The 51,838-nt window shown below is 67.3% G+C and carries 68 protein-coding genes, 4 tRNA genes, 1 pseudogene and 1 riboswitch (2 of these 74 only partly in view); of the genes and pseudogenes, 37 read left to right on the plus strand and 36 right to left on the minus strand.

Annotated elements, in window-relative coordinates:
• Positions 1-250 carry the final stretch of a Ca2+-dependent phosphoinositide-specific phospholipase C gene (locus BACI71_RS11765; protein ID WP_159758829.1) on the plus strand. It extends 842 nt beyond the left edge of the window, so the window shows 250 of its 1,092 coding nt (coding positions 843-1,092); its start codon lies off the left edge, out of view; the stop codon is at positions 248-250.
• Here the strand turns inward: BACI71_RS11765 and BACI71_RS18260 are convergent.
• Together BACI71_RS18260 and BACI71_RS11775 are read right to left on the minus strand one after the other, a co-directional pair.
• The gene (locus BACI71_RS18260) at positions 136-717 is read right to left on the minus strand and encodes a YbhB/YbcL family Raf kinase inhibitor-like protein (RefSeq protein WP_443018509.1); all 582 of its coding nucleotides are present in this window, start codon (positions 715-717) and stop codon (positions 136-138) included. The two genes, BACI71_RS11765 and BACI71_RS18260, sit on opposite strands and share 115 nt — an antisense overlap.
• Positions 692-970, minus strand: a complete 279-nt coding sequence (locus BACI71_RS11775; protein WP_159758833.1) for a hypothetical protein — start codon at positions 968-970, stop codon at positions 692-694. The genes BACI71_RS18260 and BACI71_RS11775 overlap by 26 nt, the downstream gene beginning before the upstream one ends.
• Positions 971-1,402: 432 nt before the next feature.
• Between BACI71_RS11775 and BACI71_RS11780 the strand changes: the two genes are divergently transcribed.
• Genes BACI71_RS11780 through BACI71_RS11795 form a run of 4 tightly spaced genes read left to right on the plus strand, consistent with a single transcriptional unit; the run spans position 1,403 to position 4,478 of the window.
• Positions 1,403-1,684 (plus strand): DUF305 domain-containing protein, encoded by a 282-nt coding sequence (locus BACI71_RS11780; RefSeq protein ID WP_159758835.1) that lies wholly within the window; start codon positions 1,403-1,405, stop codon positions 1,682-1,684.
• 1 nt (position 1,685) lies between these two features.
• Positions 1,686-3,203: a YncE family protein gene (locus tag BACI71_RS11785; protein ID WP_159758837.1), complete on the plus strand. Its 1,518-nt coding sequence runs from the start codon at positions 1,686-1,688 to the stop codon at positions 3,201-3,203.
• 1 nt (position 3,204) lies between these two features.
• The gene (locus BACI71_RS11790; RefSeq protein ID WP_159758839.1) at positions 3,205-3,714 is read left to right on the plus strand and encodes an RNA polymerase sigma factor; all 510 of its coding nucleotides are present in this window, start codon (positions 3,205-3,207) and stop codon (positions 3,712-3,714) included.
• On the plus strand, positions 3,711-4,478 hold the full coding sequence (locus tag BACI71_RS11795) for an anti-sigma factor family protein (protein WP_159758841.1): 768 nt from the start codon (positions 3,711-3,713) through the stop codon (positions 4,476-4,478). The genes BACI71_RS11790 and BACI71_RS11795 overlap by 4 nt, the downstream gene beginning before the upstream one ends.
• A 215-nt stretch (positions 4,479-4,693) precedes the next feature.
• Here the strand turns inward: BACI71_RS11795 and BACI71_RS11800 are convergent, their stop codons facing one another.
• The 8 genes from BACI71_RS11800 to BACI71_RS11835 all read right to left on the minus strand — a co-directional run bounded on the left by BACI71_RS11800 (position 4,694) and on the right by BACI71_RS11835 (position 11,954).
• Entirely contained in the window at positions 4,694-5,242 is a 549-nt protein-coding gene (locus tag BACI71_RS11800; RefSeq protein WP_159758843.1) for a histidine phosphatase family protein, read from the minus strand.
• On the minus strand, positions 5,239-6,246 hold the full coding sequence (cobT, locus tag BACI71_RS11805; protein WP_159758845.1) for a nicotinate-nucleotide--dimethylbenzimidazole phosphoribosyltransferase: 1,008 nt from the start codon (positions 6,244-6,246) through the stop codon (positions 5,239-5,241). Before cobT ends, BACI71_RS11800 begins: the two co-directional genes overlap by 4 nt.
• The gene (locus BACI71_RS11810) at positions 6,246-6,656 is read right to left on the minus strand and encodes a DUF1636 domain-containing protein (RefSeq protein WP_159758847.1); all 411 of its coding nucleotides are present in this window, start codon (positions 6,654-6,656) and stop codon (positions 6,246-6,248) included. Before BACI71_RS11810 ends, cobT begins: the two co-directional genes overlap by 1 nt.
• Positions 6,657-6,904: 248 nt before the next feature.
• On the minus strand, positions 6,905-8,848 hold the full coding sequence (locus BACI71_RS11815; protein ID WP_159758849.1) for a TonB-dependent receptor plug domain-containing protein: 1,944 nt from the start codon (positions 8,846-8,848) through the stop codon (positions 6,905-6,907).
• Between the two features lie 165 nt (positions 8,849-9,013).
• Positions 9,014-9,202, minus strand: a riboswitch (cobalamin riboswitch).
• 254 nt (positions 9,203-9,456) lie between these two features.
• A complete protein-coding gene (gene cobO, locus BACI71_RS11820; protein ID WP_159758851.1) occupies positions 9,457-10,062 on the minus strand; it encodes a cob(I)yrinic acid a,c-diamide adenosyltransferase in 606 nt (201 codons plus the stop codon).
• A gap of 22 nt (positions 10,063-10,084) precedes the next feature.
• Positions 10,085-10,489 carry a hypothetical protein gene (locus BACI71_RS11825; protein WP_159758853.1) on the minus strand — a complete coding sequence of 135 codons (405 nt, stop codon included), beginning with the start codon at positions 10,487-10,489 and terminating at the stop codon, positions 10,085-10,087.
• Positions 10,490-10,543: 54 nt separating this feature from the next.
• Complete coding sequence (gene msrB, locus BACI71_RS11830; protein ID WP_159758855.1) at positions 10,544-10,993, minus strand: peptide-methionine (R)-S-oxide reductase MsrB; 450 nt, start codon at positions 10,991-10,993, stop codon at positions 10,544-10,546.
• 130 nt (positions 10,994-11,123) lie between these two features.
• Positions 11,124-11,954, minus strand: coding sequence for a hypothetical protein (locus BACI71_RS11835; protein ID WP_159758857.1), 831 nt, complete (start codon positions 11,952-11,954; stop codon positions 11,124-11,126).
• 326 nt (positions 11,955-12,280) lie between these two features.
• Between BACI71_RS11835 and BACI71_RS11840 the strand changes: the two genes are divergently transcribed.
• The 13 genes and pseudogenes from BACI71_RS11840 to BACI71_RS18265 all read left to right on the plus strand — a co-directional run.
• Complete coding sequence (locus BACI71_RS11840; protein WP_159758859.1) at positions 12,281-13,432, plus strand: tyrosine-type recombinase/integrase; 1,152 nt, start codon at positions 12,281-12,283, stop codon at positions 13,430-13,432.
• A complete protein-coding gene (locus tag BACI71_RS11845; protein ID WP_159758861.1) occupies positions 13,429-14,052 on the plus strand; it encodes a hypothetical protein in 624 nt (207 codons plus the stop codon). The genes BACI71_RS11840 and BACI71_RS11845 overlap by 4 nt, the downstream gene beginning before the upstream one ends.
• Positions 14,053-14,153: 101 nt before the next feature.
• Positions 14,154-14,342: a hypothetical protein gene (locus tag BACI71_RS11850; RefSeq protein ID WP_159758863.1), complete on the plus strand. Its 189-nt coding sequence runs from the start codon at positions 14,154-14,156 to the stop codon at positions 14,340-14,342.
• A 206-nt stretch (positions 14,343-14,548) separates the two neighbouring features.
• Complete coding sequence (locus BACI71_RS11855) at positions 14,549-14,839, plus strand: hypothetical protein (protein ID WP_159758865.1); 291 nt, start codon at positions 14,549-14,551, stop codon at positions 14,837-14,839.
• Entirely contained in the window at positions 14,836-15,150 is a 315-nt protein-coding gene (locus BACI71_RS11860) for a hypothetical protein (protein WP_159758867.1), read from the plus strand. Before BACI71_RS11855 ends, BACI71_RS11860 begins: the two co-directional genes overlap by 4 nt.
• Positions 15,147-15,632 carry a hypothetical protein gene (locus tag BACI71_RS11865; protein ID WP_159758869.1) on the plus strand — a complete coding sequence of 162 codons (486 nt, stop codon included), beginning with the start codon at positions 15,147-15,149 and terminating at the stop codon, positions 15,630-15,632. The genes BACI71_RS11860 and BACI71_RS11865 overlap by 4 nt, the downstream gene beginning before the upstream one ends.
• Positions 15,629-17,743 (plus strand): AAA family ATPase, encoded by a 2,115-nt coding sequence (locus BACI71_RS11870; protein WP_159758871.1) that lies wholly within the window; start codon positions 15,629-15,631, stop codon positions 17,741-17,743. Before BACI71_RS11865 ends, BACI71_RS11870 begins: the two co-directional genes overlap by 4 nt.
• Before the next feature lie 29 nt (positions 17,744-17,772).
• Complete coding sequence (locus tag BACI71_RS11875; RefSeq protein WP_236552967.1) at positions 17,773-18,234, plus strand: DUF5681 domain-containing protein; 462 nt, start codon at positions 17,773-17,775, stop codon at positions 18,232-18,234.
• On the plus strand, positions 18,231-18,473 hold the full coding sequence (locus BACI71_RS11880; protein ID WP_159758873.1) for a hypothetical protein: 243 nt from the start codon (positions 18,231-18,233) through the stop codon (positions 18,471-18,473). Before BACI71_RS11875 ends, BACI71_RS11880 begins: the two co-directional genes overlap by 4 nt.
• Positions 18,470-18,730: a hypothetical protein gene (locus tag BACI71_RS11885; protein WP_159758875.1), complete on the plus strand. Its 261-nt coding sequence runs from the start codon at positions 18,470-18,472 to the stop codon at positions 18,728-18,730. The genes BACI71_RS11880 and BACI71_RS11885 overlap by 4 nt, the downstream gene beginning before the upstream one ends.
• Entirely contained in the window at positions 18,723-18,935 is a 213-nt protein-coding gene (locus BACI71_RS11890; protein ID WP_159758877.1) for a hypothetical protein, read from the plus strand. The genes BACI71_RS11885 and BACI71_RS11890 overlap by 8 nt, the downstream gene beginning before the upstream one ends.
• The gene (locus BACI71_RS11895) at positions 18,932-19,138 is read left to right on the plus strand and encodes a hypothetical protein (RefSeq protein WP_159758879.1); all 207 of its coding nucleotides are present in this window, start codon (positions 18,932-18,934) and stop codon (positions 19,136-19,138) included. Before BACI71_RS11890 ends, BACI71_RS11895 begins: the two co-directional genes overlap by 4 nt.
• A gap of 582 nt (positions 19,139-19,720) precedes the next feature.
• Positions 19,721-19,819: pseudogene (locus BACI71_RS18265) on the plus strand (PEPxxWA-CTERM sorting domain-containing protein); the annotation flags it as partial.
• Between the two features lie 868 nt (positions 19,820-20,687).
• On the opposite strand, the gene BACI71_RS11910 reads toward BACI71_RS18265, so the two are convergent.
• Genes BACI71_RS11910 through BACI71_RS11920 form a run of 3 tightly spaced genes read right to left on the minus strand, consistent with a single transcriptional unit; the run spans position 20,688 to position 22,152 of the window.
• Positions 20,688-21,323: a trimeric intracellular cation channel family protein gene (locus BACI71_RS11910; RefSeq protein WP_159758883.1), complete on the minus strand. Its 636-nt coding sequence runs from the start codon at positions 21,321-21,323 to the stop codon at positions 20,688-20,690.
• The gene (locus tag BACI71_RS11915) at positions 21,320-21,703 is read right to left on the minus strand and encodes a PaaI family thioesterase (protein ID WP_159758885.1); all 384 of its coding nucleotides are present in this window, start codon (positions 21,701-21,703) and stop codon (positions 21,320-21,322) included. Before BACI71_RS11915 ends, BACI71_RS11910 begins: the two co-directional genes overlap by 4 nt.
• Positions 21,700-22,152 (minus strand): PaaI family thioesterase, encoded by a 453-nt coding sequence (locus BACI71_RS11920; protein ID WP_159758887.1) that lies wholly within the window; start codon positions 22,150-22,152, stop codon positions 21,700-21,702. The genes BACI71_RS11915 and BACI71_RS11920 overlap by 4 nt, the downstream gene beginning before the upstream one ends.
• A gap of 175 nt (positions 22,153-22,327) precedes the next feature.
• Here BACI71_RS11920 and BACI71_RS11925 point away from each other — a divergent pair, with 175 nt between their 5' ends.
• From BACI71_RS11925 to BACI71_RS11935, 3 genes are all read left to right on the plus strand, one after another.
• Positions 22,328-22,633 carry a glycine zipper 2TM domain-containing protein gene (locus BACI71_RS11925; protein WP_159758889.1) on the plus strand — a complete coding sequence of 102 codons (306 nt, stop codon included), beginning with the start codon at positions 22,328-22,330 and terminating at the stop codon, positions 22,631-22,633.
• Positions 22,634-22,748: 115 nt separating this feature from the next.
• Positions 22,749-23,177 (plus strand): OsmC family protein, encoded by a 429-nt coding sequence (locus tag BACI71_RS11930; protein WP_159758891.1) that lies wholly within the window; start codon positions 22,749-22,751, stop codon positions 23,175-23,177.
• Positions 23,178-23,275: 98 nt separating this feature from the next.
• Positions 23,276-23,845, plus strand: coding sequence for a glycine zipper 2TM domain-containing protein (locus BACI71_RS11935; RefSeq protein ID WP_201297363.1), 570 nt, complete (start codon positions 23,276-23,278; stop codon positions 23,843-23,845).
• 249 nt (positions 23,846-24,094) lie between these two features.
• Here BACI71_RS11935 and BACI71_RS11940 read toward each other — a convergent pair whose 3' ends face one another.
• On the minus strand, positions 24,095-24,316 hold the full coding sequence (locus BACI71_RS11940) for a hypothetical protein (protein WP_159758893.1): 222 nt from the start codon (positions 24,314-24,316) through the stop codon (positions 24,095-24,097).
• 92 nt (positions 24,317-24,408) lie between these two features.
• On the opposite strand from BACI71_RS11940, the gene BACI71_RS11945 reads away from it, so the two are divergent.
• Genes BACI71_RS11945 through BACI71_RS11955 form a run of 3 tightly spaced genes read left to right on the plus strand, consistent with a single transcriptional unit; the run spans position 24,409 to position 26,240 of the window.
• A complete protein-coding gene (locus tag BACI71_RS11945) occupies positions 24,409-24,738 on the plus strand; it encodes a DMT family transporter (RefSeq protein ID WP_159758895.1) in 330 nt (109 codons plus the stop codon).
• Positions 24,739-24,774: 36 nt separating this feature from the next.
• On the plus strand, positions 24,775-25,155 hold the full coding sequence (gene crcB / locus BACI71_RS11950; protein ID WP_159758897.1) for a fluoride efflux transporter CrcB: 381 nt from the start codon (positions 24,775-24,777) through the stop codon (positions 25,153-25,155).
• A complete protein-coding gene (locus BACI71_RS11955) occupies positions 25,152-26,240 on the plus strand; it encodes an RluA family pseudouridine synthase (RefSeq protein ID WP_159758899.1) in 1,089 nt (362 codons plus the stop codon). The genes crcB and BACI71_RS11955 overlap by 4 nt, the downstream gene beginning before the upstream one ends.
• 16 nt (positions 26,241-26,256) lie before the next feature.
• Here the strand turns inward: BACI71_RS11955 and BACI71_RS11960 are convergent, their stop codons facing one another.
• Positions 26,257-26,970, minus strand: a complete 714-nt coding sequence (locus BACI71_RS11960) for an NAD-dependent deacylase (RefSeq protein ID WP_159758901.1) — start codon at positions 26,968-26,970, stop codon at positions 26,257-26,259.
• A 55-nt stretch (positions 26,971-27,025) separates the two neighbouring features.
• On the opposite strand from BACI71_RS11960, the gene BACI71_RS11965 reads away from it, so the two are divergent.
• Positions 27,026-27,805 (plus strand): TSUP family transporter, encoded by a 780-nt coding sequence (locus BACI71_RS11965; protein ID WP_159758903.1) that lies wholly within the window; start codon positions 27,026-27,028, stop codon positions 27,803-27,805.
• Positions 27,806-27,809: 4 nt separating this feature from the next.
• On the opposite strand, the gene BACI71_RS11970 is transcribed toward BACI71_RS11965, so the two are convergent.
• On the minus strand, positions 27,810-28,376 hold the full coding sequence (locus BACI71_RS11970) for a L,D-transpeptidase family protein (protein ID WP_159758905.1): 567 nt from the start codon (positions 28,374-28,376) through the stop codon (positions 27,810-27,812).
• 211 nt (positions 28,377-28,587) lie between these two features.
• Between BACI71_RS11970 and BACI71_RS11975 the strand changes: the two genes are divergently transcribed.
• Positions 28,588-29,328, plus strand: a complete 741-nt coding sequence (locus BACI71_RS11975) for a murein L,D-transpeptidase catalytic domain family protein (RefSeq protein ID WP_159758907.1) — start codon at positions 28,588-28,590, stop codon at positions 29,326-29,328.
• Positions 29,329-29,389: 61 nt separating this feature from the next.
• On the opposite strand, the gene BACI71_RS11980 is transcribed toward BACI71_RS11975, so the two are convergent.
• Positions 29,390-29,692, minus strand: coding sequence for a chorismate mutase (locus BACI71_RS11980; RefSeq protein WP_159758909.1), 303 nt, complete (start codon positions 29,690-29,692; stop codon positions 29,390-29,392).
• 222 nt (positions 29,693-29,914) lie between these two features.
• Here BACI71_RS11980 and rpsD point away from each other — a divergent pair, with 222 nt between their 5' ends.
• Complete coding sequence (gene rpsD, locus BACI71_RS11985; RefSeq protein ID WP_159758911.1) at positions 29,915-30,529, plus strand: 30S ribosomal protein S4; 615 nt, start codon at positions 29,915-29,917, stop codon at positions 30,527-30,529.
• A gap of 284 nt (positions 30,530-30,813) precedes the next feature.
• On the opposite strand, the gene BACI71_RS17965 is transcribed toward rpsD, so the two are convergent.
• The 3 genes from BACI71_RS17965 to BACI71_RS12000 form a co-directional block, all read right to left on the minus strand.
• Positions 30,814-31,380 carry a response regulator gene (locus BACI71_RS17965; protein ID WP_236552969.1) on the minus strand — a complete coding sequence of 189 codons (567 nt, stop codon included), beginning with the start codon at positions 31,378-31,380 and terminating at the stop codon, positions 30,814-30,816.
• Positions 31,381-31,570: 190 nt separating this feature from the next.
• Positions 31,571-31,646: transfer RNA gene (locus tag BACI71_RS11995), tRNA-Ala, on the minus strand.
• An 84-nt stretch (positions 31,647-31,730) separates the two neighbouring features.
• Positions 31,731-32,051 (minus strand): FYDLN acid domain-containing protein, encoded by a 321-nt coding sequence (locus tag BACI71_RS12000; RefSeq protein ID WP_028965402.1) that lies wholly within the window; start codon positions 32,049-32,051, stop codon positions 31,731-31,733.
• A gap of 99 nt (positions 32,052-32,150) precedes the next feature.
• Here BACI71_RS12000 and aroA point away from each other — a divergent pair, with 99 nt between their 5' ends.
• Positions 32,151-33,488: a 3-phosphoshikimate 1-carboxyvinyltransferase gene (aroA, locus tag BACI71_RS12005; protein ID WP_159758913.1), complete on the plus strand. Its 1,338-nt coding sequence runs from the start codon at positions 32,151-32,153 to the stop codon at positions 33,486-33,488.
• Complete coding sequence (cmk, locus tag BACI71_RS12010; RefSeq protein WP_159758915.1) at positions 33,485-34,108, plus strand: (d)CMP kinase; 624 nt, start codon at positions 33,485-33,487, stop codon at positions 34,106-34,108. The genes aroA and cmk overlap by 4 nt, the downstream gene beginning before the upstream one ends.
• On the opposite strand, the gene BACI71_RS12015 is transcribed toward cmk, so the two are convergent.
• Both BACI71_RS12015 and BACI71_RS12020 read right to left on the minus strand, forming a co-directional pair.
• A complete protein-coding gene (locus BACI71_RS12015; protein WP_159758917.1) occupies positions 34,105-34,392 on the minus strand; it encodes a type II toxin-antitoxin system RelE/ParE family toxin in 288 nt (95 codons plus the stop codon). The genes cmk and BACI71_RS12015 overlap by 4 nt on opposite strands.
• Positions 34,382-34,624 (minus strand): type II toxin-antitoxin system ParD family antitoxin, encoded by a 243-nt coding sequence (locus BACI71_RS12020; RefSeq protein ID WP_443018468.1) that lies wholly within the window; start codon positions 34,622-34,624, stop codon positions 34,382-34,384. The genes BACI71_RS12015 and BACI71_RS12020 overlap by 11 nt, the downstream gene beginning before the upstream one ends.
• A gap of 277 nt (positions 34,625-34,901) precedes the next feature.
• Here BACI71_RS12020 and rpsA point away from each other — a divergent pair, with 277 nt between their 5' ends.
• The 5 genes from rpsA (at position 34,902) to BACI71_RS12045 (ending at position 39,097) form a co-directional block, all read left to right on the plus strand.
• Complete coding sequence (gene rpsA / locus BACI71_RS12025; RefSeq protein WP_159758921.1) at positions 34,902-36,608, plus strand: 30S ribosomal protein S1; 1,707 nt, start codon at positions 34,902-34,904, stop codon at positions 36,606-36,608.
• Positions 36,609-36,786: 178 nt separating this feature from the next.
• Entirely contained in the window at positions 36,787-37,068 is a 282-nt protein-coding gene (locus BACI71_RS12030; protein WP_028965397.1) for an integration host factor subunit beta, read from the plus strand.
• Between the two features lie 59 nt (positions 37,069-37,127).
• Positions 37,128-37,211 (plus strand) — tRNA-Leu (locus BACI71_RS12035).
• A gap of 83 nt (positions 37,212-37,294) precedes the next feature.
• Entirely contained in the window at positions 37,295-38,668 is a 1,374-nt protein-coding gene (locus tag BACI71_RS12040; protein WP_236552970.1) for an ABC transporter substrate-binding protein, read from the plus strand.
• Positions 38,669-38,674: 6 nt separating this feature from the next.
• The gene (locus tag BACI71_RS12045) at positions 38,675-39,097 is read left to right on the plus strand and encodes a DUF4112 domain-containing protein (RefSeq protein WP_159758925.1); all 423 of its coding nucleotides are present in this window, start codon (positions 38,675-38,677) and stop codon (positions 39,095-39,097) included.
• A 10-nt stretch (positions 39,098-39,107) separates the two neighbouring features.
• Here the strand turns inward: BACI71_RS12045 and BACI71_RS12050 are convergent, their stop codons facing one another.
• Entirely contained in the window at positions 39,108-40,202 is a 1,095-nt protein-coding gene (locus BACI71_RS12050; protein WP_159758927.1) for an anhydro-N-acetylmuramic acid kinase, read from the minus strand.
• Positions 40,203-40,297: 95 nt separating this feature from the next.
• Between BACI71_RS12050 and rimO the strand changes: the two genes are divergently transcribed.
• Together rimO and BACI71_RS18075 are read left to right on the plus strand one after the other, a co-directional pair.
• Positions 40,298-41,629, plus strand: a complete 1,332-nt coding sequence (rimO, locus tag BACI71_RS12055; RefSeq protein WP_159758929.1) for a 30S ribosomal protein S12 methylthiotransferase RimO — start codon at positions 40,298-40,300, stop codon at positions 41,627-41,629.
• A gap of 93 nt (positions 41,630-41,722) precedes the next feature.
• Positions 41,723-42,748 (plus strand): methyl-accepting chemotaxis protein, encoded by a 1,026-nt coding sequence (locus BACI71_RS18075; protein WP_159758931.1) that lies wholly within the window; start codon positions 41,723-41,725, stop codon positions 42,746-42,748.
• 9 nt (positions 42,749-42,757) lie between these two features.
• Here BACI71_RS18075 and BACI71_RS12065 read toward each other — a convergent pair whose 3' ends face one another.
• The 4 genes from BACI71_RS12065 to BACI71_RS12080 form a co-directional block, all read right to left on the minus strand.
• Positions 42,758-43,264, minus strand: coding sequence for a GAF domain-containing protein (locus tag BACI71_RS12065; protein ID WP_328804033.1), 507 nt, complete (start codon positions 43,262-43,264; stop codon positions 42,758-42,760).
• A gap of 248 nt (positions 43,265-43,512) precedes the next feature.
• Positions 43,513-43,589, minus strand: a tRNA-Met gene (locus BACI71_RS12070).
• A 60-nt stretch (positions 43,590-43,649) separates the two neighbouring features.
• Positions 43,650-44,171 carry a 2'-5' RNA ligase family protein gene (locus BACI71_RS12075; protein ID WP_159758935.1) on the minus strand — a complete coding sequence of 174 codons (522 nt, stop codon included), beginning with the start codon at positions 44,169-44,171 and terminating at the stop codon, positions 43,650-43,652.
• Positions 44,168-46,087: a potassium transporter Kup gene (locus BACI71_RS12080; protein ID WP_159758937.1), complete on the minus strand. Its 1,920-nt coding sequence runs from the start codon at positions 46,085-46,087 to the stop codon at positions 44,168-44,170. Before BACI71_RS12080 ends, BACI71_RS12075 begins: the two co-directional genes overlap by 4 nt.
• Before the next feature lie 135 nt (positions 46,088-46,222).
• On the opposite strand from BACI71_RS12080, the gene BACI71_RS12085 reads away from it, so the two are divergent.
• A complete protein-coding gene (locus BACI71_RS12085; RefSeq protein ID WP_159758939.1) occupies positions 46,223-46,441 on the plus strand; it encodes a DUF3072 domain-containing protein in 219 nt (72 codons plus the stop codon).
• A 9-nt stretch (positions 46,442-46,450) separates the two neighbouring features.
• On the opposite strand, the gene BACI71_RS12090 is transcribed toward BACI71_RS12085, so the two are convergent.
• The 9 genes from BACI71_RS12090 to gspL all read right to left on the minus strand — a co-directional run.
• Positions 46,451-47,083, minus strand: a complete 633-nt coding sequence (locus tag BACI71_RS12090; protein WP_159758941.1) for a tetratricopeptide repeat protein — start codon at positions 47,081-47,083, stop codon at positions 46,451-46,453.
• Positions 47,083-47,523: a cytochrome c maturation protein CcmE gene (ccmE, locus tag BACI71_RS12095; RefSeq protein WP_159758943.1), complete on the minus strand. Its 441-nt coding sequence runs from the start codon at positions 47,521-47,523 to the stop codon at positions 47,083-47,085. Before ccmE ends, BACI71_RS12090 begins: the two co-directional genes overlap by 1 nt.
• Positions 47,520-47,624 (minus strand): heme exporter protein CcmD, encoded by a 105-nt coding sequence (locus BACI71_RS12100; protein WP_159758945.1) that lies wholly within the window; start codon positions 47,622-47,624, stop codon positions 47,520-47,522. Before BACI71_RS12100 ends, ccmE begins: the two co-directional genes overlap by 4 nt.
• Positions 47,621-48,346 (minus strand): heme ABC transporter permease CcmC, encoded by a 726-nt coding sequence (gene ccmC, locus BACI71_RS12105; RefSeq protein WP_159758947.1) that lies wholly within the window; start codon positions 48,344-48,346, stop codon positions 47,621-47,623. The genes BACI71_RS12100 and ccmC overlap by 4 nt, the downstream gene beginning before the upstream one ends.
• Before the next feature lie 52 nt (positions 48,347-48,398).
• Positions 48,399-49,448, minus strand: coding sequence for a Leu/Phe/Val dehydrogenase (locus BACI71_RS12110; RefSeq protein WP_159758949.1), 1,050 nt, complete (start codon positions 49,446-49,448; stop codon positions 48,399-48,401).
• Between the two features lie 90 nt (positions 49,449-49,538).
• A tRNA-His gene (locus BACI71_RS12115) sits at positions 49,539-49,615 on the minus strand.
• Positions 49,616-49,663: 48 nt separating this feature from the next.
• Positions 49,664-50,383 carry a type II secretion system protein N gene (gene gspN / locus BACI71_RS12120; protein WP_159758951.1) on the minus strand — a complete coding sequence of 240 codons (720 nt, stop codon included), beginning with the start codon at positions 50,381-50,383 and terminating at the stop codon, positions 49,664-49,666.
• Positions 50,383-50,856, minus strand: a complete 474-nt coding sequence (gene gspM, locus BACI71_RS12125; RefSeq protein WP_159758953.1) for a type II secretion system protein GspM — start codon at positions 50,854-50,856, stop codon at positions 50,383-50,385. Before gspM ends, gspN begins: the two co-directional genes overlap by 1 nt.
• Positions 50,853-51,838: the 3' portion of a type II secretion system protein GspL gene (gene gspL, locus BACI71_RS12130; protein WP_159758955.1), read on the minus strand. 103 nt of this gene lie beyond the right edge of the window; only the last 986 of its 1,089 coding nucleotides appear in the window; its start codon lies beyond the right edge, outside the window — the gene reads right to left on this strand; the stop codon is at positions 50,853-50,855. The genes gspM and gspL overlap by 4 nt, the downstream gene beginning before the upstream one ends.

The following is a 51,838-nucleotide window of genomic DNA, read 5'->3' on the forward strand; positions in this document are numbered from 1 at the left end:
AATCCGCCGGTGGGTGCGCGAAGGACAGATCGTGCGCACCCGCACCGACGCCAACACCGTCGAGGCGCGCCGCAACGATTACACGAAGCTGCGCGCCGCGCTGGCGAGCGGCGCTCAGGCCGTCAGCACTGATTATTATTCCGGCGCGCCCGATCCGCTCGGTCTCAAGTTCGCGGTTACGCTGCCTGGCGGTGCGATTGCGCGCTGCAATCCGTGGCGGCGCGTTGGTGCGTGCAGCCTAACACCCTGAAAATGAGGCGGCTTACTGCGGCTCGGCGTATGTTCCCACGAGGTCGCCCGTCGCGACGACGCGCCCAGCCGCCGCCGTGAGTACCGATCACGCGTCGCCCCGAGCGGCACGTCGAGCGCGCGATCGAGCGCGAGCACCTGGAAGTGATAATGATGCGGCGTGTCGCCCTTCGGCGGACGCGGACCGTACCAGCCCACCGTGCCGCGACCGCTCGCGCCCGGCATGATGCCTTCGAGCGGGCCGCCGTTGGGGCGGTGGCGCTCCTGCAATCCATCGGGCGGGCGCGTGGTGCTGCGGGGAACGTTCCAGGCGACCCAATGGGCGACCGGGGTGGCCGGGCCGCGACGTCGTGCGCACCATCGCCCCGCCAAGCTCGTAACCTCGGAGTCTTTTGACCGGGCCGTCCGTTCTGCGAACGGAGCGAGCAAAAGGCTGCTCGGCTCAACCCCTTTGGACGCCGCCGGCATCGTCGCGTTCGCCACGCCCTTCCACGGCCTCGATCCGGTGTGACCGGACGACCCGGCGGACGAAGTACAGGAAGGCGGCCAGACCGCTCACGTAAATCGCGGTCATCCCCGTGCGTGGCAGCCATCCGGCCGAGCAGAAGGGGTGGGTGCCGTAACAGTACAGCCAGGTCGCACCTATCAGCATGACCGCATAGGCCGCGGTCCACAGGCCGCTGAGGAAAATCGCCGCAGCTCGGATGAAGAACAAGCGCATCGGGCGAAGGTACGGTTTGCGTCGTCAGCTGCCAAGCGACAAGCCGACGCATCAGCCGTTGCCCCATGCACCGGTCTGCTGGTGCACGCCCTTCATCACTACCGGAGTGAAGGCCGACCGAGCTCGATCGGCGGTCATCAGCAGCAGATTGATGCGACTGGCGTACGGACCCTAGTTGCCGAGCAGGCTCCTTCGGTCATCACCGGCGCGTCGGGTAATCTCGACCGGTGTCGCACAAAAAAATGCGGCGACGGAATAAAGCCGCGTGCATCGACGTCTCAGGTCACAGCCGCCCCATCGGAGACGACCGTGCCTGTCCCTCGCTCATCACCGCGCGCATGTGCCGCGCTGCTGCTGCTCCTCTGCACAAGTGCAGGGCTGGCGGCGTCGACCACTCCCGAGAGCCCGTATCTCACCGAGGTGAACGGCGCCATGGACCGCATGATGAAGGCGATGATGGTGGCGCCCAGCGGCGACGTCGACGCTGACTTCGTGACGATGATGCTGCCGCACCACCAGGGTGCCATCGACATGGCGGTGGCCGAGCTGCGCCACGGCAAGAACGAGCAGCTCAAGCGCATCGCGCAGGAGATCATCGTCGACCAGCAGCAGGAGATCGCGGCGATGCAGCTGGCGACTGGACGGCCGCTGCCGCCGTCGCGCGCCGTACCCACGCAGCCTCAATCCGCTTCAACGCCTTTCAAGGAGCAATGACATGAACCGCTTCTTCTTCACGGCCGTCCTGCTCGCCAGTTCGGCGGGTGCGCAGTCGGCGCCATGGGCTGCACCGGCCGCAATCGAGCTGCCACTGGTCGATGATCGACCGGCGGCACCGACGACGGGCAGCGCGGCCAAGGTGCAGGCGCCGTGGGATCACCGAAATGTCGCCGTCAGCGGCCGCGACCGGGTCTATGCGGCCGAGCAATTCTCGAACACGCTTTCGGTTACCGATCCTGCCACCAACACGCTGCTGGGCGTAATCAAGCTTGGCGACCCGCAGCCGGCCAACTTCAGCCCGCTCTACAAGGGCCAGGTGCTCGTGCACGGGCTCGGCTTCTCACCCGATGGCCGCACCCTCGCGGTGGTGTCGATCGGCTCCAACTCGGTGACCTGGATCGACACGGCCACGAACAGCGTCAAGCACACCACCTACGTCGGGCGCAGTCCGCACGAGGCCTTCTTCACGCCCGACGGCAAGGAGGTCTGGGTCACGGTGCGCGGCGAGGATTATATCGCCGTGCTCGATCCCGGGACCTACGAGGAGATCGGTCGCATCGGGACGCCCGGCGGTCCGGGGATGACGATCTTCTCGCCTGATGGCCGCTACGGTTACGTCTGCTCCTCCTTCAATCCGGAGCTGGTCGTGTTCGATGTGGCGACACACGGCGAGGTCGGGCGGGTCCAGCAGCCCAGCCCCTTCTGCCCGAACATCGCGGCGAGCCCGGACGGCAGGCAGGTCTGGTTCACCCTGAAGGACGTCGGCAAGACCGTCGCCTTCGATGCCAGACCACCCTTCGCCGTGCTCAAGGTCATCGACACTGGCCCGATCACCAACCACGTCAATTTCGCCGTCTCCGGCAAGGGGCAGTTCGCCTATGTGACAGTGGGCGGGCTCAATCAGGTCAAGGTGTTCCGCACGAGTGACTTCCGGCAGGTCGCCACCATCCCCGTCGGCAAGCTGCCGCATGGGGTGTGGCCATCCGGCGACGGCTCGCGCATCTATGTCGGCCTCGAAAACGACGACAAGCTGGCCGTGATCGACACTGCGACGAACAAGGTTACGGCCTCGGTGCCGATCGGGCAGGCGCCGCAGGCGATCGCCTATGTGCCCGGCGCAGTCCCCGACGGTGCGGGCGCCGCGAACCTGCAACCGCTCGGAACCGCCGGCAATGCGACGCATCTCACCCTCGCCGCACCCGGTGAGACGGCCTCGGCACCGAGCAGCGTCACGCTCTTCGATCAGGGCGTTGTGCAGGTGCTGCAGGGGTCGGTCACAGGTCTGATTCCGAAGCGCCCCTACGTCGTCGCGCTCGCCGGACGCGCCGACGGTGCGGGGCCGCTGGAGCCGCTCGCCACCTTCATGACCAATCCTGCGGGGTCGGCGATCGTCAACACCTCGGGGCCGATCCGCCAGATCGTGGCGGGTGCAGTGACGTCGGGACGACGCTGGCTCGTGGTCGCGGAGACGGGAGACACCGGTCCGGGCGCCGTCGTGCAGGTTCAGCGCGACTGAGATGGACGAGCGCGCCGCCCTGATCGAGCCGCTCATTCCCGGCCTGCGGCGCTACGCTCGCGGATGGCTGCGCGACGCGGCGCTGGCCGACGACATCGTGCAGGATTGTCTGGAGCGCGCCGTCTCGTCGTGGCGCCAGCGCCGCGGTGATGCGGTGCGACCGTGGCTGTACGCGATCCTGCACAACCTGCTGGTCGATCATGGGCGGCGCGCTCCACGGCGGGCCATGCTCGTTCGGATCGACACGGCCGATGAGGTAGCGCTCGCCGTACGTGCGAAGCAGAGCGATGCGATCGAGCACGGTGACCTGCTGCGCAGCCTCGATGCTCTTCCACCTGACCAGAAGGCGGTGATCCTGCTCGTGTCGGTCGAGGATCTGTCCTACGCGGAGGCGGCGGCGGTGCTTGGCGTCCCCGTCGGGACGCTGATGTCGCGGCTGTCGCGCGGACGGGACAGGCTGGCTGAGCTGATCGGTGCTGGCGCACGCGCCAAGTTGCGGAGGGTGAAGTGACAACTCCCATCGGCGAGGACGATCTGACCGCCTGGGTCGATGACCGGCTCACTGCCGAGCGCCGCCATGTCGTCGAGCTTTACCTAGCCGATCATCCGGACGTCGCGACCCGTCTGCGGCAGCAGCAGGACCAGCGTAGCGCGCTCAGAAGCCTCTTTGACCCGATCGCCGCGGAACCAGTTCCCGCCACGATGCGGATCGAAGCGATCGCAGCGAGCCGGGGTCGTACGCGGCCCGCATGGTTCCAGGCGGTGGCTGCGGCACTCCTTCTTGCGGTCGGCTTCGGCGGTGGCTGGGGCGTGCGCACGCGAACGATGCCGCCGCAAGCTGGCATTGGTGCGCTGGCCCGGGAGGCGGGCTACAGCTACCGCGTCTACGCTTCCGATGCGCAGCGCCCGGCCGAGATGGGTGCCAGTGAGAAGCAGCAGCTCGTCAGCTGGGCATCACGGCGGATCGGCAGCAGGGTAGCGGTGCCGGATCTCGCGGCGGCTGGCTATCACTTTGCAGGTGGCCGCCTGGTGGCGACGCCGCACGGGCCAGCGCTCCTGCTGCTCTACGATGGCGCCGACCGTGCCCGCCTCGCCGTGCTCAGCCGACCGATGGACATCGACAAGGACGCAAGCATGGTTTCAACCCGGGACGGTGATGTGCAGCAGGTGAGTTGGGCGGACCGCGGGATCGGCTTCAGCGTGGTCGCCCCGAGCGCGACGACGGGACTGCAGCCGATTGCCGCGGCGATCCGTGGCCAGGCCGCTACGACGTAACCGGGCGGCGACGACGATGCCGGCGCTCGTGCCAGATCATCGTCGTCGCAATTGTTGGGACAGGGATCGGCATCGCGACGCAAGAGACGGGCCACGTCGCCGCGAAACGTCACGCGAGCCGCTCAGGCCGGCCCATCTGGGGCCTGATTGAGCTGGCGGCGGGACTATCAGCGCGGAATGTGGACGTCAGCGGGGCAACCCGGCTCAGCCCACGCTCATGCGCGCAACCCGACGATCTGCGCGGTGTCGGGCCAGAGCCGCAGCGACAGCAAGGTGGCGCAGGGCAGGTCGAACGCCCACACCTGCCGCGCGTCGAACCCGCACGCGCTGGCGAGCGCGGCGCGGGTCGCGCCGCCGTGCGTGACGACCATGGTCGCGTCGGGGAGGTTGGCGAGCGCGGCGGCGACGCGCGTGACCAGCGTCGACCAGCGTTCGCCGTGTGGAGGCGGGTTGGCGTCGGGATCGCGCCAGAAGGCGGCGAGCGCGTCGGTGGGGAGCGTGGCGGGATCGCGCCCGTCCCAGTCGCCGAAATCGAGTTCGCGCCAGCGCGCGTCGTGGCGCACCGGCACGCCGAGCGCTGCCGCGCAGTCGGCGGCGCGCGAGAGGTCGGAGCTGACCACGTGCGTGAATGCGGCCCCGGCGGCGATGCGGACGCAATCGGCGATGCCCTGCGGCGTCACCGCGACATCGAGGTGTCCGAGCAACAGCCCCGGCCGCACCGTCGCGCCGTGGCGCAGCAGGTGGACGGTGCGTGCGCCGCTCACGCCTCCGCTACCCCCGCCTGATCGAAGGTCGCCATCTGGTCGTGCGCGGCGAGCGCGGCGCGGACGATGCTGGCGGCGACCGCCGCGCCGCTCGCCTCGCCGAGCCGCATGTCGAGCGCGAGCAAGGGCGCGAGGCCGAGGCGCTCGAGCAGCCGCGTATGGCCCGGCTCGGCCGAGACATGGCCGGCAAGGCAATGGTCGACGATGCGCGGGCGCGCGGCGGCGAGCGGGGCGAGCGCAGCACCGACGATGAAGCCGTCGAGCAGCACCGGGATCCGCGCATGGCGCGCGGCGAGGATCGCGCCCGCGATCGCGGCGACCTCGCGCCCGCCCAGCCGGCGGAGGCGTTCGAACGGCGTCGAGGCTTCGGCATGGCGGGCGAGCGCCGCGTCGACCGCGGCGATCTTGGCGGCAAGCGCCGGGCCGTGAACGCCGGTGCCGGGGCCGACCCAGTCCGCTGCGGTGCCGCCGAAGCTGGCGGCGCACAAAGCGGCGGCGGGGGTGGTGTTGCCGATCCCCATGTCACCGGGGATCAGCAGGTTGATGCCCGGCCGCACCGCCGCCGCGCCGGCATCCAGCGCGTCGAGGCATTCGGCCTCGCTCATCGCGGGTCCCTGCGTGATATCGCCGGTCGGCTGGTCGAGCGACAGCGGCACGACGGTCAGCGACAGCTCGGCGGCGGCGGCGAGCGCGTTGATCGCCGCGCCGCCGGCCGTGAAATTGGCGACCATCTGCGCGGTCACCGCGGGCGGGAAGGCGCTGACCCCGCGCGCGGCGACGCCGTGATTGCCCGCGAAGATCACCACGCGGCCGTCATCGAGCCGTGGGCGGGCGTCGCGCTGCCACGCCGCCATGAACAACGCGATTTCCTCCAGCCGCCCGAGCGAGCCGGCCGGCTTGGTCAGCGTCGCCTGCCGCGCCGCCGCGGCGCTGCGCACCGCCGCATCGGGGGCGGGCAGCTCGGCGAGCGCGGCGTCGAAGGCGGCGACGGAGTCGAGGCGCATTACGCCACCACCTGCCCGGCGGGCGGCACGCGGACGATGAAATGGCCCTTCACGCCATCGGGCCATAGCGAATAGGGCACCTGCCCGGTGGCGCTTTCGACATAATGGCGCATGAAGGTCATGATCGCGTCCGCGGCGGGCTCGTCGGGGGTGAAGCCGCCGAGCACATAGCCGATCTTGCCCGGCGCGCGCAGGTGGATCGTGCAATGCCGGTCGCAGGCGAACAAGCACGGCATGTCCTGCACGGCGATGTCCGCGAGCAGCGGGTCGCGCGCCTGCACCGTTCGCAGCGCGGCGGCGAGCGCCGCACCGCCGCGTTGGCCGTCTGCCCCATCGCGCGCGTTCGCGGAATGGCGGCAGCTGTTGCAGGCGACGACGGCGGGGCCGTCCGCGACGGGGATGAGGGTCATGGCAGGGGCTGGGGCATGGGGTGATCCGATCGGAGGTCGTCATTGCGAGCGTAGCGACGCAATCCAGGGCGTCCTGGTCCGGCACCGGATTGCTTCGCTGCGCTCGCAATGACGGATGGCTACTCCCCCTCGTCATCCCGGACTTGATCCGGGATCCCGCTTTTTCGCCGGCCGACGAAGAAGCGGGGCCCCGGATCAAGTCCGGGGCGACGGGGGTAGGGAAGAGCTTGGTTATCAATCATGCGCGGTCAGAAACGCCCGCGCAGGCCGGCGTAGACGCTGCGGCCGAGCGTGCCGTAGCGGGCGATCGTCTCGTAGCGCTCGTCGAACAGATTCTCGACGCGCGCGAACAGCCGGACGTTGCCCGACAGCGGCAGCTCGCCGCGCACGTCGACCAGCGTATAGCCGCCCAGCCGCGTGGCGTTGCTGGCATTGTCGAACGACTTGCCCGCGAAGCGTGCGGCGACACCGAACGAGCCGGACTCGGCGAAGGTGTAGGTCGCGGACACGTTGGCGGTGTCGCGCGGGCGGCGCGGCAGCCAGTTGCCGAAGGTGCGGCCCGGTGAGCGGTCCTCCGACAGCACCCAGCTGTAATTGCCGTCGAGGCTGAGATGCTCGCCGACCTGCGCGCGCGCGACCGCCTCCACCCCGCGCGCGAAGGCACGCGCGACATTCTGGTAATAGCCGAAGCGCTGCTCGGTGGTCGAACCCGGCACGAAGCAGAGCGGATCGGTGCTGCCGAAGTCGCAGCCGGTGTAGACGATCTGGTCGCGGCTGCGGCGCTCGAAATAGGTGCCGCCGATCGCGTAGCGACCATCCATGAAACGCTGCTCCGCGCCGGCTTCCCAGCCCCTGGCGCGCTCCGGGTTGAGCGCCTGATTGCCGTATTCCGAGAAGAGTTGGTACAGCGTCGGCGCCTTGAAGCCCTCGCTGTAGCTGGCGCGCAGCACGGTGCCGGTCGGCAGCACCCAGTTCGCGCCGCCCGCGAACAGCGTCTGCGTGCCGAAGCGGCTGTGATCGTCGTGGCGCACGCCGCCATTGAGCGTCAGCCCGTCGAGCGGCGAGACGTTGAGCTGGCCATAGAAGCTGGTCAGCTCGGCGCGGCCGCGCGCCGGGGTGCCGAGCGCGTATGGGGGCACGAAGTCCGACGAGGCGGTGCTGAAGCGGCTGACCTCGTTCTCGACGCCGAACACCGCGTCCACGCCCTTCGTGACGGCGAGCGTGCCCTGATATTCGACGCGATGGTTGCGGCCGAGCGCGGCGAACGTCTGCGTCTGCCCGACCTGATCGGGGTTGTAATTGTCGCGGTCGGTGTCGGTGTAGCCATAGCCGAAGCGGTTGCGCAGCCGCGCGTCGAACAGGTCGACGTTGACGCCGGCATAGCCGACGAACTCGCGCGTCAGGCCATATTCGGGGGTGTCGCCGCCGAAGCCGTCGAAGTCGTTGCGGCCGTTGGCATAGGAGCCGCGCAGGTCGGCGCTGATGCCGGGTGCGATCGTCAGCACGGCGCGGCCCTGCACGTTCTGGTTGGTGTAGCCGTCACGCTCGGTGCCCGCCTTCAGCGCGGAGATGCCGTCGGTAATGAAGGTCTGCGCGCCAACGCGCCATGCGAGCGGGCCGGCGGTGCCGCCGAGCGCGGCGCGTGCGCTGACCGTCTCGCGCGAGCCGCCCTCGAGGTCGATGCTGCCTTCGAGCGCGGCGGTCGGCAGCGGGGTGACGATGTTGACGACGCCGCCGATCGCCTGGCTGCCCCACAGGATCGACTGCGGCCCGCGCAGCACCTCGATCCGCGCCGCGTCGCCGATCAGCAGGTTGGCGAAATTGTAGCCGCCACCGGGCGATGAGGGATCGTTGATCTTCACCCCGTCGATGACGACGACGGTCTGGTCGGTCTCCGCGCCGCGGATGCGCAGCGAGGTGCTGGTGCCATAGCCGCCGTTGCGCGAAAGCGAGACGCCGGGGGTGCGCAGCAGCAGGTCGGCGACCGACAGGTCCTGCGCGCGGTCGATCGCGGCCTTGTCGAGCACGGTGACCGAGGCGGTGACGCGATCGGCGTCGACCGGGGCGCGGTTGGCGGCGACGACGATGTCGGCGCCGGTGTCGGTCGCGGCGGCGTCGGGACGCGGCGCTTCCTGCGCGAGCGCGGCGGTGGAGCAGAGGAGCAGCGGGAGGGCGGCGAGACGATGGAACATTGTTGGTAACCCCTTGTGACGACGTGAAGCCGGGGGCGTGTCGCCGCGCGCGAGCGAACTCGCGGCGTCGACCGCCCACGGCGGTTGCTTATCGTCACGCTGGGTTCGTCCGCCGGGTTTGCCCCGTGCGGCCTTCCCGTCCGTTCGGCGCACCCTGGCCGAGCGAAGGACGATCGCGAACAGGCAGGTCTCCTGGCTCACGGGTCATCGCCGATGCGCGCCGCCTTCTCAGCCCGGTGAGGGGCCAATGGCGTGTGGCGCGCGGGCTCGCCGCTTACAGTTGCAGGGGCAGCCGGGGTTCACCCGTTCCCTTTTGATCCCCGGTCAGGGGGAACCTGTCGCGGCGCGCGCCCTAGCCGGGGGCGGCGCGCGGGTCAATCGAGGCGGGGTGCCGTAACGTGAGAGCCGTCGGTCCCGCGAAGGCCTGCGCGGGAGTGAAGAGCCATGGCGTGATGGCGTCAATCTGATCCGTCATTGCGAGCGTAGCGAAGCAATCCAGGGCGTCCTGATCCGGCCCTGGATTGCTTCGCTACGCTCGCAATGACGAACGATACATCCCACCTCACGTCATCATGACCTATACGCGGGAATGACGCGTTAGAAGAGCGTCAGAACTCCACGCCCGCCTGCGCCTTCACGCCGGCGCGGAACGGGTGTTTGACCTGCGTCATCTCGGTGACCAGATCGGCGGCCGCGATCAGCGCGTCGGGGGCGTTGCGGCCGGTGATGACGAGATGCTTCATCGGCGCGCGCGCGGTGGCCACCGCCACCACCTCGTCGACCGGCAGATAATCGTAGCGCAGCACGATGTTCAGCTCGTCGGCGATCACCATCGCGATCGCGGGGTCGGCGAGCATCCGCTGCACCTCGTCCCACGCCGCGCGGGCGCTGGCGACGTCGCGGGCGCGGTCCTGGGTGTCCCAGGTGAAGCCCTCGCCCATCGCGCGGAATTCGATCAGTTCGGGGAAGGCGTCGAAAATCGCCTTCTCGCCGGTGGTCATCGCGCCCTTCACGAACTGGACGACGCCGACCTTCATGCCGTGCCCCATCGCGCGCACCGCCATGCCGAAGGCGGCGGTCGACTTGCCCTTGCCCGCGCCGGTGTGGACGATCAGCAGGCCCTTCTCGACCGTCTTGGCCGCCATCATCTCACGGCGCGCGGCCTGTACGCGGCGCATCTTGTCGTTGTGGCGGGCGTCGCGATCGTCGGTCATCGTCGGCGACATAGCGGCGCGCTCAGTCGCCGGCCAGCACCGCCTCGATCTCGGCGACCGCGACTCCGAACACCGCCGCCAGTGAAGCGGGCGTCGCGCCGCGCGCGGCCAGCGTGCGGATGCGCTCCGGGTCCTTGTCGGTGGCGTAGTGACGCGTGTCGCGCTCGACGCGCTGCTCACCGGTGCGGGCGAGCGCGCCGGTGCTCTGGCGACGGCGCGGGCGCGCCTCGCGTTCCTCGACCAATGTGGCGCGGCGCTGTTCCTCCTCGACGCGGCGGGCGGTGCGCGCTTCCTCGCGGAGCCGCGACGCCGCCTCGCGATCGACGGCGCGCTGCTCGGTGCGGGCGAGCGCGCTGGTGACCCGTTCCTGCGCGCGCCGCTCGCGATCCCCGGCGCGGCGTGCGGCGCGTTCTTCCCAATCGTTCATCCCGGCCCTCATCGAAAGCGCGGCGTCAAAGCGCCGCGCGTCGGTCAGGTCAAGTCAGCCGACGTCCTCGACCTGGTCGAGATAGGCGCCATAGCCCTGCGCCTCCATCTCCTCGCGCGGCACGAAGCGCAGCGCGGCGGAGTTGATGCAATAGCGCAAGCCGCCGCGATCGCGCGGCCCGTCCTCGAAGACGTGGCCGAGATGGCTGTCGGCACCTGCCGAGCGGACCTCGGTGCGGACCATGCCATGCGTGCGGTCGTGCAGCTCGGTGACGCGCGCGGCGTCGATCGGGCGCGTGAAGCTGGGCCAGCCGCAATGCGATTCGTATTTGTCGGCGGAGGCGAACAGCGGCTCGCCCGAGACGATGTCGACGTAGATGCCGGCACGCTTGTTGCCGAGATATTCGCCGGTGCCGGGGCGCTCGGTACCGCTCTGCTGCGTCACGTAGAATTGCTCGGGCGTCAGCTTCGCCAGTGCCTCGTCGGTCTTGGTGTATCCGGTCATGTTGTTGGTTCTCCGTGGCGGGCGGGGTGACACCGATGACGACGCCGCGCATGGCTGAACGAGCACACGACGTCCCTCCGACCCTGCGGCGACGTGAAATGGGGTGGATGACCGCGGACTGCAACGTCGGCTAGAGGACCGGCTTGCCGCCGGCCTTGCGCGCAGCCTCGATCTGCGCCAACCTGCGCTGCTCGAGGAACGCATCTCGTTTCAGCGCCATCTCAGCGGTCTGCGCCTGATCGATCAGCAACATGTCGACGGCGGTCACTAATCCGGTCGCACGATCCGGAACGTGATAGCGGACCACGAGACCAAATCCGCAGAAGTCCTGCGGGGTGATGACCATCGGGATCGCCGGCGGGCCGCTGCCTCCGTTCTTTCCATATTGCGGCGCGCGTATCTTGGCCCGGATCGCGTCATCAGACGTTTCGACGCCAAGGGCGACCACGCACGGATTGGGATAGCTGGAAGGCAGGGAGTCGAGCATTTTGAACAGCCCGCCCCGTTTCTTTCCGTTCCGCGGCCATTGCACGTACTGCTCCACCGGCCCGTAGCCGGGATCGCGCCAATAGGTTTCGTTGCCGGCCTTCGTGCGCACCGCGGCGCGGTAGCTTTGCAAGGTCGGTGCCTTGCCGGGCTTGAACGCTATCGACCGCCACACGAGAAACGCGCGCGCCTGGGTGGGCGGTTCGACGAACCTGACGATCACGCTCTCGCGCGTCGTGTCATCGTCCTTCTCTGCCTTGAGCGCCTGAACGAAAGGCGTCTCGGGAGCGAGCTTATATTTTTCGACGATCTGCGACACGGCGAAGCCGCGTTCGGCAAGCGCAGCTGTCGCCTTTTGCACATCGTCCCCAAGCAGCACGCCCGCGCTGTCAAAGCCCGCGACGTCCTGTGCCTGACTGCTTGACGTGGCAAAGGCAGCAAGCCCCGCAACTGCCAACATCCGGCCGCTCTTCATCCGCGTGTTTCCTCGCTGTCGACGGTCGAAGTATGCAGACAGGCCGGTGCGCTGGCAATGATGGCGAGCGGGTTCACGCCGGCGTTCGATTTACCTGAACGACGTGGGAGCACGTGAAGGCGGGAACGACGCTGGCGATGACAAGAAGGTGCCAAGGCGATGGTGATTGGCGCGCCCGGAGGGACTATAACTTCGTGTTCGCCGTTGTTCGCTCCCATCCGCTACGCCTTTGGCGTTCCCGATAGATTCACGTTGGGCGTTCCGCACTTGTTCGTTGACGTTCGCATCTATCCGCGCGAAAGTGTGGGAGTTGATGTGGGAGTGTCATGGGCAAGCTAACCGCCCTCGCCGTAAAGAACGCGAAGCCTGGGCGCCACGGCGACGGGGCAGGGCTGTACCTGCTCGTCAGCTCGACCGGTGCCAAGTCGTGGATGATCCGCATACAGCAGAACGGCAAGCGTCGTGACATTGGACTGGGGTCGGTGGCGGCACTCAGCCTGTCCGAGGCGCGGCAGCGTGCGGTCGATCTTCGCAAGCATGCGCTGAACGGGCGCGATCCCATCGCAGAGCGCGACCGTGATAAGCGAGCGACGCCGACGTTCAAGGAAGCGGTCAAGTCGACGCATGCCGCCCTGAAGAAGGGATGGGTTGAGAAGAACGCCGCCGCCTTCCTGACGTCGCTCGAAACGTACGCCTACCCGACGCTCGGCAATCTGCAGGTGGACACCATCGAGGCGGGGCACATCCGCGACATGCTTGAGCCGATCTGGACCACCAAGCCCGAGCTGGCGCGCAAGGTCCGAACCCGGGTCGGTCAGGTGTTGAACTTCAGCCATTCGAAGGGCTGGCGCGCCACCGAGGCACCAGGCCGTTCGATCACCGTGGGCCTGTCGAAGCAGCCGGCCGGCAAGAACTTCAAGGCCATGCCCTATGCCGCCGTGCCCGCATTCGTGCGATCGCTGCGTTCGTCGGCGGCGACAGTCGGTCGACAAGCGTTGATGTTCCAGATTCTGACCGCCGCTCGCCCAGGCGAGGTTCGCTCCGCTCGATGGGGGCAGATCGACTTCGAGGGGCGCGACTGGAACCGGCCGGCTGAGACGATGAAGGGTGGGGAGGCGCACACCGTCACGCTCAACGCGGCTGCGATTGCGCTGCTGGAGGAGGTGAGGGGAGGGCGCACTACGAAGCCCGACGAACTGATCTTCTCCGGTCAGCGCGGCGCGATGATGTCGAATATGACCATGAACAAGGTACTGCGATCGGCTGGACAGGCGTACGATGCGCATGGTTTTCGCAGCTCGTTCCGCGATTGGGCGGCGGAGCAGATGCCGGACCTGCCCGATCCTGTCGCGGAGGCGGCGTTGGCGCACGCCGTGCCGGACATGGTGGTGCGTGCCTATAAGCGCACGACCTTCATCGAGATGCGGAGAGTGTTGCTCGAGGCTTGGAGTTCGTTTGTCGTAGGCTCCGGCGCGTGATCAAAACAGCCACTTTCAATGCGAGCATCATCGGTATTCCGCAGGACTCGGAGGGCGCTGCACGGCTGGTTTCACATATCGCGAAGCCAACAAATCATAGCATCGCCATGCGAAAGTTGCGGGACCTCGTGCTTCTGTTTGAGGGAGAGCGCCCATTTAACAACAGAAGCCGTGATCAGGTTAAGGATGCCGCTTCAGTCGTGTGGTCCCAGATCAGAAAAGCTATCGAGCTGGGCGACTGGTTTGATCGTATGTTTGCTGCATCGCCGGCGGGTCGTGTGGATGATTTGCAGATGGAGAATTACGCTCGAACGCTCACGCAGTCTCTTGCGGGTGCCGATAAAAAGATCGTCTGGCAGCCGCATCTGCCGGTCATTCACATGGCCGCAGGCTTCCGCATCGCCATGATGCGAACTAATCGAGGCCGGTTTTTCGATGCGAATGCAACCCCGCGTTCTGTGCGCATAGAGCAGCTTCGAGAGGTGCTATGGGACGATCACCAATGGGTTAGCCTGGCGCTGGAGCAGGCTGAAGCGAGGTTAGTCATGCACAGGCTGCACGGACGGCAGATTCCAGCGAAGACGCGCATCTTCATTCGCGTCCCGAGTTCGCAAGAATAACCCCCCAAGTCGCAAGAAGCACCCCCCGACTGGTCCACGCCTTTCCGTGATGTTCGCCGTCGTCCGCTGGTATCCGCCAGCACCCTCAAGGAGGCGACGACATGAACGAGCGTTTTTACTCCATCGCTCAAGCGCAGACCGAGCTGGGCAACATCGGTCGTACGAAACTTTACCAACTTGCAGCGAGGCATGAGCTCGAGCTCGTGAAGCTCGATGGTAAATCGCTGGTGACCGGCCGCAGCCTTCAGCGCTTCAAGCAGAAGCTGCTCGACCAGCTAGTGGCGGCGTGAAGCACGATGGCAGCAGCATCGGCACGGGCGCCGCAGCCCAATAAGCGGAAGGGCCGGACCGCCACAGTCCAGCCCCTCCAGAATTCGCATAACATCAGCAACACCGCAGATAGCAAAGCGGCGCTTCGGCTGCAACGGCTCTCGGTGCTCGGCATCATCGGCACACGCGCCAGTCTGATTGCCGGTCTGGCATGGGAGCCGGGCGCATGATCGGCCGCACCGGCACTTCCGCTGCCGCGTACGCAGGCATCGCGCCCGTCGCGGACCACCTGCGCGCCATCGTACACCGTACGCTGTGCGAACATCCCGCTGGCCTGACGGTCGACGAGGCGTGCGCGATCGCCGGCTATCCTCGGTACAGCTTGCAACCTCGCTTCACCGAGCTCCGCAAGAAGGCGATGATCCGCGACACCGGCCAGCGCCGCCGGAACGTCAGCGGCGCCAATGCCATCGTCTGGCGCGCAACCGTTCTCGATCGGAAGGAGGCGCAATCGTGAAGTCGCGTCCTTCCTTAGTTTGGCCTGCCAACGCCACCGATCCCAATGCGAGCACCGCGCTGACGGTCGCTGACCTGATCGAGACTGGTGGCGGCGCTGCCCTGCGCTCGTACATCGCCAGTCGACTGACGGCCGTTGCGGGAGAAGATGCTGCGAACCCGAAGGCCTGGAGCGGCTTCGCCGTCGAGTGCCTGACCGTGAGCGTCGGCGACATCACCGATGGCGGCGTCGAGGTGGCTGCCTCCAGCCTTCAGATGGCGCTCGCCTATATCGATCACCTCGAAACGATGGTCGCGCGAGGTGGCGCATGACTGCGTCGATCCACACGATTGCGGACCGGCAGTCGCCCGATGTGCAGCGTCGCGCGATCGTGGCCGTCAGCCTCCAGCGGCAGCGTCTCAACACGGGCAAGCGCCCGCGGCTGGCTGAGATCATGGGCGATGACCTCGCTCTGCGATCGCCGCCGATCCCCGCCAGTCTCGATGCGTGGTACCGCCAGCAGCCGGTCAAGCGCGGTCGCATCAGCCCGAGCCTGACGCTCTCCGACTGGGAGAAGCAGGTGTTCGGCTTGCCGCGCACCGCCCGGCTGGTCGACCTGCGCAATCTCGGCGACGAGCGCGATCATTGGACCGTCGCCGTGTTCCCCGTCCTCGGCGGCTTCGTGGTCGGCGTGAAGGCGCCGGCCGGTGGCGGCGGTGTCGGCGTGCTCTGGAAGCGGTCGTACAAGGCGTCGGACTATGCGCTACGCCTGTCGGTCGAGCATGGCATGCCGATCCGGGAGCGCTACGCATGATGGCCGGCTCAAACGGGACGGCTGCCCAGCCGATCGACCTTGCCGCGCTGATGCCAAAGGTGGCGCACCGTCTCCTGGGTGAACCGAACGGGCGGCTGTCCCGCGGATCTCGGCTCCGCTTCGGCTCGAAGGGTTCGATGGAGATCGACATCGAAGGCGGCTGGTTCGCCGACCACGAAGCGGACGTCCGTGGTGGCGTGCTCGACCTGATCCGGCATCGCGAGCATTGCGACAAGGCAGGTGCGTTTCGGTGGCTGGAAGCACAGGGGCTGAAGCAGGAGAGCCGCCCGACTCAATCGCAACGTCGAGCTCCTGTCGTGTCCGCGGGCAACACGTTCTACGACTATTGCGACGAGGACGGCGCCACCCTGTTCCGTGTCGAGCGGCGCGGCAAGGATGCGGTTCCGCCGTTCCTTCAGCACGGACCGGATGGTCGCGGCGGCTTCCATACGGCCCGCGGCTGCATGCAGGGCGTTCGCCGTGTCGCTTACCGGTTGCCCGAACTCGCCGCCGCCGACCCGAACGAGATCGTGTTCGTCTGCGAGGGCGAGAAAGATGCGGATCGCCTGACCAGCGCCGGCCTTGTCGCGACCACCAATCCCGGCGGCGCGGGCAAGTTCACCGCTGATCTGGCAGCGCCGTTGCAGGGGCGTCGTGTGATCGCCTTGCAGGACAATGACGAGGCTGGTGCAAAGCATGTTGCCGCCGTGCTCGCCGCACTGAACGGAGTTGCAGCTGAAACGGCTAGCCTGCTGCTGCCGGGCTTGCCGCCGAAGGGCGACGTGTCGGACTGGCTGGCAAACGGCGGATCCGCATTCGACCTCAAGGCACTGGCCGAGAAGGCGCTGCACAAGCCGATCGACACGTTCCCGATCGCGGACCTGACCGCCTGGGCGCAGCTCGAACCCGAACCAAAGCGGTTCGCAATGACCGGCGTCATTCCCGAAGGCGAAGTGACGCTGTTCACCGGGCCGGGCGGCACCAACAAGTCGACCTTCGGGCTTCAGCTATGCGCGTGCAGCGCTGCAGCGCGACCAATGCTTGGTGTCGACGTCCAGGCAGGCCCCGCGCTGTACGTCACTGCCGAAGACGAAGATCGCGAGAACCACTGGCGGCTGCGCAAGATCGCGTCGGCGATCGGCACGACGTTGAACGGGCTGGCTGGCAAACTCAGCGTGGTGTCGCTGCGCGGCCGGCTGAACAACGAGCTGGCGACGTTCGACGCGGAGGGCCGTCTGCGCCCGGCACCCGCCTTCGCCCTGCTGCGCGAGACCATCAAGGCGGCGGCGGCCAAGCTGATCGTGCTCGATAACGTCGGGCACTTGTACATCGGCAACGAAAACGATCGTGGCCAAGTGACCGCGTTCGTCAACCTGCTGTACCAGCTCTGCCGCGAACTCGGCGTCACCATCGTACTGATCGCGCACCCCAACAAAGCCGGCGACAGCTATTCCGGCTCCACCGCCTGGCTGAATGCGGTGCGGTCGCAGATCGTGCTGGCGCGCCCCGAGGATGGCATGGATCACGACGCACGCGTGCTGACGCTCGGCAAGGCGAACTACGCCCGTCCCGATCAGCAGCTCGCGTTCCGCTGGCACGACTTCGCGCTAGTGCGGGATGAGGATCTGACCCCTGACAGGCGAGCCGAGGTGGCCGCGATTGCCCGCGACAATGGTGATGATGCGGTGTTCCTGCGGTGCCTTGCTGAACGCACCCGGCAGCGTCGTAACGTGTCTGAGCGGTCCGGCCGCAACCTCGCTCCGGTCGTCTTCGCGAAGATGCCGGAGGCGAAAGGGCTGGGCAAAGAGCGGCTCGAGCGGTCCATGGATCGCCTGTTCCGAACGGGCCGGATCGAGCGCGCCGAACTCTGGCGCGGTGATGATCGTAAGCCGGTTTTTGGGCTGCGGGAAATTGGCGTGAAGGGTGCGGGGAACGCTGCGGGAAACGGCGCGGAAACACGCTGCGCGTACGCAGGAAACGCCACCGCGGAAACGCAGGAAACACACACCCCCTTACTACGTAAGGGGACGGGTGCCGCCTTTCAGGGCTCCGCACCCGCCCCTGATGACGGTGAGATCGTGTGGGAGAGCCAGGAGATTGGTGATGAATAATCCCGCTGCGTTCGCGGCGTCGGAAGCTGTTGCTCCAGGCGAGGGTCAGCACCGTGACTGATGCCCGTAATACACCCGCAAATACGGGGAGAGACACCCGCTTCAAGCCCGGCAATCCCGGCAAGCCGAAAGGTGCCCGCAGTCGCGCAACGGTGGCGGCGGAGGCGCTGCTCGACGGTGAAGCCGAGGGGCTGACCCGCAAGGCGATCGACATGGCGCTCGAAGGTGACACGGTGGCGCTGCGCCTCTGTCTCGAACGACTGGTCCCGCCCCGCAAAGATCGCCCGCTCGCCTTCGACCTCCCGCCGATCAACGACGCCAAGGATCATCCGGCGGTACTCGCCTCGGTGCTTGAGGCAGTCGCAGGCGGTGACCTGACGCCGACAGAGGGGCAGGCCTTTGCGGGCCTGATGGAGCAGCACCGCCGCGCGATCGAGACGGCGGACATCGTGGGGCGCCTTGAAGCGCTGGAAGCAAGGAACACGAAATGAGGATCGCAGACCGCATTGCCCGGCTGGAGCGCGCCGGTGACGCTGACCCGCGCATGACTGCCGCCGAGATCGATGCCGCCGCCGACCGGTACGAAGCCGAACTGCAGCAGGACGGTGTGCCCGGTGGCGGCACGACCGCCAGCGCCGTTGCTGCGTGGCGCGGGATGGTCGAGCAGACCGGCGAGGCGTGGCTCCAGCGGATCTATGCCGGCATGACGCCCGCGGACCTGTACGCATGACCGCGGCCCTGACACGCCGCCTGGCTGCGCTGGAGGCGAACCAGCCGGTCGAGAGCGGACGCCGATTCCTACTGATGCCGTGGGACGTCATCCCCGAGCACCAGGATGGCGACATGATCGTCCGCTACAATCTGGTCACCGCGGGACCGGATGGACCGGAGCGGGTCGACTATCACCGGACCGGCAACCACCCGAAGGACGATGCGCCTGGGTCGAGGAACCGGCACCTCTACTTCGGGGAGCCGTACCATGCGTGACCTCACCCGCCGGCTGTCGGCGCTGGAGGCGCAGCGGAGCAAGAGCGGCTATCGACAAGTCGTCATAATCGGGCCGGGCGATCCTTCGCCCCCTGACGGTGATGACATCCACATCATCCGCATCGTTGCCGTCAACCCGGCTGGCGAGGCGGTCGTGGCCTTGCCGCACAACGGGCGTGAGCCTCTATCGGAGTTTACCAGATGACCTTGCTGAAGCGCGTTGCTGCTCTTGAGGCGCAGATCCGATCACCTGACGTTCGCCTCGATATGACTGGGCTTACCGATGACGAGCTGGTGTTTGTCGAGACGTTGGCCCGCCGCATGCTGGACGGGTACGATCCGACCGAGGCGGAGGCAGATCGTTGGCGCGACATCGATAGCCGGATCGTGCGCAGCGACGCGGGCTAAGCCTCTAACCTCCAACAAATCTTGCCGGTTCGATCTGGGACAAGTTGCTCCACTCCGCAGCTTAACAATTGATTAACGAGCGGCTACCGAGCGCGCGCTCGCCCCATGAGAGGCGGGAATAAACTAAGGGGTCGTATGAAGTTCCTGCCTGCTCTGCTCGCCGCTGCCACCGCCATTGTCAGCACCCCCGCCAATGCGGCGTACATCACGCGCACCTACGATTTTTCCGCTTCGTTCGACCTCTCGGCGCCTAGCAGGACGATCAGCGGTTCGTTCACCATGGAGTTCGATCCCATGGCGCGTGAGAACGCGTGGGTTAAGGCGTTCTCGTCTAAGCAGCTGAACGGTTATCAGTTCGACGCCGTGTCGTTCAACAACGGCAACGTCTCGTTCGGCAACTGCAATCGTACGGGCTGCACCGCCGGATCGAGCACCAACACCTTCTTCGCCAGCTTCAAGGTCGACGCGGACGGCAACGTCCTTTCGGTTCGCAATACCGACTTCGTCTACGGCAAGGCGCTAACCTGCTGCGTGACGTGGCAGTCGGCATCGTTTGTCGTGAACCGGGTCGGGGGCGCGACCCCAGCGGTGCCTGAGCCCGCCACTTGGGCGACGATGATGCTGGGTTTTGGCGTGATCGGCTATGCGCTGCGCCGCCGTACGGTCCTGCGCTTCGTGTGACATGAAGGACTCTGGAGCCGTAGTTGCACTATGGCTCCAAACTTCTCTAACGCCGAGCGCGGCAGACGATTTGCCAAGTTCATTCGGTCGGAGTTAACCAATTTAGCTTATAGCGGCAGCTCAGAACAGTCAGGGTTCGGAGCGTCGTTGTGATCGACCAGGAACTTAGCCGCTACTATCTTCGCCGTGAGGCTGCCGCACGTGCCAGTGCGCACCGAGCTATCGATGCGCGGGCGCGCCGTATGCACCTCGAGATGGCATCGATGTACGCCCAGGCTTTGCGCGTAGGGTGCAGCGTTGTCGACCTGCTCGAGGATACCCCTAGGCTCTATCTCGTCAGCGACGAAACTACGCAGATGGACGAGGCTGCCTGACGGCATCTAGAGTCTGAGTCATCTGAGCGGAGTCGATCGGGGATTCACACGGCGCTGGAAGTCTGATTCAAGGTGCTGGCCGTGCGGAGGTCGGCAGGTGTGGGTCGAGCCTATTCGGATGATTTGCGTGAGCGGGTAGCGGCGTCGGTTCTGGGTGGCCGGTCGTGCCGGGCGACGGCTGAACTGTTCGGCGTGAGCGTGGCGAGTGCGGCGAAGTGGTCGCAACGACGTCGNGCTTCGGCCGCCTCAAACACTTCCGCCGCTTCGCCACACGTTATGATCGCCGCACCGTCCACTTCACCGGCTTCGTACATCTCGCCGCCGCCATGATCTGGCTACGCTGAATGTCGATCCGACCTAGGAACGGTGACGCCGCGGGCGGCGGTTCTTACCGTCGAGGCCTGCGGCGTCGTCTCGCCGCCGGAGCGGCCTCGTAATGGCGGGGCAGCCGTTTTGATACCGGGGAAAGCTGATCGCTACGGCGGCCAGGTTGCTCAGCGATCCGCATAGGCCGGCAGCGCCAGCCTGAAGCGGATCGCCGCGGCGCGCAGCGCGAAACCGGCGAGTGCGGCGATCACGGCGGCGTGCCACGGTACCATCCCCAGCGCGCGCAGTCCCACGTAGCAGCCGGCGGCCAGCGCCGCCGCGGTGACGTACAATTCGGGGCGCATCAGGATTGACGGTTCGCCCGCCAGCACGTCGCGGATGATCCCGCCGACGCAGCCCGTCATCACCCCCATCAACGCGGCGGGCAGCGGCGGGACGCCATAGCCGAGCGCCTTGGCGGCGCCGTAGACGGCATAGGCGGCCAACCCGACCGCATCGAACCAGTCGAGCGCCGCGCCGCGCCACCAGCGCGCGGGCGTGACCCAGATCACGCCCGCCATCAACAGGCATACCGCAGCGACCCGCGAATCATGGACCCAGAACACCGGCGCGCCGATCAGCAGATCGCGCACCGTGCCCCCGCCCACCCCGGTGACGAGCGCGAAGAACGCCAGCGTCACCGGCGTCTGCGCGCGCCGCGCCGCCGCCAGCGCACCCGATGCGGCGAACACCGCGAGACCCGCGACGTCGAGCCACGGCGCGAACGCCGGCAGCAACACCACCGGGTCGAGCGGCGGGGTCATTTACCGGCGCGCTCGATCAGATAGTTCATCCGCGCGCTGGCGATCGGGCGCGCCCGATCGTCCTGCCACGCCACCGCGGTGACGGTGGCGATGCGCGCACCGAGCCGCGTGATCTCGCCGGCCGCGCGCGTGACGTGATCGCGCCCGCCGCGCATGAAATCGACCGTAGCGTTGATCGGCTTGATCCGCGCCGCCTCGGCCGCCAGCGCATGGCGGACCGCCGCCACTGCTGCCACCTCCAGCAATCCGGCGATCGCACCGCCCTGCAGGAAACCAGGACGTCCGACGACGTGCTGCCCGAACGGCATCACGATCTCCGGCACGTCATCGACCAGCTCGAGCGTGACACCCAGCAGCTGCGCATAGGGCGGCAACGTCACGCGGCCACCCGCGGATAGCTGCCGGCGGTCGCCATGAAGGTAGCGGCGACATGCGCGACCGGGTCGTCGGGGTCGCCATCGTGCGCGATCCCACGCGTGAAGGCGATCGAGCGGGTGATGCGCAGGCACTCGCCGCGGCCGATCACGGTCTGGTGCGGGCGCGCCGGGCGCAGATAGTCGATCCGCAGGTCGAGCGTCGCATGCGCGACGAACGCATCGCAGCGATGCCAGACCGCAAGGCTGGTCGCGACATCCATAAGGGCGATGATCGGTCCCGACGCGATGATGCCGGTATCCTCGTCACCCACCAGCGCATCGTGCCAGGGCTGCGCTACCTCGATCCAGTCGGCGCCGTGGGCGTGATAGCGCTGGCCGAGCCGCCCGCCGTGCCCGGCGAGCGTCGGGTTCTCCAGCAGGTAGCGCGCCATGACGATCGGGTTCCAATCCATCGTCTGGCCTCTACACGCCCGCGGTTGGTCTGCAACGCCGCATCGCGCCGCGTCGCTTCCCGCCGGGGGAAACGACTGTCCCGGCATGAACATGATGTTGTTTCAGGTTCATGCAACCGCACTAAAAGGAACACGTTTCGGTCGCATCACGATTGAATGAACGGGAGAATGTTTCATGCGTAAGCTCATGCTCGCTTTCGGCGCGGTCGCCATGGTCGCACCGACGCTGGTCGCCACCACGGTCGATGCCGATGCGCAGCGTCGCCACAAGTATCGCGAGTGGCGCGGCAACGACGGGCGGCTGCGCTGCCGCAAGCCCGACGGCACCACCGGCCTGGTGGTCGGCGCGGTCGCCGGTGGTCTGCTCGGCCGCACGATCGACTCGCGCGGCGACCGCACGCTCGGCACCGTGCTGGGCGGCGTCGGCGGCGCGCTGGCCGGTCGCGAGATCGAGCGGAGCGGCAAGCGCCAGTGCCGCTGAGCCGCGAAAAATGAATCGTCGTTGCGCCTTTCGCAGGTGAGCGACGTTTGAAGGGGCGCGATCCGTGACAGCACGGGTCGCGCCCTTTTTCGTGTGACCACAAGGAGAGCAGGACATGCCCACGCGCAGCGGATCGGCACGGTACGAAGGATTCGGCAAGGACGGGAACGGCTGGACGTCGACCCAGTCGGGTGTGTTGAAGGACACCCGCTACGGGTTCGGCTCCCGTTTTGAGGACGGACCGGGAACCAACCCCGAGGAGCTGATCGCCGCCGCTCACGCCAGCTGTTTCACGATGGCGCTCAGCTTCGCGCTGGCGGGCGCCGGCTATTCCGACGGAACGCTGGAGACCGATGCACGGGTGACGGTCGACAAGGACGGGGACGGTTTCACCATCACCTCGTCGAAGCTGCACCTGAAGGCGAAGATCCCCGGCATCGCCGCCGATGAATTCGAACGCATCGCCGAAGAGGCCAAGGCGAACTGCCCGGTGTCGAAGTTGCTGAACACCGACATCAGCCTGACCCACGAACTGGCACAATGATGTCCCGTAAATGAACGCAAAGTAGTATTGCGTTCACGCAACCGCCGCCACGCCGCCATCGTTCTGATCTAACTCTGGTTAGCAGAAAGGAGCAAGTGATGCGTATCATCATGGCGGCGGTGCTTGGGGCGACCGCGTTGACGTCGCTGGCGGTCACGCCGGCCGCGGCGCAGCGCCCACGTGAGGCAAACCGCGAGTATCGCGAGGACGTGCGCGACGCGCGCAAGGATTATCGCGAAGACCTCCGCGATGCAGACTCGCGACGCGACGCCCGTAATGCGCGGCGCGAATATCGCGACAACGTCCGCGACGCACAGCGCGACCGCAACGACCGGCTGCGCGACTGGCGGCAGTCGCGCCGCTACGACTACAACCGGCCGGAGGCCGGGCAGCGGCGTTATTATGCCGACCGCTACTATCGCGACGGCCGCTACTACCGTCAGCGCGCGCTCACCCGCAACGACCGCCTCTATCGCGGGAATGACGGTCGCTATTATTGCCGCCGCAACGACGGCACCACCGGGTTGATCGTCGGCGGTCTGGCCGGCGGCGCGCTCGGCAACGTCATCGCCGGCGGTGGGTCGCGGCTGCTGGGAACGTTGATCGGGGCGGGCGGCGGTGGGCTGCTCGGCCAGCAGGTCGATCGCGGACAGGTGGTCTGCCGGTGAGTAAGGGCACCCGGTGATGCGCCGGAGCGCTTTAACCTGGGGCTGATGACATTCACAATGCACCGGCCCTCTCTCGTCATCCCGGACCTGATCCGGGATCCCGCTTCTTCTGCCTTTAGCGCCAAGAAAAATCGGGGCCCCGGATCAAGTCCGGGGCGACGAGCTAGGATGGCGGTTGCTCAATGGCTCCAGCCGATCCATCACAGAACCGATGACTGTCGATCGGCCCCAATGACGACGGGCATTCGATCAGATCAATCCACCACCCAGCATCAGGCGCAGGCCGAAGATCAGGATCAGTACGAGATTGAGGTTCCGACCACTGTTGCTCGATGACAGCGCGCCGATCGCGGCGCCGACCACCGCAATCGGAATCACGAACCAATAGCCCCAGGCGAGAAACGGCAGGAACGGCACGATCCCGAGCAGGAGCGCGACGAGGCCGATGACGATCGAGAACAGGTTGAGCATGCAACGGACATGGCTCCTCCTCCGGTGTCTTGCAAGAGCAAGACACGCATGACCGCTCGCCAAGCCTGCGCGGACGCGCGACAAGCCCGCACATGGCCTATCTTATCCTGCTGGTGGCGATCGTCGCCGAAGTCACCGCCACGTCCGCGCTGAAACAGTCTGACGGCTTCACGCGCCCGTGGCCGACGCTGGTGACGGTCGCCGGCTATGCGGTCGCCTTCTACCTGCTGTCGCTCACGCTACGGACGCTGCCGACCGGCATCGCCTATGCGATCTGGTCGGGGGTCGGGATCGTGCTGGTCACGGCGGTGGCGTGGCTATGGCACGGGCAGCGGCTCGACGCCGCAGCGATCGTGGGCATGGCGCTCATCATCGCCGGCGTGCTGGTCATGAACCTGTTGTCGGACAGCGCGCACGGCTGATTTCCCTTGCGCGCCGAAACACGATAGGGCGCGCCGATGAACTCCCTCTTTCTTGTTATGGCGGGCGGCGCGGTCGGCGCCGGCGCACGCCATCTGACCGGGCGCGCGATGGCGCAGGTGCTCGGGACCGGTTGGCCGTGGGGCACGCTGACCGTCAACCTCCTCGGAGGGCTGTTGATGGGGCTGCTGGTCGGCGTGCTCGCGCGGTCGGCGAACGCGACCGGTGAGACGTGGCGGCTGCTGCTCGGGGTCGGCGTGCTCGGCGGCTACACGACCTTCTCGTCGTTCGCGCTCGACGTCGTCGGGATGATCGAGCGCGGCGCGCTGGGTGCGGCGCTCGGTTACGTGCTGTTGTCGGTCGGCGGCGCCATCGTCGCCTTGTTCGCCGGGCTCGCGCTCGCACGGGTGCCGGCATGAGCGACGCCGTCCGCCAGTTCACCGTCGGCTATGACGACGACGGGATTCGCGTCGATCGCTGGTTCAAGCGGCATCTGCCGGACACGAGCTTCACCACCGTCGCCAAATGGGCGCGTACCGGGCAATTGCGCGTCGACGGCGCGCGCGTCGGGCCCGGCGACCGCATCCAGGCCGGCCAGGTGCTGCGTGTGCCGCCGCCCGAGCCCGAGCGCACCGAGGAACGTCCGAAGCGCGAGCGCCCGCCGCTCAGCGACGACGAGGCGGCGTTCGCGCGCGATATGGTGATCCACAAGGACGGCGCCGCGCTGGTGCTCAACAAGCCGCCGGGCCTCGCGACGCAGGGCGGCACCAAGACCGTCCAGCATGTCGACGGACTGCTCGACGCATTGCAATACGAGGCGGAGGGGCGGCCGAAGCTGGTCCACCGGCTCGACAAGGACACGTCGGGCGCGCTGCTCGTGGCGCGAAGCGCGCGTGCGGCCGCAGCTTTTGCCAAAAGCTTCTCCAGCCGTACCGCCAAGAAGATCTACTGGGCGCTGGTGGTCGACGTGCCGTCGATCGACGATGGCATGATCGAGCTGCCGATCGCCAAGCAGCCAGGTACCGGCGGCGAAAAGATGCACGTCGACGAGGAGAACGGGCAGACGGCGCGCACCCGCTACCGCGTGATCGAGCGCGCCGGCAACCGCGCCTGCTGGGTTGAGCTGCAACCGTTCACCGGACGCACCCACCAGCTGCGCGTCCATATGGCGGCGATCGGTCATCCGATCGTCGGCGATGGCAAATATGGCGGTCCGGCGGCGTTCCTGACCGGCAACATCAGCCGCAAGATGCATCTCCACGCGCGCCGCATCCGCGTCGATCATCCCGATGGCGGCGAGATCGACGTCACCGCGGAGCTGCCGACGCATTTCAGCGAGAGCCTCGCGAGCCTGGGGTTCGAGGTGATGGCGGGCGACATGATGCCGCTCGACGTCAAGCTCCCGCCGACGCGCGAGGAGAAGAAGGCGCGCGCGCGGGCGCATGCCAAGACGGTGCGTAAGGAGCGGCGTGGCGAGCGACGCGGGCGAGGTGCGGCGAAGTAGGTATCGTCGCCCCGGATCAGGTCCGGGGCGACGGCGGGTGTGATGTAAGAACCTCATCGACCCACGCCGGCACCAGCGTCCCCGCCGGGCCGAGCCGCGTCTGGTCGAACCACGCGCTGCCCTCGGATGGATCGAGGTTCAGCTCAAGCGTCGCCGCATCATGTTCCCGCGCCAGCCGGACGAACCCCGCTGCCGGGTAGACCGCGCCCGAGGTGCCGATCGACACGAACAGATCGGCGCGAGACAACGCGTCGTCGATCCGCTCCATTCCGTACGGCATCTCGCCGAAGAACACGATGTCCGGGCGCAATGCCGGTGCGCCGCACGCCGGGCATTCGGTCGCCGGCGGCAACGCCTTGCCCCATGCCCGCCGCGACCCGCACCCGGCGCACAGCGCCGAGCGCAACTCGCCATGCATGTGCAGCAGGCGCCGGGCCCCTGCCCGCTCGTGCAGATCGTCGACATTCTGCGTGACGATCAGCAGCTCGCCCGGCCATTCGCGATCGAGCCGCGCCAGCGCGTCATGCGCGGCATTGGGCGCTACCGCCGCCAGCGCGGCGCGGCGCAAATCATAGAAGCGATGCACCAACGCCGGATCGCGCGCGAGCGCCTCCGGTGTGCACACGTCCTCGACCCGATGCCCTTCCCACAGGCCGCCGGGGCCGCGGAAGGTGGCGATGCCGCTCTCTGCCGAGATGCCGGCGCCGGTGAGGATGACGATATTGCGCATGGCGTCAGCCTAGCCCGCTGGCGGTCCGCCGCAAAGCGGCATAGGTCGCGAGGCCATGCATCTCGCTCCCGACATCTTCGCCTTTCTCGTGCTTGTCGCGTTCGTCGCGGGGGCGATCGACGCGCTGGCGGGCGGCGGCGGGTTGCTGACGATCCCGGCGCTGCTCGCGGCCGGCGTGCCCCCGGTCGCGGCGCTGGCGACCAACAAGTTGCAAAGTGCGGTCGGGACGGGCTCGGCGTTCCTGACGTTCTGGCACGCCGGCCATGTCGATCTCCGCCGCTTCGCCGTGCCGGCGGCGGGCGCTTTCGCCGGGTCGGTCGCGGGTGCGGTGGCGGTGCAGCATGTCGATCCGCGGTTTCTGGCCGCGTTCGTGCCGGTGCTGCTGATCGCGATGGCGTTATACTTCCTGCTCGCCCCGCCGATGAGCGAGTCCGATCGGCACGCGAGGCTAGGACGCGCCGGGCTGACCGGCGTGACCACGTTGCTCGGCTTTTACGACGGCTTCTTCGGGCCGGGGACCGGCTCGTTCCTGACCACCGCACTCGTGGCGCTCGGCGGGCTCGGGCTGGTGCGCGCGATTGCCAACACCAAGTTTCTCAATCTCGCCACCAACATCGCCGCGCTGGCGGCGATGATCGCCGGGGGCAAGGTGCTGTGGCTGCTCGGCGGCGCGATGGCGGCGGCGAATGTCGCGGGCAATCAGTGCGGCGCGTGGGCGGCACTGCGGTTCGGCGGAAAGGGCGTGCGGCTGCTGTTGGTGGTCATGTCGATCGCCCTCACGATCAAGCTGCTGTCGGATCCCGCGAACCCCTTATGGGCATGGCTGGGTCGATGACGGCTCAGCGGCTCGCATAATCGTTGGCGCCCAAGGTCTCGCCACCGGGCAGGAGCGCGCCGGCGACATACGCTTCGTCGGTGACCTCGACGGTCGCGCCGAGCTGCGTCGCGTCGAACAGCTTCCTGGCGAAGGCGGTCGGCAACCTGATGCAACCATGCGAGGCCGGAAAACCGGGATTGCGCCCGGCGTGGAGCGCGACGCCGTCCCACGTCAGCCGCTGCATGAACGGCATCGGCGCGTCGTCGTAGAGGTTCGAGCGGTGCTGCGCCTTCTTCTGCAGGATCGTGAACGTGCCGGTCGGGGTCGGGCGATCGTCGGACCCGGTCGACACCGACGAGGCAGCGACCAGCTGCTGCCCGCGGAACACATAGGCACGCTGGTCAGGGATCGAGATCAGGACGCTGACCCGGCCCACGCCGTCTGCCGCCGGGGTCCAGACGAAGCGATTGGGTGGCAGCGTCGCCGCGGCCTCGGTGATCGCCAGCGCTTCCGATCCGTCGGCGGTAGCGGGTGAGGCGACGCCGCTCATCAGCGCGGCCAGGAACAGGAAAGGGGCGATTCGACGCATGACGGTGGCCTTTTGACATCCCTGCGATAGCCGGCCCGTCCGGCAGTCATCGATCAGTCAACGCGCCGCGACCGTTTCGGTGCCGGGCGACGAAGCGTTCACCATCTGCGGCAAATGCGCCCGGATCAGGCGCAAACAGCAGTTAACGTTGACGATAATTAACCTGTTCCATGCTACATCAGCGGCATTGGAGCGGGGATTAACGTTACTCATGATGCAGTCGCAGGATACGGTGTCGTCACGCCGTGCTTTGCTGAAGACCGGCGGATTGTTCGTCGGCGCCTTGATGATCCCGGGAGCGGTGTCGGCAGGGATGCGCGACCGCGCGCGCCGCGGCACGCCGGAGTCGCTGATCCCGGACGATTTCTTCCACCCCTCGGCCACGCCCGTTTCGCAGCCCGCGGTCGCCAGTGCGACGGTGCCTCCGGCGCTCGACGCGCCGGGCGTGAACCCGCAGCTGCTGAAACGCGCGCTGGCCGCGCTCGAGCGGCATGGCAGCCGAGTCGCCAAGCGTGACCGGATCGCGGTGGCGGACTTCTCGGCGGGGTCGAGCGCGCCGCGCTTCCACCTCATCAACCTTGAGGACGGGCGCACCGTATCGAAGCTGGTCGCGCACGGCAGCGGCTCCGATCCGGGGCACACCGGCTATCTGCAGCGCTTCTCGAACCAGAACGGCTCCAACGCCTCGTGCGAGGGCGCATTCGCGACCGCCGATTATTATGTCGGCAAGCACGGGCGCTCGCAGCGGTTGCTGGGGCTCGACGCCACCAACAACAATGCGCTCGACCGCGCGATCGTCGTCCATGCGGCCTGGTACGCCAATCCCGACATGATCCGCGAGCGCGGGATGCTGGGGCGCAGCCAGGGCTGTTTCGCGGTCGGCGAGAACGAGCTGACGGAAGTGTTCGAGCGGCTCGGGCCGGGGCGGATGATCTACGCCGCGAAGGTGTGAGGCGCTCCCCCGTCACCCCGGATCTGATCCAGGGCGACGGTTCAGGGTGGGTCAGGCTGACCTACCGCGCGTCGAACGCCGCCAGCTCATAGGCGATCGACGCCTCTACCAGCGTCTCCCACATCGTCGCGACCGCCGCGGCGGGCAGGCCGAGCCGCTCGGCCTCGTCACGCGCCTGCGCGATCACCTGCGCCTTGCGCGCCTCGTCGCGCACGGCGCTGCGCGCCGGCTTGATGCGGGCGGCGGCGTCCATATAGTCAAAGCGCCGCCGCAGCAGCGCCACCAGCTCGCGATCGAGCGCATCGACGCCTGCACGGACCTCGTTCATCGTGATGCAATGCTGGCCGGGCAGAATCTCGCTCATGCCGCGCTGCTTGGCGACCGGCGCAGCGTCTGTCCAGCTTGACTTGCGCGCCCTGCCCGGCTAGGCGCGCCGCTTCGCAATCGCCCCCGCATCCCGGTGAAGCGGCGGGCCTGCACCTCTTTTCGGGGTGTGGCGCGAGACCGGGAATAACCCTGCCCTCCCCGAACGAGTTTCGGATCAGGAAGGCGGAAAACGTCGTTCGCCTGTTGCAAAGGTAATTACATGTCGAAGCGCCATAGCGCCAAGTACAAGCTCGACCGTCGTCTCGGCGAGAACATCTGGGGCCGTCCGAAGAGCCCGGTCAACAAGCGTGAGTACGGCCCCGGCCAGCACGGTCAGCGCCGCAAGGGCAAGGTGTCGGACTTCGGCATCCAGCTGCGCGCCAAGCAGAAGCTCAAGGGCTATTATGGCGACGTGACCGAGAAGCAGTTCCGTCACGCCTATGACGAAGCGTCGCGCATGAAGGGCGATACCTCGCAGAACCTGATCGGCCTGCTCGAGCGTCGCCTCGATGCGATCGTCTATCGCGCCAAGTTCGCCCCGACGATCTGGGCGGCGCGCCAGCTGGTCAGCCACGGCCACATTCGCGTCAACGGCGTGAAGTGCAACGTCGCGTCGCGTCGCTGCTCGGTCAGCGACGAGATCTCGCTGGGCAGCAAGGCGCAGGAAATGGCGCTGGTCATGGAAGCGCAGAACCTCGCCGAGCGCGAAGTGCCCGATTACGTGGCGCAGGACGGCAACACCAAGGTGACGCTGGTCCGCGTCCCGACGCTGGACGAAGTGCCCTATCCGGTGAAGATGGAGCCGAATCTGGTCGTCGAGTTCTACTCGCGCTGATCTGCTCCGCCCGCTGGCACTTGCTGCCGCGGCGGTCTGGACAGGAGAAAGGCGGTCCCGGCGGGGCCGCCTTTTTTCGTCCGCGTGCTGCGGCATGGATCGGCAAGCCGGCCATTGGCGAGTGCGCGCGCGATGCGGCGCTGCGCAGGCCTCCACATTCGCCGGCAACGACGGGGCGCAACAAGCGCTCCCCCCCTTCAGGGCCCGTTCCGTGCCTGGCCGCGGGCCGCCCGGTCAGGACCACCTTCGCCGGGCAAGCAGGATCGTGGATCGGCTTCCCATCATCAGCAGCTTGGTACGGCCCGCTTGAAGGACGCCAGCAACGCGGCGGCCGTCACAGGCTTCTGCAGCACCTCCGATCGTCGCACGCCGCCGCAATCCTGAGGCCAGGCCGTGATGAAAGTAACCGGCACGAACGCGAACATCGCGCGGATCGCCTTTACGGCGGACGGGCCCGTCCCGTCCGATAATCGCACGTCGGCGGTGATGAAGTCCGGCCGGCACGCCTGCGCCGCGGCGATGGCATCGGTCTCGGTGGCGGCGATCGTGACCGACAGCGCCCCGCCGGCACGGAGCACATCCTCGATCTGCAGCGCGATGTACGGCTCGTCTTCGATGATCAGGACGTGACACATATCCCGCATCCTCCGCGAGGAGATACGGGACCGGGAGGCTTTTGGATGCTCGCGCGGCGTCGATTCAGGCGCGTCCCCACGCGGGCCTTGGTTCGGCGTACGTCGGTGAGTGATTATAATCGCCCGCGAGGTGACAAACCACGGCGCAGGATCAATTGCGAGTGCGCAGCTGGCAACATCGCCGTCGAAGGTGTCGGCCGTGAGTGTCCGGGGCACTTGAGGGCGTCGCATCGAAGCAGATGCCGACGGGCTGCAGCGGCCGGCTGAAGCAACGAGGCAAGTGACGCTTGAGAGGCATTATCCCGCCGCGACGGTGGATACCCGCAACCAACGAGAGGCGCGCGCCGCGCTTGCAGAACAGGATGGTTTTTGGCTGCTACCCCTAGAGGTCGGCGCGGGACGGGAATGGTGGAGCCGAGGGGGATCGAACCCCTGACCTTCGCAATGCCATTGCGACGCTCTCCCAGCTGAGCTACGGCCCCATTCCGTCCGGGAGGCAGCCCACTAACCGGGGGCTGCCGGCTTGGCAAGCGGCAATTTCACCGCTCGCCAAGCTTTTTGGAAGGTCAATTGTTCTCGTCGTCTTCGTTGCTGGTTTCGACGCCCAGATCGTCGTCGCCGCCGAGATCGACCTCGTCGTCGGGCGAGGGCTCCTCGTCTTCACCGGTGTCCAGATCCTCGTCGTCACCGGCCAGATCGGCGTCGACCTTCTCCTTGTCGGGCTTGGCCGCCTCGAACGGTAGCGGCTGCTTGGACTTGAGGATCGGCTCCGGCTGCCATGCATAACCGCAGTTGATGCAGGTGACGGGTTCGTCCTTCTGGAGGTCGTAGAAACGCGTCGCGCATTTCGGGCACGTACGCTTCGTGCCCCATTCCGGCTGGATCATGCCGTGAAAAGCCTTTCGGATGGGTGGATCAAACAGGTCGCCCTGTGAAGTGGCGCGTGCCTTGCCATAGCGCAAGGCGGCTGGCAAGGCGCGGCGCGCATGGCGCATTCCTCCTCCCCCGCTCCGTTCACCGTCCCCTCGCCCGCGCGGCTGGCAGGACGGATCCGCGTTCCCGGCGACAAGTCGATCAGCCACCGGTCGCTGATGCTGTCCGCGCTGGCGGTCGGCGAAAGCCGCGTCGAGGGTCTGCTGGAGGGCGAGGACGTGCTCGCCACCGCCGCCGCGATGCGCGCGATGGGCGCGACGATCGAGCGCGGTGACGACGGCATCTGGCGCATTCATGGCGTCGGGGTCGGCGGGCTGCTTCAGCCGACGCAGGCGCTGGACATGGGCAATTCGGGCACGTCGACGCGGCTGCTGATGGGGCTGGTCGCGAGCCACCCGATCACCGCGACCTTCACCGGCGACGCCTCGCTGTCGTCACGCCCGATGGCGCGCGTGACGGTACCGCTGGCGCAGATGGGTGCATCGATCGAGGCGTCGCCGGGGACGAAGCTGCCGCTGATGGTGCGCGGCGCCTGCCCCGCCATGCCAATCGCGTACGAACTGCCGGTCGCTTCGGCGCAGGTAAAGTCGGCGGTGCTGCTCGCCGCGCTGAACACGCCTGGGATCACGCGCGTGATCGAACCGGTACCGACGCGCGACCATAGCGAGCGGATGCTGGCCGGTTTTGGCGCGCACCTGACCGTCGAACAGGGGCCGCGCGGGCGCGTGATCTCGCTGACCGGCGAAGCGGAGCTGAAGCCGCAGTCGATCGTCGTGCCGGGCGACCCGTCGTCGGCGGCCTTCTGGATGGTCGCGGCGTCGATCGTGCCGGGCAGCGACGTGGTGATCGAGAATGTCGGGCTTAACCCGACCCGCGCCGGGCTGCTGACCGCATTGCGCATGATGGGCGCGGACATCACCGAACTCGACGCGCGTGTCGTCGGCGGCGAGCCGGTTGCCGACCTGCGCGTCCGCCACGCGACGCTGGCCGGGATCGTCGTGCCGCACGATCTCGCGCCGTCGATGATCGACGAATATCCGGCGCTTTTCGTCGCCGCCGCCTTCGCCGAGGGCGCCACGGTGGCGCGCGGGGCGGAGGAGCTGCGGGTCAAGGAGAGCGACCGGATCGCCGCGATGCGCGGGGCGCTGTCAGCGAACGGCGTTGCGACCGACGAGCATGAGGACGGGCTGACCGTCCATGGATCCGGCGGCGAGAAGATTGCGGGCGGCGGCATGGTGGCGACCAAGCTGGACCACCGGATCGCGATGAGCATGACGGTCGCCGGGCTGCACGCGCGCCATGCGGTAACGATCGATGATGTCGCGCCGGTCGCGACCAGCTATCCGGCCTTTTACCAGCAGCTCGCGCAACTGTCGGGAGACGCCGCATGATTATCGCCGTCGATGGTCCCGCAGCATCGGGCAAGGGTACGATCGCGCGGGCGCTCGCGCATCATTACGGCATCCCGCATCTCGATACCGGATTGCTCTATCGCGCCGTGGCGACGCAGGTGACGCGGCTCGATCTCGATCCGGCGATCGAGGCCGATGCGGTGGCGGCGTGCGACTTCGACGATCAACTGCTCGCGGACCCGATCCTGCGCGACGATGCCACCGGGCAGACCGCCTCAATCGTCTCGGCGCATCCACTGGTTCGCGCGGCCCTGCTTCAGCGACAGCGGCGCTTTGCGCACCAACCCGGCGGCGCGGTGCTCGACGGGCGCGACATCGGCACGGTGATCGCGCCCGATGCGGATGCGAAGCTGTTTGTGCGCGCCACGCCGACGATCCGCGCGCGACGCCGCCACGACGAACTCCACAAGCGCGGCGGCGCGATCAGCTACGACCAGGTCCTTTCTGACATTCGGACGCGTGACGACCGCGACAGCTCGCGCTCTGCCGCACCGCTGGTCGCGGCGGAAGATGCAATGGAGCTGGACACCAGCTTTCTGTCGATCGACGCCGCGGTGTCGCGCGCGATCGCGCTGGTGGAGGCGCGAGTAGAGCGTTAATCGGCGAGCCAATCCTCACGACCGTGACGGATGCGGAGGATCAGGACGTCGTCGGCATCGTCCACCTGATAGAACATGATGTGCACGCCGACGGTAAAGCCTCTCGTTGCGCTGTCGATCTCTTCCCTCAGCCGAGCGATGCGAGGAAAGCTATCGATCATCTCGAACGCCTCTCGCAGCCGCGCGACATAGCGGTCCGTCGCGGCGAGGCCGTAACGCTCAAGCCCGCTGGCGAGCAGTTCCGCCAAGTCGCGATCGGCTTCCGCCGAAAGCTCAACCGCCATGTTTCGCCAGATAGGCGGCGCGAGTGTCCGCGACCACTTGTCCGAACGACCGCTGGGATACGCCGCTCGCCCTGCCCTCGTCGACCAACCGCTGCATGTTCGCGATCTTCTCGGCGCGCACCTGTTCGCGGCGGATCAGATCCCGGACAACGTCGCTGGAGTTGCTGTAGCGGCCCGTCGCCGCCTGCTGCTCGACCCAGTCCTTCATGGCGTCGGGGAGCGAGATGTTCATCGTGGCCATATCACGAAGATGCGGCGCATTGGCAAAGATTGTCAACCTTGCTTGCCCGGCACTTTTCGGCTAGGGCGCGGCGGTCCGGCGGGCTGTGGCTCGCGGAGGCGCGGCGCGATGGCATGCCCCTCGCGCCTTTTCGCACATCCGCGAATAGCCCCCGCCGCTCCCCAGATCGAACGGATGTCGCGCCCGGCACGGGGCCGGTGCGATAGTGATGGCCAAGACCGGCGGAACCAACCGCCTGGCCGGAAAACGACATAGGACAGTTTCTTTTATGGCCTCAGTGGCAACTCCCTCGCGTGACGAATTCGCGGCGATGCTCGATGACATGTTCGGCGGCGCCGACAGCTTCGAGGGCCGCGTGGTGCTGGGCACCGTTACCGCCATCGAGAACGACCTCGTCGTCATCGACGTCGGCCTGAAGAGCGAAGGCCGCGTGCCGCTGCGCGAATTCGCGCCTGCGCCGGGCCAGAAGGCCGACCTGAAGGTCGGTGACGAAGTCGAGGTCTATGTCGACCGAGTCGAGAACATGCATGGCGAAGCGATGCTGTCGCGCGACCGCGCCCGCCGCGAAGCCGCCTGGGACAAGCTGGAGCTGGAATTCGCCAAGACCGCGCGCGTCGAGGGCGTGATCTTCGGCCGCGTGAAGGGTGGCTTCACCGTCGACCTGAACGGCGCCGTGGCGTTCCTGCCGGGCTCGCAGGTCGACATCCGCCCGGTTCGCGACGTCACCCCGCTGATGGACATCCCGCAGCCGTTCCAGATCCTGAAGATGGACCGCAAGCGCGGCAACATCGTCGTGTCGCGTCGCGCCGTTCTGGAAGAGACCCGCGCCGAGCAGCGCTCGGGCCTGATCCAGTCGCTGCATGAAGGTCAGATCATCGACGGCGTCGTCAAGAACATCACCGATTACGGTGCGTTCGTCGACCTGGGCGGGATCGACGGCCTGCTGCACGTCACCGACCTGAGCTACAAGCGCGTCGGTCACCCGAGCGAGATGATCAACATCGGCGACACCGTGAAGGTGCAGATCATCCGCATCAACAAGGATACGCAGCGCATCTCGCTGGGCATGAAGCAGCTCGAGAGCGATCCGTGGGATGGCGCCGCCGCCAAGTATCCGGTCGGCGCGAAGCTGTCGGGCCGCGTCACGAACATCACCGAATATGGTGCGTTCGTCGAGCTGGAAGCCGGCATCGAGGGCCTGGTCCACGTCAGCGAAATGTCCTGGACCAAGAAGAACGTCCATCCGGGCAAGATCGTCTCGACCTCGCAGGAAGTCGAAGTGGTGGTGCTCGAGGTCGACGAGGACAAGCGTCGCATCTCGCTGGGCCTGAAGCAGGCGCAGAACAATCCGTGGGAGGCGTTCGCCGCCGCGCACCCGATCGGCTCGACCGTTGAGGGCGAAGTCAAGAACGCTACCGAGTTCGGCCTGTTCATCGGCCTCGACAACGACGTCGACGGCATGGTCCATATGTCCGACATCGCCTGGGGCGTGTCGGGTGAGGACGCGCTGAACCTGCACCGCAAGGGTGAGATGGTTCAGGCCGTGGTGCTCGACATCGATCCGGAGAAGGAGCGCATCTCGCTCGGCATGAAGCAGCTCGAGCGCGGCGGCCCCGTCGCAGCGGGCGCCGGCGATCGCCTGGGCAAGAACCAGGTCACCACCGTCACCGTCCTCGAAGTCCGCGACGCGGGTCTCGAAGTGCAGGCGGGCGACGATGGCGCGACCGGCTTCATCAAGCGCACCGACCTCGGCCGCGATCGCGACGAGCAGCGTCCGGAGCGTTTCCAGGTCGGCCAGAAGTTCGACGCGATGGTGACCGGCTTCGACCGTTCCAAGAAGCCGACCTTCTCGGTCAAGGCGATGCAGATCGCCGAAGAGAAGCAGGCGGTGGCGCAGTACGGCTCGTCCGACTCGGGTGCGTCGCTCGGCGACATTCTCGGTGAGGCGCTCAAGGCGCGCGAAACCAAGAAGTAAGCGAACCTGCCTTGCGGCATGAAGGGGGGATCGGCCGATGGCCGGTCCCCTTTTCATTTGACGGACAATTGGGTGACCCACTTTGCACAATCGATACCAGATCGGTGCTACCGACCGCCCAAACTTACATGTATCAGCCCGTAGTGACGTTAATCCAAGCACTAAGGAACCGCGGACAATGATACGGTCGGAGTTGGTCCAGGCATTGTTGAAGGACAATCCCAGCCTGTCCCAGCGCGATGTCGAGGCAATTGTCTCGACTTTCTTCGATGAGATCACCGAGCGGCTCGCCGCCAACGGTCGCGTCGAATTGCGCGGTTTCGGAGCTTTCTCGACGCGCGCGCGTGACGCGCGGGTCGGGCGCAACCCGCGTACCGGCGAGACGGTCGAGGTCGATGCCAAGCGCGTTCCGTTCTTCAAACCCGGCAAGGAAATGCGCGTCCGCCTCAACGTCGCGTAACGCGGCGACCCACGATGGGTTGACGTGGCGCGCCGCAACGGCTTCGTGGCCGGTGATGCGCGGGCGTGGCGGAATCGGTAGACGCTGGGGACTTAAAATCCTCTGCCATTGGCGTGCGGGTTCGAGTCCCGCCGCCCGCACCAGTATCATTCGTCTGGTCACCGGGACCTTCCTGGCGCTGTCCGCGATGTCGTGCGGGCGCCGCGCGGATGTTGGTCCGGTCGTGGTGAGCGTTATCGGAACGACCCCGCAGGTCGCCGGGCGCGATCGCAGCGCGCTGTCGGCCGGCGACCGGCAATTGACCGACTCGCTCGCCGAAGGACTGGTCCGCTTCGATGCGGTCGGACAGATCGAGGCGGGCGTCGCCGAGCGCTGGATCGTCATCGACGACGGGCGCAGCTACATCTTCAGGCTGCGCAACGCCGTCTGGGCGGACGGCACACCAGTGCGCGCGCGTGACGTGGTGCCGCTGCTTCGACGCCAGATCGCACCTGCCGCCGAAAACCGCATCGCCTCCTATCTCACCGCGGTCGCCTCGGTGGTCGAGATGACCCCGGAGGTGATCGAGATCGAGCTGGCGCGGCCACGCCCCGATCTGCTCAAGCTGTTCGCGCAGCCGGAAATGGCGTTGGTTCGCCCCGGTGCCGCGGGAGGCGCCGGCCCGTTCCGCCGCCGCGACCGCACGCGTGACGGCATCCTGCTGACCCCCGCACCCGATCCCGATCGTGACCCCGACGAAGAAGGACCGACTCCCGAGCAGAACGTGCTGCTGCGGGGTGAGCGCGCCGCGCTGGCGATCCTGCGCTTCGTCGAACGCCACTCCGACCTTGTCACCGGCGGGACGCTTGACGACTGGCCGATCTTGCAAGCCGCGAACCCCGCACCTGCGAACGTGCGCGTCGATCCCGCCGCCGGGCTGTACGGTCTGGCGGTGGTGCGGCGCGAAGGCTTTCTGGCCGATGCCGACAATCGCGGCGCGATCGCGCAAGCGATCGACCGCGCCGACCTGACCGGAAGCGTATCGGCCGACTGGCCGGCGCGCGAGACCGTCCTGCCCGAGCAGCTCGACTCGGGAGCGCCGCCGATGGTGCCGGTCTGGGCGACGCTGACGCCCGAGCAGCGCCCCGCTGCCGCCCGCGCGCGCGTTGCCGCGTGGCGCAGCGTGCACGGCGGTGCGCCGATCGTTCGGCTGGCGCTGCCCGCTGGTCCCGGCGGCACGATCCTGTGGGGACATCTGGCGCGCGACCTTTATGCGGTCGGCGTCCGCCCGGTCAGGGCTGCGCTGGACGATCCCGCTGCCGACCTGCGACTCATCGACCTCGTCGCGCCCTATGACAATGCGCGCTGGTATCTGGCCGAGGCGTGCGTTGCCTGCTCGGAAGACGCACGTGCCGCGATCGAGGCCGCGCGGCTCGCCGACACGCTGCCGGAGCGCGCCGCGGCGGCTGCGGCCGCCGATCGGCTGCTGACGCAGGACGTGGCGTTCGTCCCGCTCGCGCGGCCGTTCCGCTGGTCGCTGGTCGCACTGCGACTGCGGCAGTGGCAGCCCAACCCGCGCGCGTGGCACTCATTGAACCGGCTGCGTACCGACCCCAATTGATTCTGTATGAACGCTCGTCCCACGCCGCTGAAGGCCGGCCTCTTCGACGGCTTGCCCGTCGGCACCGATCCCGCCGCCGTGCGCCGTCGCGTCGAGGCGGTCGAGCGGCTGCTGGAGGGGCTGTACGTCATTCCGGGCATCAACCGGCGTGTCGGGCTCGATGCCATCGTGGGGCTGGTGCCGGTGGTCGGCGATCTCGTCGCGGGTGCGATGGGCATGTGGCTGGTCTGGGAAGCGCGCAATCTTGGGATGGGACGGCTGGCGCTGTTCGGGATGACCGCGCGGGTCGGTTTCGACACGGCCTTGGGCATGATCCCGTTCGTCGGGGACGCCGCCGACTTTTTCTACCGCTCGAACACGCGCAACCTGAAGCGGATCAAGAAGCATCTCGATCGTCACCATCCTGCGACGGTGACGCTGGACCGCTGACGACCGCGACCTAGCGCGCGTTTGGCACGAACATCGTACCGCCCGGCATCGCATGCGGCACACCAGTGGTGCCGGGGAAGCTGATCGGCAACCCGGCCAGCGTGCGCACCGCCATATAGGCGAAGCCCTCCGCCTCCAGCCCGTCGCCGTGCCAGCCGAGCGCGTCAACCGGCTCGGGGGTCAATCCGGTTCGATCGGCGATCATACGCATCATCGCGGGATTGTGGCGTCCCCCGCCAGCCACCAACAGGCGCCGTGGCTGAACCGGCAGCAGGGTCAGCGCTTGCGCCACGGTCGCCGCGGTAAAGGCGGTCAGCGTCGCGGCACCGTCCGCCGCGGACAGGCCGCGCGCCGGTTGGATGGTGAAATCGTTGCGGTCGAGCGACTTCGGGTAAGGCGTATCGAAGAACGGATGATCGAGCATCGCAGTCAGCACCGTCTCGTCAACCCGCCCGGATGCGGCGAGCGCACCGTTCTTGTCAAAGCGCGCGCCGCTCTCCTGCTCGACCCAGCTGTCGATCAGGCCGTTCGCCGGGCCGGTATCGAACGCCGCGATCGCCGCACCGGCGTCGATCAGCGTGATGTTGGCCACTCCACCGAGGTTGAGGATCGCCACCGGTCCGTCCAGCCCGGCGGCGAGCGCCGCGTGATAGATCGGGAGCAACGGCGCGCCCTGCCCGCCGGCCGCGACGTCGGCGCTGCGGAAGTCGGCGACGGTACGAATGCCGGTTACGTCGGCGAGCATTTGCCCGTCGCCGATCTGCCATGTCCAGCGCCGGTCGGGGCGATGGGCGACCGTCTGGCCGTGGAAGCCGATCACCCCGATGTCCGCCGGCAGCGCACCGGCGTCGCGAAGCAGCTTTTGCACCGCCAGCGCATGGGTGCGGGTGATGAGCGCCGCTGCGTCGACCAGCGGCGGACTGGCGCGCGGACGAGGATAGGTGAGCGCGAGTGCGGTCGCCTCCGCCAATTGCGCACGCGCGGCGTCCGAATAAGGTTCGCCGCGGAACGCGATGTGGCGCACCACCTGCTGCCCGTCGGTTTCGATCAGCGCCGCGTCAATCCCGTCCAGCGACGTGCCCGACATCAATCCGATCGCCAGCATCCGCCCGCCCTTTCCGTCCGTTATCCGCCGCCGCTATCGCCCGCGTCGCCGCCACTGGCAAATCGCATCGTCCCGCATTATGTGCGGACGATCCCATGGCAACGCAAATCCCCTCACCGCCCCGCGTGGGCATGGTCTCGCTCGGCTGTCCCAAGAACCTGGTCGACAGCGAACGCATCCTGACCCAGCTTCGCGCCGACGGCTATCAGATGTCCGCCGATTATGCGGGCGCCGACGTCGTTCTGGTCAACACCTGCGGGTTTCTAGATTCGGCCAAAGAAGAATCGCTTGACGCGATTGGTGAAGCGATCGCCGAGAATGGTCGGGTCATCGTCACCGGCTGCATGGGCAAGGAGGCCGAGGCGATCCGCGCGCGCTTCCCCGACGTGCTCGCGATCACTGGTGCGCATGAATATGAGCAGGTCGTCGAGGCGGTCCATGCCGCCGCCCCCGCGTCGCTGAGCCCGTTCGTCGACCTGATCCCCGACGCGGGGCTGAAGCTGACGCCGCGCCATTACAGCTATCTCAAGATCTCGGAGGGCTGCAATCACCGCTGCTCGTTCTGCATCATCCCGTCGTTGCGCGGCGATCTGGTCAGCCGCCGCCCCGACGCGATCCTGCGCGAAGCCGAGAAGCTGGTCGCGGTGGGGACGAAAGAACTGCTGGTCATCAGCCAGGATACCTCCGCCTACGGAATCGACATCCGCGACCAGTCGCGGATGTGGAAGGGCGCGGAGGTTCGCCCGCACATGACCGATCTCGCGCGCGAGCTGGGGAAGATCGCGCCATGGGTGCGTTTACATTACGTCTACCCCTACCCGCACGTCGATCAGGTGATCCCGTTGATGGCGGACGGGTTGGTGCTTCCGTATCTCGACATCCCGTTCCAGCACGCCGCGCCGGCGGTGCTGCGCCGGATGAAGCGCCCCGCGAATGACGCCAAGGTGCTCGGACGGATCAAGGCGTGGCGCGACATCTGCCCCGATATCGCGATCCGTTCGACCTTCGTGGTCGGCTTCCCCGGTGAGACCGAGGACGATTTCCAGTATCTGCTCGACTGGCTCGACGAGGCGCAGCTCGATCGCGTCGGTGCGTTCCGCTTCGAGCCGGTCGAGGGTGCGTCGGCGAATGCGCTCCCCGACCCGGTGCCGGAGGCGGTGAAGGAAGAGCGCTACGCGCGGATCATGGAAAAGACCGCCGCGATCTCGGCTGCGAAGCTTGCCGCCAAGGTCGGACGAACGCTGGAGGTGATCGTCGATGCGGTCGACGCCGCAAGCGGCGGCGCGTCGGGGCGGTCGATGGCCGATGCGCCCGAGATCGACGGTGAGGTGCACCTGCGCGATGCCGGGCATCTGACGCCCGGCGATATCCTACCGGTCGTCATCGAGGAAGCAGACGAGCACGATCTGTTCGGCGTCCCGGCCTGATTGGGCAAGTAGAGGTTTTATCCTGAAAAGCAGCTTCCATACTGTTGGTTAACCCGGCGCTTCTAGACGGGCCTGACCATCGAGGGAGATGTCATGCCGCGCCGGATTCGGTCCCTGTTGTCACTGCTCAGTGCCGAAGTGGCCGCCCATGCCGATCGCTCCGAAGCGATCGCCGGGCAAACGCGATTGCTGGCGCTCAACGCCGCGATCGAGGCCGCGCGATCGGGTGAGGCGGGACGCGGCTTCGGTGTGGTCGCGCAGGAAGTGAAAACGCTGGCGGCGCAGGCAAGCAGCTCGTCGCGGGCGTTCCGCGAGGATCTGCTCGGCCGGCTGCATCAGGGCAGCGAGATCGCCGCCGACTTGGTCCGCGAGCTGGAAGGCGGCCGGCTTGGCGAACTCGCGCAGTCGATCGCCGATGCCCTGTCACGGACATTGTTCGACCGCACGATTGACGTGCGGGTGCTGGCAAGCGACCATGCGGTGCGCGAGAGCCTGATGCTGCCCGGCGACCAGCGCGCCGAAAATCGCGCGCTGGAGCGGATGCGCTCGCTGCTCGGCTTCTCGCCCTATTTTCTCAACGCCTTCGTTGTTGCGGCGGACGGTCAGGTCGGCGTCTGCGCGCATGACAATGCGGCGGTGCGGACGATCCGATTCGATGGTTATGACCAGTTCCGCGCCGTGATGAACGGCCCGTTGCCGAATGGCTGGGCTACGGACGAGGTCTGGGCGAACCCATGGTCGCATGATCGCAAGGTGCTGATCTTCGTCGCGCCGGTGGTTGTCGAGGGGGTCACAATCGGGGTTTGCTACCTCGAATATGACTTCGAGGGGCAAGTGGCGCAGCTGATCGATGTGATGAACCGATCGTCGCAGCGCGCGACGATCTCGATTGTCGATCCGGGCGGTCGGGTGGTCGCCACCACCGGCACGCGCCGCTTCCACGAACGTCATCCCTTTGCGGTCGATGTCCCCGGCGGGCGCGTGCAATCGCTCGACCGACTGGTCGTCGCGCAGGCGACGGTGCCGAGCGATCACGGGGTGGCGGGTCTCAACTTCCGGTGCGTGATCGAGGACCACCTCGCCTCGGACAGCGACATCCTCGCCGCCATGGCCGCCTGAGCGCGGCGGTCAGCGGCCGGCGGCGGGTGGAGCGAGCACCTGCGCGGCGAGCGACCGAAACGATCGCGCCTCCGCATCGCCAAGCGGCACGCGCGGATTTCTGCTCGATACGCAGACCACACCGAGTGCGTAGCCGGCGGCATCGACGATCGGCGCCGCGACAAACGAGCGGATCAACCCGACGCGAACGAACGGATTGGAACGGAAGGTGCTGTCCGTGATCGTGTCGGAAACGCAAAAGACCTGCTCGGGCGCGACGATCGCGTGCGCCGACATGGATCGCGCCCGATCATAGCGACCGAGCTGACCGCCTGATGAGGCAATGACGATCTGCAGATCATCGACAAGCAAGGCGACGCCTGCCCAATCACCGCCCAAGAGCTTCCTTGCCGATTTCGCGAGTGCCGTAAGCGCGGGATCTTCAACACGCTCCAGCAACCCGGAGGCGCGCACCGCCTCGCTTCGCGCACGTTCGTCAGCAGGGATCGGAGCCGGAGAGTAGAAGGTCACCGACACCTACAACGTCCCCCTTGTCACCACCCAACACCATCGTCTGACCAGCAGCGTTTCGCGCGGGCGTCGCGCCGACGTCAGCGATCAAATTATCTAGTAACTCAAATGACCTGAGTCGTAGTTCGATCCTGCACCGTTTCGGATGATTGTTTCAGATCGGGACAGGCGAGGATAATCAGTCTCACCGCACGGAAGCGCGAACGGCGGGCATTCCGATGCGTTTGAGCGAATAAAGATGAAGCACGAACGCTTGGTAGCGGAGGAGGGACTTGAACCCCCGACACGCGGATTATGATTCCGCTGCTCTAACCAGCTGAGCTACTCCGCCCCGTTTTCCGAGGGAACCAGCGCTCGTGAGGCGCGGGCTATAACAGCCGAATGAACGCGGTCAAGCCGCGAAAGAATGACGGGACAACATTTCCCATGGGCCACCCCGGTACCAATAGGCGGCCAGTCCGGAGATCATAACGGGTCGCGGGCCAAAACTGGCGCGCAGCTCCGCCACCAGCGCCTTGGCGGCTGCCGGCTCGACCTTGTTCTGCACCGTCACATGCGCACGCCAGCCACCGGCGTCCTGCGGCGTCAGCAGTCCGGCAAATGCAGCGGCCAGCCGGGCGCGAACGTCCACCAATTCGTCGCTGTCGATCCGGTAAGCGACGCCGCGCCCCAGCGAGATGACGTCCGCGATCCGTGCGCGCGGCGCTGACACCCCGCGCGTCTCGGTAACCAGCCGCTGGCGCAGCTCGGGAGCGAGCGTCGGGGGCAGATGATGGAACATCGTCAGATGCGCGGCGAGCTGGTTGCGCTCCGGCGGGAAATAGGCGGTGCGCTGCGCATCGAAGAACGCCTGATCCTCGCGCCCGAACAGCGCGGTGACGATGATCGGGGCGGGCTCGAACGAGGTGGTCAAATCTCGATCTGACTGCCCAGCTCGACCACACGATTGGTCGGCAGGCGGAAGAATTCCATCGCGCTTTCCGCGTTGCGGAGCATCCAGCTGAACAGCTTTTCGCGCCAGATCGCCATGCCAGGACGCTCCGAGGCGAGTAGCGTCTGACGGCTGAGGAAGAAGCTGGTGTCCATCATCCGGAACGCCGCGCCGCAGCCGTCGAAGGTCTTGAGATGCGCCGGCACGTCGGGCTCCTCCATGAAGCCGTACCGCAGGATGACGCGGTGGAACCCCTGCCCCAGATCCTCGTGGAGGAAGCGGTCTTCTTCCGGGAAATAGGGCATGTCGGTGACGCGCACGGTCAGCAGGATCACGCGTTCGTGCAGGACGCGGTTATGCTTGAGATTGTGCAGCAAGGCGTGTGGCACGCCCTCCGGCGTCGAGGTCATGAACACCGCGGTGCCCGAGACGCGCGTCGCCGAGGTCGCCGCCGAGTCGATGAAGATCTTGATCGGCATCGCTGCCTCGCGCATCCGCTCGATCATCAACTTGCGCCCCTGCGACCAGGTGGTGAGGAGCACGAAGACGATCACCGCGACCAGCAGCGGAAACCAGCCGCCATCCGGCACCTTGGTGAGGTTGGACGCGAAATACAGGCCGTCGATCGACAGGAAGACGATCTCGAACAGCGCGGTCGCCCAAAGCGGCCAGTGCCAGACGCGACGGATCAGCACGCCAACCATGCAGGTCGAGATGAACATCGTGCCCGTGACCGCGATGCCATAGGCGGCGGCGAGGTTCGACGACTCGCCAAAGCCAAAGATGAGAAGCAGCACCATCACCATCAGCGCCCAGTTGGCGGCGGGAATGTAGATTTGCCCCGCCTCCGACGCGCTGGTGTGCGTTATGCGGATACGCGGCATCAGTCCCAGTTGCACCGCCTGCTGGACCACTGAATAGGCCCCCGTGATGACCGCCTGGCTCGCGATCACGGTCGCCATGGTCGCGAGGATGACGAGCGGCAGACGCCAGTTCTCGGGCGCCATCAGGAAGAAGGGATTTTCAGCGGCAGCCGGCGTTTGCAGCAGCAGCGCCCCCTGCCCTAGATAATTGAGCATCAGCGCCGGAAGGACGAACGCCAGCCACGCCAGTTCGATCGGGCGCCGGCCGAAATGTCCCATGTCCGCGTAGAGCGCCTCGGCCCCGGTCACCGCCAGCACCACCGAGCCGAGCGCGAGGAACGCCAGCCCGCCGTCGTTCATCGCGAAGCGCACCGCATAGAGCGGGTTGAGCGCGAACAGGATGTCGGGGCGCTGGATGATGTGCGAGACGCCCATTACCGCCACCACGACGAAATAGACCGCCATGATCGGCCCGAACAACCGCCCGACCTTCTCGGTCCCGATCGACTGCATGTAGAAGAGCGCGATCAGGATCGTCACCGCGATCGGCAGCACGAACGAGCCGAACCCCTGTTCGACCGTCGCCAGCCCCTCGACCGCCGACAGCACCGAGATCGCCGGGGTGATCATGCAATCGCCGAAGAACAGGGCGGTGGCGAGCACGCCGAGGATAACGAGGCTCGACCCCCATCTCTTGCCCGCCCCCGAGCGCCGCTGGATCAGCGCCAGCAGTGCGAGGCTGCCGCCCTCACCGTTGTTATCGGCGCGTAGCACGATCAACACATATTTGAGCGTGACGATCAGCATCAGCGACCAGAAGACGAGGCTGATGACGCCAAACACGTGCAGCGGGTCGACCGCGAGCGGATGGTGCCCGACGAACACCTCCTTCATCGCGTAGAGCGGGCTGGTGCCGATATCGCCATAGACGACGCCGATCGCGCCGAGCGCGAGTTTGGCGAGGCTGCCGCTATGATGGTGATGCGCGGCGGCGGCCTGGGCACGGGTCGCGGGGTCGACGGTGCTGGCGCTCACGCGCTGGCCACCGCTATCGAAAGGACGTGCGTGCTCGTGGCCATACTGAGGCGCGACTAGCACGCGCCCGATGCGCCCGCAACGCGGAACAGGTGGCGAACATAAATGTTCTGTTCAATGAAAGGACCTGCCACCATGAGCGATACCCATAATCCGAAGAGCGAGCCCTTCTCGAACGCGGAGAAGGATCCCGACGACTGGACCACCGGCGACGAGCCGATGACCGGCGCACAGGCGAGCTATTTGAAAACGCTTAGCGAAGAAGCTGGTGCCGAGTTCGACGAGTCGCTCACCAAAGCCGATGCTTCGAAGAAAATCGACGCGCTTCAGGAACAGACCGGCCGCGGAAAATAGCCGCGCCGGTCAGTGCGCGTTGCCGGCCGCGATAAGGCGGTCGAGCAGCATGAGCCGACGCGCGATTTCGAGGCGATAGGGCGTGCCGTCCGGCGAAAGCTGGACGGCACGTGCCCATAATGACCGGGTCTTCGCCAGATCGCCGGCTTCGAGATAGGCGAAGCCGAGATAATAAGGCGGAGCAGGATGTTCGGGCGCAAGCCGTGCCGCCTGCCGGAACGCGAGCAACGCCGGCGGCGAGACGCGATGCCCGGCTTCCGCCGCCAGCGTCACGCCTGCCCACGTCCACAGGATGAAGCTTTGCGGCAGCTTGGAGAGGCCGCCGAGCACGACTCGCGCGGCCGCATCGTCGTTGCCGCTGCGTGTCATCGCATCCGCGGCGACAAGATAGGCGGTATCGGCGTTGAAACGGCCGAACATGCTGTCACGAAGCTGCACCTCATCGATGTCGATCGGCGCGGTGGTGGCAGTGCGTTGCGGGGCTGCCGCCTTCAGCATCGGCTGTCCCTGCCACGCATAGCCGACACCGCCGAGGCACAAGGCCGCCCCGAGCATCGACCAGAGCAGCCGATCGACGCGCAGCCAGAACGCCATCGCGGCGAACGCCGCCGCGCCGAGCAGCAGGAGCGCGACGAACCCCATCAGCGCTTTTCCTCCAGCGTGCGAGTTTCGTGCATTTTCCCCGCCATTTGCGGCGGCATGTACTTCTCGTCGTGCTTGGCGAGCAGATTGGTGGCGATGAACGAGGCGTCCGGACGGAAGTGACCCTCCGCCACCACGCCCGAGCCTTCGCGGAACAGATCGGGCGCGATCCCGCTGAACCGCACCGGTGTGGTCGCCTTGCCATCGGTGACGACGAAGTCGATCGACACACCATCAGCGGCGCGCTTGATCGAGCCGCGCTCGACCATCCCGCCCAGCCGCACCGCCTTGTCGGGCGGCGGCAGATTGCCCGCCACGTCGGCGGGCGCGTAGAAGAACGCCGCCTGATCGCGCAGCCCCGACAGCGCCAGCAACGCCGCCGCGGCGATCGCGCCAAGCCCGAGCAGCACCAGCATAAGCCGTTGATTCTTCCGCGTCATTTCTCGGCATCCCGCATCTGGCGCCAGCTCCAGTATGACAGCAGCGCGGCGGCGAGCAACGTCAGCGCGTAGGCGCCGGTGACGAACGGCCACGGATTCATGCGCGCGCCCGCCGCCGCAGTCGGGCCTCGGCCTTCTCACGCCCCAGCATCGTGCGCATCCGCATCAGCACCACTGCGCCGAAGAAGAACGAGAAACCTGCGAGCATGATCGGCAGCGGCCAGAGCAACGACCGGTCGATACTGGAGCCCGTCAGCCCGATACTCGGCCCCTGATGCAGCGTGTTCCACCACACGACCGAATAGCGGATCACCGGCAGCAGCACCGTGCCGGCGATGCCGTACAGCGCCGGGATGCGGCCGTCGCCATCGCGCTCGCGATCCGCCTGCGCGAGGGCGATAAAGCCGAGATAGACGAAGAACAGCAACAGCATCGAGGTCAGCCGCCCGTCCCACTGCCACCACGTTCCCCAGGTCGGCCGCCCCCAGATCGCGCCGGTGACGAGACAAAGCGCGGCGAAGATCGCGCCGGGCGCGGCGATCGCACGCGCGGCGATCATCGCTAGCGGGTGCCGCCAGACGAGAAAGACGATGCTGGATATCGCGATGCTGCTCCATCCGCCCATTCCGAGCCAGGCGGCGGGGACGTGGATGTAGAGGATCCGGACGGTCTCCCCCTGCAGATAATCGGCCGGGGTCTGGGTCAGCCCCGCCCAGCAGCCGATCGCAATCAATGCGACGCCCGCCCACCACAGGATCGGGGTGAGCGGACGCGCGATCTTCAGAAAACGCGCCGGATTGGCAAAGGCATGGAGCGCAGGCACGGCGCCGGGATAGGCGAACCGGGGGCGGCCGTCACCCCCGGCGTTGCACCGATCAGCGACCGATCAGCCGGCGCGCGATCCGGTCGGCGACCTCTGCGGTCGGATCGCCCGAGGTCGCGGCTTCGTCCCACACCTGATCGAGCCGGCCGGGGATCTGTGCGATCCGTGCCATCACCTCGACCTCGTCGCCATGGCCGAGATATTCGAGCCCGACGTTGATGATACCGCCGGCGTTGATGACGTAATCGGGCGCGTAGACGATCCCGGCGTCGTGCAGCCGCTGCCCGTCGGCGCGCGTCTCGAGCTGGTTGTTCGCGCCGCCGGCGACGATCCTGGCCTTAAGCGTCGGTATCGAGCGCTCCGTGAGAATCGCGCCCAGCGCATTGGGGCTGACGATATCGACTTCCTGCGACAGGATCGCGTCCGGTGAAACGGTGCTTGCGCCCAACTCCGCCGCCATGCGCTCGGCACGGGCCTGATCGACATCGGCAAGCGTCAGCACCGCGCCGTCCTTCGCCAGCAGCCGCGCGAGCCCGCCGCCCACCGACCCAAGCCCCTGGATCGCGACGCGCACGCCCTTCACGTCATCGGTGCCGAGCCCGCGCTTCGCCGCCGCGCGAACGCCAAGATAGACGCCGTGCGCCGTATACGGGCCGGGATCGCCGCCTGCCGCGCCTTGCGCAACTGGCAGGCCCGAGACGTAGCGCGTCTCGCCCGCTATCACCTTCATCCGCGCCTCGGACATGCCGACGTCTTCGGCGGTGACGTAGCGGCCACCGAGCGACTCGACCGCGCGACCGAACGCCACCAGTTGCGCGTCGCTGATCGTGGCGCCTTGCTTGTCCGCCAGCACGACGCCCTTGCCGCCGCCAAGCTCGAGCCCGGCCATCGCATTCTTGTAGCTCATGCCCCGCGAAAGGCGCAGCGCATCGGTAATCGCCCGGGAATCATCGGCATAGTGCCAGAAGCGCACGCCACCCGCTGCCGGCCCGAGCGCGGTCGAGTGGACGGCGATCACCGCCTTCAATCCCGACGTCGGGTCGGTGAACAGATGCAGCCCCTCATGGCTGTCGAAATCGGGATAGTCCCAGACCGAGGTCATCGTCTCTCCAGTGCGCACGACGTTAAATTACCGTCAGGCGCAATAATCTTGTCGGGCGAGAAACGCCAGCAAGAATCAGAAATGGAGGGATGGGGCGACCGACGGGACTTGAACCCGCGACCCTCGGTACCACAAACCGATGCTCTAACCAACTGAGCTACGATCGCCGCGAAGGCCGTGCCCCTAGCGGCACCGCGACGGGTTCGTCAAGCGGTTCAGAAGCGTCCGTCGACCGACAGCGTGCGGGCGGCGCCGTCTGCGGTGAAGCCAGCGCCGTCCAGCCGCACCGCCATCGTGGGATCGGTCGGGATCAGCGTCAGATTGGCACGATAGCGTCCATCCGGCCACAGGCGCAGGTCGACACCCTCGCCCGCACCGCTGGTGAGCGGCAGCAACAGCGCTCCGGAGTCGCAGCGCGCGCTCCCGCTCAGCGCCCCGGGCAGCGACTGGCCGAGGAACGCGCCGGCCAGAGTCGCGCGGACACGTCCCTCCCCCGCCTGACACGCGCCATCGACGAAGCGCACCGTCACCGCGTCGAGCGTGAGCGCCGAGACGGGCAGCGGCGCGAAGGCGTTGCCGGGCGAAAGCGGTCCACTGACGCCGATCACCGCCGCGCGGTTGCGCCCGATCTCGACAACGCCAGCGAGCCGTTGCGCAGGATCGGCCGCTTCACTGGACAAAGCGATCCGCGCGCGGCCGATCACCAAAGCAAACGGGGAAAGACCGGCGTCGAGATCGCCGAGCGCGATGTCGCCGAACCGCGCCTCGACCAGCCGCCCCGACCACAGGCTGCCCGTCACCTCACGCGCCGCAAACCCCTGCGCGTCGAGCCCGCTCCAGCCGAGCGCGAGCCGCAGGGGCAGGAAGACCAGCATTGCCGCCGCAAACAGCGCCAGGAACAGCGTCCGACGTCGGGTGGTCAGCGGAATGCGCATCACGCCGCCCGCGCCCGCAGCGTCATCGTTGCGGTGACGCTTCCCCCGCCACTGCCGGACACGCTGAGCGAATCGACCAATATCCCCTCCGCTTCCAGCCCGCTGATCCACTGCATCAACGCACCGGCACGCGCGGAGGCGATGGCGGCGTGGACACGGTCAGGTGACTCGACGTCGAGGGTCGCGAGCGTAAAGCCCGCGGCATCGGCGCGCGCGCGGACGAGATCGGCCAGCGGCGCGGACAGCGGAGTCGCACGGCGCTGAATGGCCTTGATCTGACGGAGTCCGCCCTGCGCGGTGCCGAGCCGGACCACCGCATCGGTGTAGCGCTCGCGCGACGAGGACAGGCCGTTGCGAACCGGACGGATCACCGCCCCCCACACCAACGTCACCGCCGCCAGCGCGACCATCACCAGCAACAGGCGTCGCTCGCGCAGCGAGCGTCCGTCGAACCAGGCCTTCAACGCCGTCATGGCCGCACCGTCATGTCGCCGGTCAGGCGACCGGCCGAGGAAACGAACTGACTGGATTCGACGGCGAACCCGGCTGACGCAAGCCGCGACTTGACCGTATTCGCCTGCCCCTCGCCCGCCAGCGACATCGACACGCGCAGCGCACCGCTCGGTTCGAACTGCAAGGCGGTGACCTCACTTTCCGGCACCGCCTGGACGATGGCATAGACGGCCGCAGCGGTGCGAGTGAAGCCCTGCCCCGGCCCGCGCAACGCCGCGAGCCGCTCGTCGAGCATCCGCGTCGCGTCGCCCTCGCCCGTGCCACGCGGCAGTCCCTGTCGCGCAATGGTCGCGGCGCGCTGCTCGATCGCGTCGGCGCCGAACGAATAGCGCATGATCCGCACGACATCGATCGCGAGCGTCGCCAACAGGATCAGGCCGGCGAGGACCGCCAGCCGCCGGACCAGCGCCCAGTCGATCGTTGTTCGCCGCCGACGCCGGGCGAAAGCGCCTTGCCGCAAATCGACGACCGGCTCCGCGACGGCATCGATCGCCGCAGCCCGCAGCGCGGCGCGATCGAGCAGGCGCGGCACCTCGCCGCGGGTCACGAGCCCGGTCAGCACCGGCTCGTCGGCCCAGCCGGTCGTGCGCCCGCGGACCACCGACTGCCCGCCGAGCTCGGCGCGCACATAGCCTTCCTCTGGCTCGGGCAGCAGCAGCGGCGCCGGGACGACCGCGGCGGGATCGACGCCGCCGCGCGCCAGCGCCGCAAGCCACGCGGCCATTCGTGCGGGAGCGACAACCGCGATGGCGCGCTCGCCGGCGCGTTCGCGACCCACCGCGACGTGCAGATCGTGCGCCGGTTCGGCTGTGGCGTCGCTGACAACGACCCGGGCAGCAGCCAGCGCCTGCGCCGGCGAGCGTGCGGGTATCGTCGCCCAATGCAACGTCACCGCATCAGCGGGTGCGACCGCAACGACGCGGTCGTCCGCGGTAACTTCGG

The sequence above is a fragment of the Sphingomonas sp. 8AM genome (genome assembly GCF_902506455.1).
Taxonomy (GTDB): Bacteria; Pseudomonadota; Alphaproteobacteria; order Sphingomonadales; family Sphingomonadaceae; genus Sphingomonas.

Coding starts and splice junctions, on each gene's coding strand:
- BACI71_RS18260 (WP_443018509.1), bottom strand. CDS start 717: ATGCCGGCGGCGTCCAAAGGGGTTGAGCCGAGCAGCCTTTTGCTCGCT.
- BACI71_RS11775 (WP_159758833.1), bottom strand. CDS start 970: ATGCGCTTGTTCTTCATCCGAGCTGCGGCGATTTTCCTCAGCGGCCTG.
- BACI71_RS11780 (WP_159758835.1), top strand. CDS start 1,403: ATGGACCGCATGATGAAGGCGATGATGGTGGCGCCCAGCGGCGACGTC.
- BACI71_RS11785 (WP_159758837.1), top strand. CDS start 1,686: ATGAACCGCTTCTTCTTCACGGCCGTCCTGCTCGCCAGTTCGGCGGGT.
- BACI71_RS11790 (WP_159758839.1), top strand. CDS start 3,205: ATGGACGAGCGCGCCGCCCTGATCGAGCCGCTCATTCCCGGCCTGCGG.
- cobT (WP_159758845.1), bottom strand. CDS start 6,246: ATGCGCCTCGACTCCGTCGCCGCCTTCGACGCCGCGCTCGCCGAGCTG.
- BACI71_RS11810 (WP_159758847.1), bottom strand. CDS start 6,656: ATGACCCTCATCCCCGTCGCGGACGGCCCCGCCGTCGTCGCCTGCAAC.
- BACI71_RS11815 (WP_159758849.1), bottom strand. CDS start 8,848: ATGTTCCATCGTCTCGCCGCCCTCCCGCTGCTCCTCTGCTCCACCGCC.
- cobO (WP_159758851.1), bottom strand. CDS start 10,062: ATGACCGACGATCGCGACGCCCGCCACAACGACAAGATGCGCCGCGTA.
- BACI71_RS11825 (WP_159758853.1), bottom strand. CDS start 10,489: ATGAACGATTGGGAAGAACGCGCCGCACGCCGCGCCGGGGATCGCGAG.
- msrB (WP_159758855.1), bottom strand. CDS start 10,993: ATGACCGGATACACCAAGACCGACGAGGCACTGGCGAAGCTGACGCCC.
- BACI71_RS11835 (WP_159758857.1), bottom strand. CDS start 11,954: ATGAAGAGCGGCCGGATGTTGGCAGTTGCGGGGCTTGCTGCCTTTGCC.
- BACI71_RS11840 (WP_159758859.1), top strand. CDS start 12,281: ATGGGCAAGCTAACCGCCCTCGCCGTAAAGAACGCGAAGCCTGGGCGC.
- BACI71_RS11850 (WP_159758863.1), top strand. CDS start 14,154: ATGAACGAGCGTTTTTACTCCATCGCTCAAGCGCAGACCGAGCTGGGC.
- BACI71_RS11855 (WP_159758865.1), top strand. CDS start 14,549: ATGATCGGCCGCACCGGCACTTCCGCTGCCGCGTACGCAGGCATCGCG.
- BACI71_RS11865 (WP_159758869.1), top strand. CDS start 15,147: ATGACTGCGTCGATCCACACGATTGCGGACCGGCAGTCGCCCGATGTG.
- BACI71_RS11870 (WP_159758871.1), top strand. CDS start 15,629: ATGATGGCCGGCTCAAACGGGACGGCTGCCCAGCCGATCGACCTTGCC.
- BACI71_RS11880 (WP_159758873.1), top strand. CDS start 18,231: ATGAGGATCGCAGACCGCATTGCCCGGCTGGAGCGCGCCGGTGACGCT.
- BACI71_RS11885 (WP_159758875.1), top strand. CDS start 18,470: ATGACCGCGGCCCTGACACGCCGCCTGGCTGCGCTGGAGGCGAACCAG.
- BACI71_RS11890 (WP_159758877.1), top strand. CDS start 18,723: ATGCGTGACCTCACCCGCCGGCTGTCGGCGCTGGAGGCGCAGCGGAGC.
- BACI71_RS11895 (WP_159758879.1), top strand. CDS start 18,932: ATGACCTTGCTGAAGCGCGTTGCTGCTCTTGAGGCGCAGATCCGATCA.
- BACI71_RS11910 (WP_159758883.1), bottom strand. CDS start 21,323: ATGACCCCGCCGCTCGACCCGGTGGTGTTGCTGCCGGCGTTCGCGCCG.
- BACI71_RS11920 (WP_159758887.1), bottom strand. CDS start 22,152: ATGGATTGGAACCCGATCGTCATGGCGCGCTACCTGCTGGAGAACCCG.
- BACI71_RS11925 (WP_159758889.1), top strand. CDS start 22,328: ATGCGTAAGCTCATGCTCGCTTTCGGCGCGGTCGCCATGGTCGCACCG.
- BACI71_RS11930 (WP_159758891.1), top strand. CDS start 22,749: ATGCCCACGCGCAGCGGATCGGCACGGTACGAAGGATTCGGCAAGGAC.
- BACI71_RS11935 (WP_201297363.1), top strand. CDS start 23,276: ATGCGTATCATCATGGCGGCGGTGCTTGGGGCGACCGCGTTGACGTCG.
- BACI71_RS11940 (WP_159758893.1), bottom strand. CDS start 24,316: ATGCTCAACCTGTTCTCGATCGTCATCGGCCTCGTCGCGCTCCTGCTC.
- BACI71_RS11945 (WP_159758895.1), top strand. CDS start 24,409: ATGGCCTATCTTATCCTGCTGGTGGCGATCGTCGCCGAAGTCACCGCC.
- crcB (WP_159758897.1), top strand. CDS start 24,775: ATGAACTCCCTCTTTCTTGTTATGGCGGGCGGCGCGGTCGGCGCCGGC.
- BACI71_RS11955 (WP_159758899.1), top strand. CDS start 25,152: ATGAGCGACGCCGTCCGCCAGTTCACCGTCGGCTATGACGACGACGGG.
- BACI71_RS11960 (WP_159758901.1), bottom strand. CDS start 26,970: ATGCGCAATATCGTCATCCTCACCGGCGCCGGCATCTCGGCAGAGAGC.
- BACI71_RS11965 (WP_159758903.1), top strand. CDS start 27,026: ATGCATCTCGCTCCCGACATCTTCGCCTTTCTCGTGCTTGTCGCGTTC.
- BACI71_RS11970 (WP_159758905.1), bottom strand. CDS start 28,376: ATGCGTCGAATCGCCCCTTTCCTGTTCCTGGCCGCGCTGATGAGCGGC.
- BACI71_RS11975 (WP_159758907.1), top strand. CDS start 28,588: ATGATGCAGTCGCAGGATACGGTGTCGTCACGCCGTGCTTTGCTGAAG.
- BACI71_RS11980 (WP_159758909.1), bottom strand. CDS start 29,692: ATGAGCGAGATTCTGCCCGGCCAGCATTGCATCACGATGAACGAGGTC.
- rpsD (WP_159758911.1), top strand. CDS start 29,915: ATGTCGAAGCGCCATAGCGCCAAGTACAAGCTCGACCGTCGTCTCGGC.
- BACI71_RS12000 (WP_028965402.1), bottom strand. CDS start 32,051: ATGATCCAGCCGGAATGGGGCACGAAGCGTACGTGCCCGAAATGCGCG.
- aroA (WP_159758913.1), top strand. CDS start 32,151: ATGGCGCATTCCTCCTCCCCCGCTCCGTTCACCGTCCCCTCGCCCGCG.
- cmk (WP_159758915.1), top strand. CDS start 33,485: ATGATTATCGCCGTCGATGGTCCCGCAGCATCGGGCAAGGGTACGATC.
- BACI71_RS12015 (WP_159758917.1), bottom strand. CDS start 34,392: ATGGCGGTTGAGCTTTCGGCGGAAGCCGATCGCGACTTGGCGGAACTG.
- BACI71_RS12020 (WP_443018468.1), bottom strand. CDS start 34,624: ATGAACATCTCGCTCCCCGACGCCATGAAGGACTGGGTCGAGCAGCAG.
- rpsA (WP_159758921.1), top strand. CDS start 34,902: ATGGCCTCAGTGGCAACTCCCTCGCGTGACGAATTCGCGGCGATGCTC.
- BACI71_RS12030 (WP_028965397.1), top strand. CDS start 36,787: ATGATACGGTCGGAGTTGGTCCAGGCATTGTTGAAGGACAATCCCAGC.
- BACI71_RS12045 (WP_159758925.1), top strand. CDS start 38,675: ATGAACGCTCGTCCCACGCCGCTGAAGGCCGGCCTCTTCGACGGCTTG.
- BACI71_RS12050 (WP_159758927.1), bottom strand. CDS start 40,202: ATGCTGGCGATCGGATTGATGTCGGGCACGTCGCTGGACGGGATTGAC.
- rimO (WP_159758929.1), top strand. CDS start 40,298: ATGGCAACGCAAATCCCCTCACCGCCCCGCGTGGGCATGGTCTCGCTC.
- BACI71_RS18075 (WP_159758931.1), top strand. CDS start 41,723: ATGCCGCGCCGGATTCGGTCCCTGTTGTCACTGCTCAGTGCCGAAGTG.
- BACI71_RS12085 (WP_159758939.1), top strand. CDS start 46,223: ATGAGCGATACCCATAATCCGAAGAGCGAGCCCTTCTCGAACGCGGAG.
- BACI71_RS12090 (WP_159758941.1), bottom strand. CDS start 47,083: ATGGGGTTCGTCGCGCTCCTGCTGCTCGGCGCGGCGGCGTTCGCCGCG.
- ccmE (WP_159758943.1), bottom strand. CDS start 47,523: ATGACGCGGAAGAATCAACGGCTTATGCTGGTGCTGCTCGGGCTTGGC.
- BACI71_RS12100 (WP_159758945.1), bottom strand. CDS start 47,624: ATGAATCCGTGGCCGTTCGTCACCGGCGCCTACGCGCTGACGTTGCTC.
- BACI71_RS12110 (WP_159758949.1), bottom strand. CDS start 49,448: ATGACCTCGGTCTGGGACTATCCCGATTTCGACAGCCATGAGGGGCTG.
- gspN (WP_159758951.1), bottom strand. CDS start 50,383: ATGCGCATTCCGCTGACCACCCGACGTCGGACGCTGTTCCTGGCGCTG.
- gspM (WP_159758953.1), bottom strand. CDS start 50,856: ATGACGGCGTTGAAGGCCTGGTTCGACGGACGCTCGCTGCGCGAGCGA.